The sequence below is a fragment of the Streptomyces sp. NPDC058579 genome, assembly GCF_042718575.1.
Taxonomy (GTDB): Bacteria; Actinomycetota; Actinomycetes; order Streptomycetales; family Streptomycetaceae; genus Streptomyces.
On record NZ_JBHXPI010000011.1, the window covers coordinates 1 to 57,671 of the forward strand.

Below are 57,671 nucleotides of genomic sequence, written 5' to 3' on the forward strand. Positions count from 1 at the left end.
TCACCCCTGACCACTACGACGCCTGGCTCGACCCCCACCACCAGAACACCGAAGACCTCCGAGCCCTGCTCACCCAACCCGCGGAAGGACAACTCGACGCCCGACCCGTCTCCATGGCCGTGAACAACGTCCGCAACAACGGCCCGCATCTCCTCGACCAGGTCTGAGGGCCCTGTCAGTGCGGCCGGGCGAAACTCAGCCCACGTAACACGACCTCCATACACAAACCTCCATCAGGCGGTCGCCGTTGGAGCCGACGTCGACCCGTCGGGCGCCTGGGGACCCCACCGCGTCGGGCCCTGACGAAACTCCGAGGCCACGGGGCCAGGGTGTAGCGGACGACGGTGGTCTCGCAGCCCAGTCCTTGACCTACCAGTGCACTGGTAGGTCTACCGTCGGTATGGAAGGGCGAACGACGGCGTGGAGGACTGGGCGGATGCGGATCACGGTACTGACGGTGGCGGACTGCCCCAACGCGCAGCCCGCGCTGGAGCGGGTGACCGCCGCACTCGATGGACGACAGGCTCAGGTGGAGCTGGTCGAGGTGGCGGACGAGGCCGAGGCGTCCCGTTTGGGCATGTGCGGGTCGCCGACGATCCTGATCGACGGCACCGACCCGTTCGCGCCGCCCGGGGCTGTGCCAAGCATGTCGTGCCGCCTGTACAGGAACGCCGACGGCGCCGTGTCGGGCGTGCCGGACGAGTCCGCCCTCCGCCAGGCCCTCGCCGGGGCGGCACCACGGGGCCGTGCTGCGGAAGCCTCGGACTGCTGCACCCCACAGCCGCCGGATGCGCTGGACGTGGTCGGCCGGGCCGGCCGGGGGCGCCGCGCGCCGGCCGAGAACGGCCTGCGCGCGGTGCACCAGCAGATCCTGCGCCACTTCGCCGCCACCGGGGTCGCCCCCGCCGCACGGATGCTTCAGCCGGTGGCGGCCGGCGCGAGGCGGAACGCCACCGAGGTGCTTGCCGAACTGGCCGACGAGGACTTCCTCACCCTGGACCAGACCGGCAACATCTGCGCCGCCTACCCGTTCTCCGCTGTCCCCACCCGCCACAGGGTCCGCCTCGAAAGCGGGGTGGAAGTCTGGTCGATGTGCGCCATCGACGCCCTGGGCATCCCGGCCATGCTCGGCCAGGACGCGGTGATCTCCTCCACCGACCCGGTCAGCGGCGCCCCCGTCACCGTCACCTCCACCACGGGCACCGTCCGGTGGAAACCGGCGACCGCGGTGGTGTTCGTCGGGCAGCGTCCGGGCGGCGGGCCCGCCGCCTCCGCCTGCTGTGACGCACTGAACTTCTTCACCGACGCCGCGACCGCCCGCACCTGGACAAGCCAACACCCCGACATCCCCGGCCAGCTGATCGACCAGCCGACCGCCGAACGCATCGCCCGCCAGACTTTCGGCCCGCTGCTCGCCCCTTGAAGGCCACATAACCCGCGCGGGGAGTGTGGGCCAGGTTCGTCTCTCTGGTCAGCGCCAGGTCCAGAAGAGGAGTGCCGCCCGCCAGTCCACATTCCCCGCCAGTCCGACCGCAGCGATGGTCGAGGAATGCGGCGGGCAGTGGGCAGGCTGCTCCGTCGTAGTCGACCAGACGACCCCGGCCCGGCGGGCAGACCTGAACGTCCGCAGCATCATCACCGCCGCCGAGCGCGGCCGCGCGCCGAGCGGGAGGTGCGCGCGCTCACCCGGTGGGACCGCCGGCTGACTCCCGCCGCACGGTCTCGGCGACGCCGGCCAGTGCCGCGCCGAGTTGGCGGCGCTGGGCAGCGGTCAGGGGGTCGAACACGAGTCGCCGCACCTGCGCCACGTGCCCGGGCGCGCTGTCGACGACCTTCTGCCGACCGCTGTCGGTCAGGGTGGCCAGGGTGTAGCGCCCGTCGCTCGGGTCGACTCGACGGACGATCCACTCCCGCGCCTCGAAACGGTCCATCAGCTTCGACAGCCGCGGGAGCGCGCTGTTGCAGTCCCGGGCCAACTCGCTGAACCGCATGGTGGCGTCATCCGCCATCGACAACCGGGCGAGCACCCCGTACTCGAAGTTCGAGATCCCCGCGTCGCGCTGCAGTTGACGGTCCAGGGCCGCGGGCAGCGCGATGACGACGGTGAGAAGGTCCTGCCAAAGTTCCTGCTGCTCGGCGTCGAGCCACGGTGACGATGCGTCCATACGACCCATCCTACTTGCCCAGGCAAGAGACATCTCTTGCCTGGGCAAGTTATCGTCACCTACCGTATGAGTTGCCCAGGCAACTCAATCTCGGCTTCAAGGAGCCATCTGTGATCAAGATCAGCATCTTCCTGACCCGGCGGGCAGACCTCACCCATGAGGAGTTCGTGGACTACTGGCCGAAGCACACCGCGCTGATCACGAGCCTGCCCGGCGGAGAGGTCCCGGTCCGGCGCTACGTCCAACTCCTGCCCACCGACGACGAGATCCCCGGCATAAGCACAGCCGTCTACGACGGTGTCGCCGAGGTGTGGGTCGACACCATCGCGGACGCCGCCCGCTGGTTCACCTCCGACACCTACACCACGGCCGTCGCCGCGGACGAGGAGAACTTCCTCGACCGCTCCAAGACCCGCTTCTTCTACGCCACCGAGAGCCAGATCTTCGGCTGAGCACCGCCGTCGGAGCCGGCAGCCGGCCCCACAGGTGAATCACGCCGAACGCGGCCCGGGCGACCTGCCGATGAGGCCGCCCGGGCCGGACCCGCCCCAACCGGCAAGGAGCGACACGCCATGACGACCATGCCCACCCTGCACACGCCCCGCATCCCCGCCGGGGCATACGACGATCACCTCGCCCAGGTCCTCCCCCGGGCCCACGAACAGCGGCTCTGGACCCCCGCCGACGGGGCGCTGCCGAGCCTGTTCATCAGCCACGGAGCGCCCTTCACCCTCGACGATCCGCAGTGGCTCGACGACCTGTTCACCTGGGCGCAGTCCCTGCCCAAACCGAAAGCCATCGTGATCATCTCAGCGCACTGGGAGGACGCGCCGGCCGCGATCTCGGGCGCGGCGGCGGGCACCCCGCTCCACTACGACTTCAGCGGCTTCCACCCCCGCTACAAGACCCTGCCCTACGCGACCCCGGACGCGACCGACCTCGCCCGTCGGCTCGCGGCCACGCTCAGCCCGGCGACCACGGTGCACGAGCACCGTGTCCGGGGTCTCGACCACGGCGCGTTCATCCCGCTCATGGCCATGTATCCCGCGGCCGACATTCCGGTCGTCCAACTGTCGATGCCCAGCCTCGACCCCGCCGCGTTGCTCAAGCTCGGGGCACGTCTCCGGTCCCTGCGCGATGAAGGCATCCTGGTCATCGGCTCGGGCTTCATGACCCACAGCTTCGCGGTCTTCCGCCGCCCGGACCTCGCCGCACACACCAGAGCCTTCGACGAGTGGGCCGTAGACGCACTCGACCGGGGCGATGTCGACGCCCTCACCGACTACCGGCACAAGGCACCCGGCGCCTCGGTCGCCCACCCGACGGCCGACCACTACGTGCCGTGGTCGGCGTCCTGCTGCGCTCCTGACTGCGTCTCAGCGCGCGGGGCCGGACAGGAGCAGAGCGTTGAGGCCGGCGTAGTCGAAGCCGCCCTCCAGTGCGCTCGTCGTGCCCTTCTCCAGCAGTTCGCAAGCGGCCCGCTGGACGAGCCCGTACGCTGCCTCGGCGATGAAGGATCCCGCGCTGATGCGCGCGGCTCCCGCGTCGGCGAGCTCGGACACGGACAGTGCGCCGGGTCCGGCCAGGACGTTCACAGGCAGCGGTTGAGAGCTGACGAGCGTGCCGACTGTCTGGGCGTCCGGTGTGCCGAGAACGAAGATGCCGTCCGCGCCGGCTGCCCCGTAGGCGCGGGCGCGGGCGAGCGTTGCGTCCAGCCAGGCCGAGCGGTCACCGGGCGGCAGGCGATGCGTGTCGATGCGGGCGTTGATGAACAGCGGAATGCCGGTCTCGTCCGCGGCCTCGCGGGCCGCTGCGATCCGGTGGGCCTGCTCGGTGACGGGACGCAGGGTGTCCTCCAGATTGATCCCCACAGCTCCGGCCGCAAGCACGCCTCGCACGGTCTCGGCGACGCCGGCCGAGTCGGTCGCGTAGCCGCGTTCGATGTCGGCGGTGACGGGCACGTCGATAACGGCCGCGATCCGGGCGATCGCGCCGAGCGCCTGGTCCCGGGTCAGATGATCGCCGTCGCCGTGGCCCAGTGACCAGGCGACCCCGGCACTGGTGGTCGCCATCGCACGAGCGCCCGCGTTCGCCACGACACGAGCGGAAGCGCCGTCCCATGCGTTGGGCAGGACCAGGGGCGCGCCTGGTACGTGCAGGGAACGGAACAGCTGTGCCATGTCAAGAAGTGTTGCCATGAGCGGCATTGGACCACGCGAGGTCAAACCCGAGGCGATGACGTCGAGCACCGTCGGAGCAAGCGATTCTCCATCCGTTCGGCTCCACGCCCGACTCCAGAGACGTTCTCCTGCGGCGGGGAGGACAATGGGGCCGCTGCCGTCCGGCCGACCTCGGAAGCCGGCTTGACGTCATCGCCGGCCCGGCCCCGGCAACTGCGCCGAGTGGGACCTCGGCAAGCCCGCCGACCGAACGATCCGGCCCGCATAGCGCCATGCGCAGGTCGAGCATCCCCGCGACCGGGCGCGAGACCGACAGGTGCGGCCAGTCCTTGTTCTTCGCCCGCTTCTTCGGCCGGCGCGGAGGAGATCTCGCGGACGGAGTCCTCGTTGCGGGCCCACAGGATGGGGGCTTCGCCCCGGACGGATGTGGGCGGTGCCCGCGCGATCGCCGTGCGTCAGACGAGGTCCAGGAGTTGCTTGTGCGTTCCGGCGAACCCGCTGCACTCGTCGACGAGTCGTATCTCCATCGTCCAGTGGGCGCGGAACCCCGCGCGGTCCATGCGGCGCAGGGGTTTGCTGTTCTCCGGGGCTATCAACTCCTCCCCTCGCGCCGGCGCAGAGTTGCCCTCGGCCGCGGTGCCCGTCAAGCGGCCGACGTGCCATGTGCCCAGCTCCCAACCTGCCTTGTGGGCGAAAGCGCGGACTTCGGCATGCAGTTGACCGCCGGTGATGTTCTCGTCTCTCCGGAATACTCCTCGGCTGTCCACGAACACCCCGTGCAGATCCTTGACGAGCCGGCGCTGGCCAGGATCCTCGCCGAAGACGACCGTACGGGCGAAACCCGTCTCGTGACCGACCATCAGCGGGCTGAGATCCACCACCACGAGGTCGTCGATCCCGATCGCTCGATTCGGGATCCGCTGCCCGGTGGCGAGCACCGTGTGAGGTCCGGACCGCACGAGCCGCCCCGGGCCCGACAGCATCGGACCCGTGACCTCCCGGGCAATGCTGCGGATCTCACTCTCGGCCTCGCTCTCGTACCTGCCCGGGGCGATGACACCCTCCTCCATCGCTCGGTCGAACACGGCCCGCGCCATTCGCTCGGCCTCCAGCAGCCGGAGCACCCGCAGCCGCTCGTCCATCCGGTCGCGTACCGTCATCGCGCCATTCCTCGTCCTGAGCCTCCCACCGCGATGGCCGCGGGTGACAAGCGGGGCAGATGGTGGTGATGCCTGCCTCCTCACGCGGCCGGGCCGAAAGTAGCACCGGAGAAACGCCCCTCATGAGTGGTTGATCCCCAGAGGTATTCGGTGAATCGCCCCTTTGACGTTGGTCGAATCACCAGAAGCCGCTGTTCCACCCCTCCCGCCGAGCCGAGAGCGCGGCCCGCCACGGCCGCCCCTCGACCTCGACGACCTCCTCGCGGAGAACAACCTCCGCCCCGCCCTGGAGACGACCGGCTGGCACGTCGACGAGTACGAGGACGCCGCCCACCACTTCCTCGCCCGCGCCGTTCTTCGGGCCTGATCTGCCCGCGACTGGGCCACTCCCCTGGCGACACATCCAAATCACTGAACCGCATCTGCACACTGAATTAGTCGATCAACCAAGCATTCGTGAGCTGATTGCGATCTGTGAGCAGCATATGCAGGATGGAGGGCGCGGCTGTCGCCGCGGAGGCCACCGATCAGGTCGCCGCCGCGCCGGCCTTCCCTCCGTTACCGCTGTTCCTGCTCACAAGGCGAGGTAAGGCAGATGACGACACGTTCGCACGACGGCAGCGCCGGCGACGTCGACTACGGCGCGAGCGGCTCCGGGTACTCCACCTACCGCCGGCCGGACGGACGCGTCGCCCGACAGATCGCCCAGGCCCTGGGAGAAGCTCGAACCGTCCTCAACGTCGGGGCGGGGGCCGGTTCGTACGAGAACGTCGGCGGCATCGTGACGGCTGTAGAGCCGTCCGCCTCGATGCGCGCGCAACGGCCGGACGGGCTTACCCGGGCAGTCGACGCCGTCGCCGAGGACCTGCCCTTCGCCGATGGCGAGTTCGACTCCGCGATGACGATGTTCAGCGTCCACCAGTGGAGCGACGTGACCGCTGGACTGCGCGAGATGCGGCGCGTGGCCGTCGGTCCTGTCGTGGTGCTGACCTGCGACCCCGCGCTCGTCCGGAACTTCTGGCTGTACGAGTACGCGCCCGAGGTCCTCGACACGGAGGCGCGCCGCTACCCTCCCCTCGACGAGATCACCGCAGCCCTCGGCGGGACGGTCACCGTCGAGGCCGTACCGATTCCGCTCGACTGTACGGACGGCTTCAACGAGGCGTACTACGGCCGCCCCGAGATGCTCCTCGACCCCGCCGCCCGCCAGGCGTGCTCCGCCTGGAGCTTCGTCGACGACGACGCCCGCGAGCACTTCGACCGCACCCTGCGCCGCGACCTGGACTCCGGATCCTGGGACGAGCGGTTCGGGCACCTGCGCACGCAGCCGACCTACGAGGGCTCGCTCGTCGTCGTCCGTGCGACGCCCTGACCGCGCCGAGGCCGCATCCCCGCAAGGATTCGCCGGACGGACACTGCGATACCCGGTGCGGTGCCGGCCGTCAGTACACGTCGCGGACGTAGCGTTTGTCCGAGGCCAGGCGGCGGACGTAGGCAGCGGCCTCGTCTTGGGTCATGCCGCCGAGCGTGGTGGCGATGTCCTTGAGGGCTTGGTCGACGTCCTTGGCCATGCGGGAGGCGTCACCGCAGACGTAGAAGTGGGCGCCGTCCTGGAGCCATTGCCACAAGCGGGGGCCCTGTTCGCGCATGCGGTCCTGGACGTAGACCTTGTTGCGCTGGTCGCGGGAGAAGGCGAGGTCGAGGCGGTTGAGGTGGCCGGATGCCTGGTACGCCTGAAGTTCCTCGCGGTAGTAGGAGTCGGTGGCCTGGCGCTGTTCGCCGAAGAAGAGCCAGTTGGGGCCGGTGTGGCCGCGGGCCTGGCGGTCTTCGAGGAACCCGACGAAGGGGGCGACGCCGGTTCCGGGGCCGACCATGATCATGGGGGTGGCGGGGTCGGCGGGCGGGCGGAAGTGCGGTGAGCGCTGGACGAAGACCTGGACCGGGCCGTCGTCGGCGTGATCTGCGAGGTAGCTGGAGCAGACGCCTTTGCGGTCGCGGCCGAGGTCGTTGGTGTAGCGGAGTACGGAGACGGTGAGGCGGACCTCGCCGGGGTGCGCGAGCGGGCTGGAGGATATCGAGTACAGGCGCGGTTGGAGGCGCTTGAGGATGCTCGCCCATTCCGGTGCCGAGGCGCGGACAGGGAATTCGGCGACGACGTCGGCGGCCTGCCGGCCCCAGCTCCACTGCGCGAGGGCGTCCTTGTTGTCGGACCGCAGCAGCCGCTTCAGTTCGTGGTTGCCGGTGCGGTCCGTCACGAATTTCAGCAGATCGGTGCTGATGCGGGCGATGTCCAGGCGGGTGCGCAGGGCTTCTTCGAAAGGGAGGGCCGTGTCATCGCCGAGGTCGACGGGTTCGTCGGGGTCCAGGCCGGTGAGGGCGAGCCATTCGGCGACGAGCGGGGCGCCGTTGGCCGGCCAGACACCGAGGGCGTCGCCTGCGTCGTAGGCGAGTTCGCCGTCACGGGTGTCGAAGGCGAACTGCCGGACCTCCTTGTCGGAACCGGGAAGGCTCAGCAGCCTGTTGCCGACGAGGAGAGTGGCGAAGGGCGATGCCTTGGTATAGCCCGCCGGTGGCGGTGTCGTTCTTGTGGGCGAGGCGACCGGGGTTGTCGCGACGGTGGCTGCGGGGGCGGTCGTCTCGGTCGCGCCCGCGCGCACGGGTTGCCGTTCGTCGGCGGTGGCCAGGGCGGTGACGACCTGGCCGAGCCACTCTTGGGCCGGCTCCTCGAAGTCGGGCTCGCAGTCGGTGCGGGGGACGAGCCGGGTGGCGCCGAGGGCGTCGAAGCGTTCGTCGAGGCGGCGGCCATAGCCGCAGAAGTCGTCGTAGCTGGAGTCGCCGAAGGCCAGGACCGCGTAGCGGATTCCTTCCAACCGTCCCGCGTCCGGGGCGGAGAGTGCCCGCCAGAAATCGGTGCCGATGTCGGGGGCGTCGCCATCGCCGAAGGTGCTGGTGACGAGAAGTACGTCAGTGTCCGGCGTGAGGCTTGCCGGGGAGGCGGCGGTCATCGGCAGCAGTTCGGCGGTACGACCGGACTCGGTGAGGTGGGTGGCTGCGGTGGTGGCGAACTCCTCGGCGTTGCCGGTCTGCGAGGCCCACAGGATGACCAGGCGGCGCGTCGGCACCGCCGAGTCGGCGGCCGGGGCGCCGGTCTGCGCGGGCATAGGAGCCGGTGCGGCGGTGGGAGGCGCGGCCGTACGGGAGAAGATGCCGGCGAGCACACCGTCGGCCCACAGGGCGTTGTCCGCGGTGAGCGGCGCACCCGGCGGCAGGACGGGCACGCCTCCGTCGGGCGGGGCGACGGCGAGGCCGGAGAGGAATCCGGACAGGTACCGGCGCTCCGGCTCGGCCAGGGCCGCGGGGGCGAGATCGGTGATGCCGAACAGGGTGGCGAGCGCGTGGACGGCGGAGTCCGCCGGGGCCGCCACGGCGGGCGTCGGCGACGGGAGGGCAGTCACCGGCGCTGCTTGCCGGGCGGGTTCGGCCTGGACGGGTTCGGGCTCGGCGCTCGGGCGCGTCGCCGGGACGCGTGCGGCCGTCTTGGCGAGGGTGACGGCGCAGACCTTGAGTTCGGGCTGGAAGGAGATCGGGTCGACGGCGTCGTTGGTGACGGCGTTGATGCTGAGGTATTCGCCGAACAGGTCGTTCCAGTGGAAGGGCGCGAAGCACGTTCCCGGCCGGACCCGGTCGGTGACCACTGCGGGCAGGACGGCACGCCCACGCCTGGAGGCAATCTCCATCTGGTCGCCCTCGACGACACCCAGCCTGTCGGCGTCCGCGGGGTGGACCTCCACGAACGGTCCGGGGTTGAGCTTCGCGAGCTTGGCGACCTTGCCGGTCTTGGTCATGGTGTGCCACTGGTGCTGCAGGCGACCGGTGTTGAGGACGAACGGGTAGTCGTCGTCGGGGAGTTCGGCCGCGGGCAGGTGGGGGCGGCCGAAGAACTGGGCGCGTCCGCTCGCGGTCGGGAAGGCCAGCCGGGGGCGGTTGCCGTCCTCGCGTTCCAGGAGGGTCTGGCTGACGCCGTCGTTGAGGTAGCGGATCGGGTTGCGATCAGGGCCGTCGGCGGTGGGTGCCGGCCACTGGACGGGGGTGGTGCGCAGCCGGTCGTAGGTCACGCCGCGCAGGTCCCAGCCGGTCTTGGGGTTCCACGCCTGCTTGAGCTCCTCGAAGACCTCCTCCGAAGTGGCGTACGTGAACGCTTCCGCGAAGCCCATCTCGCAGGCCACCCGGGCGATCAGCTGCCAGTCGGACAGCGCCTGCCCGGGCGGGTCGACGACGCCTTGCACGAGGGTGAGGTTCCGCTCCGAATTGATCATGATGCCGGCGGACTCCGCCCACAGCGTCGCGGGCAGGACGATGTCCGCGTAGGCGTTGGTCTCGGTCTCGGCGAAGACGTCCTGGGTGATGACGAGTTCGGCTGCCTCCAGGCCGGCGATGACGGTCTTGCGGTTGCCGACCGAGGCGACGGGGTTGGTGCAGATGATCCAGCACGCCTTGATGTCACCGGCGGCCATGCGCTCGAACATCTCGACCGTTCCGCGCCCGACCTCGGTCCGCAGTGAGCCCTCGGGGATGTTCCACAGGTTCTCGATGGAAGCGCGCTCGGCCTCGACCAGGACCGAGCGCTGGCCGGGCAGACCGGGACCCATGTAGCCCATCTCGCGCCCGCCCATCGCGTTGGGCTGGCCGGTCAGCGAGAACGGGCCCGATCCCGGACGGCAGATGGCGCCGGTGGCGAGGTGCAGGTTGACCAGGGCGTTCGTGTTCCAGGTGCCGTGGGTGGACTGGTTGAGGCCCATGGTCCAGCAGCTCATCCACTCGCCGGCCTCGCCGATCCAGGCAGCGGCCTGCCGGATGTCGTCCTCCGGGATGCCGGTGATCTCCGCGACCTTCTCAGGCGGATAGTCCGCGAGGAAGGCCGGCATCTCCTCCCAGCCTTCGGTGAACTCGGCGATGAACGCCTCGTCCGTGTGGCCGTTCACGACCAGCAGGTGCAGCAGGCCGTTGAGCAGGGCGAGATCGGTGCCCGGCTTGATCTGCAGGAAGAGGTCGGCCTTGTCGGCGGTGGCGTTGCGGCGCGGGTCGACAACGATCAGCTTGGCCCCGGACGACTTGATCCTGTCCATCATCCGCAGGAAGAGGATCGGATGGCAGTCGGCCATGTTGGCGCCGATGACGAAGAACGCGTCCGCGTGGTCGAAGTCCTGGTAGGAGCCGGGCGGGCCGTCCGCGCCCAGTGACAGCTTGTAGCCGGTGCCTGCCGACGCCATGCACAGCCGGGAGTTGGACTCGATCTGGTTGGTGCGGACGAAGCCCTTGGCCAGCTTGTTCGCCAAGTACTGCGCCTCCAGCGACATCTGACCGCTGACGTAGAAGGACAGCGCGTCCGGGCCGTGCTCGTCCAGGATCGCCCGCAGCCGGCCCGCGACCGCGGTGATCGCCTCGTCCACGCCCGTCTCGGCGGGCTCGGCACCGCGCTCGGCCCGCACCAGCGCCGTCGTGATCCGTCCGTCCGCGGCCATCATGTCCGCGCTGGTGGCCCCCTTGGTGCACAGGCGGCCGAAGTTGGCGGGGTGCGCCTTGTCCCCGGACGCCTTCGCCGCGCGGCGGCGGCCGTCGGCAGGGTCCCGCGTGATGTCGAGCACGATTCCGCAGCCGACGCCGCAGTACGAGCAGACCGTGCGGACGCTGCTGCCGTCCATCGAGCCAGATGCCACCGAATCCCCGCCCCACCGCGCGTGTACCGTCCCAAGCCGGGATGGACCCGCCGACGGCGAGCCCCATCCCACGATCAGCACCGTAGGAAGATCGAATTTCCAGCCTGTCACACACTGGAATTGTCCGGGGTTACACCCCGCGCACATTCTGGGACGGGTCCGTGTGAGGTGAGGATGCTGAACGCCAAGAACGCGGCGGGTGAGCAGCGGGCGTGGTGGACCGTCCGCGCATCCGACCACGCATCCGCAGGGCGGGGGCTGCCGCCTCCTCGTACCGTACGGGAGACTTCATGCTGCCCGGCTGCGTGGGTCTATCTGGAGCGCGAGTTGGCCGAACAGTCGACACCCTTCGGCTAGAGAGCGGGGTGGCCGGTTCGAAGGAGCACCCGCGGACACCGAGACCCCAGGGGGTCGCGCATGCTGCTACGCCAGTTGGAGTACCTGGTCGCGCTCGCCCGCGAGCGGCACTTCGTCCGCGCGGCGGCCGCGTGCTACGTCTCCCAGCCATCGCTGTCCGCCGCGATCCGGCGCCTCGAACACGAACTGGGCGTGCCGATCGTGCGCCGGGGGCGGAGGTATGAGGGGCTCACGCCGGAGGGCGAAGTGGTCCTGGTGTGGGCGCACCGGATCCTCGCCGAACAGGAGGCGCTGAGGCAGCAGTTGTCGGCGATGCACGACGGACTGACCGGCACCCTCCGCCTCGGGGTGGTGCCCACCGCACTGCCCACCGCGTCCTTGCTGACGAACCCGTTCTGTGAGCGCCACCCCCGGGTCAGGGTGAGCATCGAGTCGCTCTCCTCGGAAGCGATCCGGCGCGGGCTGACCGAGTTCGAGCTGGACGCGGCGATGACGTACCTCGACGACGAGGCGCTGGCCGGCCTGCGACGGCTACCGCTGTACGAGGAGAGGTACGTCCTCCTCACCCCCGTCGACGGGCCTCTCGGCAGCGCGTCCACGGCCCGCTGGGCGCAGGCTGCCGCCCTCCCGTTGTGTCTGCTCAACTCCCGTATGCGCAACCGCCGCATCATCGACGAGTGCTTCGCCGCGGACGGTGCCAGGGCGGCCCCCGCGATCGAGTCGGACACCGTCGCCGGCATCTACGCCCATCTGCCCGGCGGGCGCTGGTCCTGCGTGATCTCGCATGCGTGGCTGCACATGTTCGGCGTACCCGACGGACTGCGCGTGGTTCCGCTCGACGGCCCGGCGCACGGTCCGCGCGTCGGACTGGTGACCGGCCCGGACGACCCGCCGTCCATCCTCACCGGTGCACTGCTGACGGTGGCCCGGGAGGCGGACGTACGACAAGCCCTGGACGAACTCCTGCGCACAAGCGCACCAAGCCCACCGACTACCGCGGCGTCGCCCTCCCATCCCGCATCCGCGAGACCATCGAGCGGTACGCAGACGAGCACGGCGCGGTCGACGGCTACCTCCTCCACCACTTCTTCGCCTCGAACTGCGATCGCGCGCTAGTACTTGGCCGTTAGGAGAACTCCGACCGGACCGAGTCGACGTCATCCTCTCCGCGCGACCGGAGGTCTCCCGGCGACAGCGTGGGCACGGGATCGGGGACCGGTAGTCCTCTCCGCGCAAGCACAGGCGTTCCAAGAGTCGGCATCGCGCACAACTACCTGGTCTGGTTCTCTCCGCGCAATCGGAGTTGATCCATCCGGCGGCCGGCACCCCGGCGCGAAGCCATTTCGTGAGGTCAGGCCACGGAGCACGAGCGGGTGTTCCGCGCATAGCCGGGACCCTTCAGCCCCGCAGGCTTCCCAGAGTCGGCATCACCCGAATCCGAGCAAGGACGCACCGGTGCGCGCCCTCGACCGCGCGTCGATGTTTGCGGCATGATGCGCGTTCGCAAAGCTCGTTTCGTCCGACGAGAACTGATGCATCATCAGGAAACTCAGCATTTACTCAGCATCAGTACCGCCCAGAACCACCCCTCGCCGCCGCAGACCGCCAAGATCAATAATTCGCCTCGCCTGGCCTGACCTGCAAAAACCCAGCCCAGCCGCTCGCCTGCTCATCTCACCAGGAGGTACCCATGAGGATGCTAATCAACGTTCCGGAGACCGTCGTCGCCGACGCGCTGCGTGGCATGGCCGCCGCGCATCCCGAGCTCAGGGTCGATGTGGAGAACCGGGTCGTGGTGCGGGGGGACGCGCCCGTTGCCGGGAAGGTGGGGCTGGTTTCCGGGGGCGGGTCTGGGCATGAGCCTTTGCATGGGGGGTTTGTGGGGCCCGGGATGTTGGCGGCCGCTTGTCCTGGGGAGGTGTTCACCTCGCCCGTGCCCGATCAGATGGTGCGGGCCGCCGCCGCGGTGGACAGTGGGGCCGGGGTGTTGTTCGTCGTCAAGAACTACACCGGGGACGTCCTCAACTTCGAGATGGCCGCCGAGCTCGCCGAGGACGAGGGCATTCAGATCGCCAAGGTGCTCGTGGACGACGACGTGGCCGTGACGGACAGTCTCTACACGGCCGGGCGGCGCGGTACCGGGGCGACGCTCTTCGTGGAGAAGATCGCCGGGGCCGCCGCCGAGGAGGGGGTGTCTCTGGAGCGGGTGGAGGCGATCGCGCGGCGGGTGAACGAGCGGTCGCGGAGTTTCGGCGTGGCGTTGAGTGCCTGCACCACGCCCGCGAAGGGCAGTCCTACCTTTGAACTGCCCGAGGGAGAGCTGGAGTTGGGGGTGGGGATTCATGGTGAACCCGGGCGGGAGCGGCGGGCGATGATGACCTCTCGCGAGATCGCCGACTTCGCCGTCCACGCCGTACTGGAGGACCTTCAGCCGTCCGGTCCCGTACTCGCCCTGGTGAACGGGATGGGGGCCACGCCCCTGCTCGAGCTGTACGGGTTCAACGCCGAGGTGCAGCGGGTGCTGGCCGAGCGCGGGGTGCCCGTCGCCCGCACGCTGGTCGGGAACTACGTGACCTCGCTCGACATGGCCGGCTGTTCGGTGACGCTCTGCGAGGCCGACGAGGAGCTGCTGCGGCTCTGGGACGCGCCCGTGCAGACGGCCGCTCTGCGATGGGGTCGGTGAGAGGGGAAATGAACCAGGTCGAGCAGTTCGACGTCGATTTCTTCCGTCGGTGGCTTGCTGCCGCCGCTGCCGCCGTCTACCGGGAGGCCGGCCGTCTCACCGAGCTCGACTCGGCGATCGGCGACGCTGACCACGGCGCCAATCTGAAGCGGGGGTTCGCCGCCGTCACGGAAGTGCTGGACAAGGAGCCGCCCGCCACGCCCGGGGCCGTACTCGTCCTCGCCGGGCGGCAGTTGATCTCCACCGTCGGCGGGGCGTCCGGGCCGCTGTACGGGACGCTGCTGCGCCGCACCGGCAAGGCGCTCGGCGACGCCGGGGCGGTGACGCGGCAGGAGCTGGCGGCGGCGCTGGCCACCGGGGTCGCCGCCGTGGGTCAGCTCGGCGGGGCCCAGGTCGGCGACAAGACGATGCTGGACGCGCTCGTGCCCGCGGCCGAGGCGCTCGGCGACTCCTTCGCCGCCGCCCGGGACGCGGCCGAGGCCGGCGCCCTGGCGACCGTACCCCTGCGGGCGCGCAAGGGCAGGGCCAGCTATCTGGGCGAGCGGTCGGTCGGGCACCAGGACCCCGGGGCGACGTCGTCGGCGCTGCTGATCGCCGCGCTCGCGGAGGTGGCCGCCGCATGACCGGTCAGGTGGGCATCGTCCTGGTCTCGCACAGCGCGGCCGTGGCCGACTCCGTCGCCGCCCTGGCCCGGGGGCTTGCGGGCGGCGGGGCGACCGCGCCCGTGGCCGCCGCCGGAGGCACCCCCGACGGGGGGCTCGGCACCAGCTCCGAGCGGATCGTCAAGGCGGCACGCGCGGTCGACGGGGGCGCCGGGGTGGCCCTCCTCGTCGACCTCGGCAGCGCCGTCCTGACCGTCAAGGCGCTCCTCGCCGAGGGGGACGAGCTGCCGGACGGAGCCCGTCTCGTGGACGCGCCCTTCGTCGAGGGCGCCGTCGCCGCGCTCGTCACGGCGAGCGCGGGCGGGGACCTGGACGCGGTGACCGCCGCGGCGGCGGAGGCGTACACCTACCGGAAGGAGTGAGCGAGGGGCTCAACAGCGTGAGGGGGCGCGCGGGAGATCTGTCACACACCGTCCGGGGGCGCACCGATGTTGTGATGTACCTGGTCAACCCACTAATGTCACAGCGCCTTGGTGTACGGGAAACCGGTGCGGTACCGGTGCGGCCCTCGCCACTGTGATCGGGAAGTCCGGCTCCATCCCTCCGGGGAAGCCACTGGACCGCCGCGGGAGACCGCGGCGGTGTGGGAAGGCGGAGCCGCGGCGGCATGACCCGTCAGCCAGGAGACCGGCCGAGGTGCGTTGTCCATCCACGAGGTGCTGGAGAGGGTCTCCCAACCATGCATATAGCCGAGGGGTATCTACCCCCGTTGCACGCGGCCGCCTGGGGCGTCGCGTCTGCTCCTTTTGTCGTCCACGGCGTCCGCGCGCTGACCCGTGAGGTCAAGGCCAACCCCGAGTCCACTCTGCTGCTCGGCGCGTCCGGCGCGTTCACCTTCGTCCTGTCCGCGCTCAAGATTCCGTCGGTCACGGGCAGTTGCTCGCACCCGACCGGTACGGGTCTGGGCGCGATCCTGTTCCGACCGCCGGTGATGGCGGTCCTGGGCACGATCACCCTGTTGTTCCAGGCGCTGCTGCTCGCGCACGGCGGGCTCACCACACTCGGCGCCAACGTGTTCTCGATGGCGATCGTCGGGCCGTGGGCCGGATTCGGTACGTACTGGCTGCTGCGCCGGTTCGACGTGCCGCTCATGGTGAGCGTGTTCTTCGGCGCGTTCGTCGCGGACCTGTCGACGTACTGCGTGACCAGTGTCCAGCTCGCGCTGGCCTTCCCCGACCCGGGGAGCGGTGTGGCCGGGGCGCTGGCCAAGTTCGGCTCCATCTTCGCCGTCACGCAGCTGCCGCTCGCCGTCAGCGAGGGGCTGCTCACGGTCCTCGTGATGCGGCTGCTCAAGCAGTCCAGCAAGGCGGACCTGACCCGGCTCGGGGTCCTGCTCCCGTCCCGGAAGAAGAACGAGAACGCGGAGGCGAGCGCCTGATGAGCCGGAACGCGAAGATCAACTCCCTGCTCCTGCTCGTCGTCGCGGCCCTGGCTGTGCTCCCGCTGGTCCTGGGCCTCGGCGACCACAAGGAGGAGCCGTTCGCGGGCGCGGACGCCGAGGCGGAGGCGGCGATCACGGAGATCGCTCCCGACTACGAGCCGTGGTTCAGCCCGCTCTACGAGCCGGCCTCCGGCGAGATCGAGTCGGCGCTGTTCGCCCTGCAGGCCGCGCTCGGCGCCGGTGTGCTGGCGTACTACTTCGGCGTGCACCGGGGCCGTAAGCAGGGCGAGGCCCGCGCCGAGGCGAAGGCGCTGCGGTCGGGGGCGGCGTCCGGCTCGGCGGCGTCCGGCGACGCGTAACCGCCGCCGGTGCTGCCGATCGACGCGGCGGCGCACAGCAGTCGCTGGCGCCGCCGTCACCCGTGCGAGAAGGCCGTGCTCGGCTTCGGCCTGACACTGTGCGCGGTCTGTCTGCCGCCGTGGCCGGGCGCCGTCCTGGTCGCGGCGGCCACCCTGGCCGTCCTCCTCGGTCCCGCGGGCGTGCCCGGGCGCCAGCTGTGGCGCGCCTTCCGCATCCCGCTGGGCTTCTGTGTGACGGGGGCGATCCCGCTCCTGTTCGAGGTGGGCGGGGCGCGAGGGCTCGTCGCGCTCGCGCCGGACGGGCCGGTCCACGCCGGTGAGCTGCTGCTGCGGACCTCATCGGCGTCCCTGGGCGTCCTGCTGTTCGCCTTCACCACGCCCGTGTCGGACCTGCTGCCCCGGCTTGTACGGGCCGGGGTGCCGGCGCCCGTGGTGGATGTGGCGCTGGTGATGTACCGGATCAGCTTTCTTCTTTTGGATTCAATATCCAAAATCCGACAGGCGCAGGCGGCCCGGCTCGGGCTGACGACCCGGGCGGCGACCTGGCGTTCGCTCGCCGGGCTCGGCGCGACGGCGTTCGTCCGCGCCTTCGACCGGGCGCAGCGGCTCCAGACCGGGCTCGCCGGACGGGGCTACGACGGGACGCTGCGCGTCCTGGTGCCCGAGGCCGCGGTATCGGGCCGCTTCCTGGCCTCGACGGCCGGCCTGCTCACCGGGCTCGTCGCCCTCACTCTCGTACTGGAAAGGTCCCTGCCGTGAGCCCCGCACCCCCTGTCGTGGAACTGGTGAAGGCCACGTTCGCCTACGAGGACGGTCCCGTGGTCCTCGTAGGCATCGACTTCGCCGTGCCGGAGGGCCGGGCGCTCGCGCTGCTCGGCCGCAACGGCGGCGGCAAGACGACGCTGCTGCGACTGCTGAGCGGGGGCCTGCGCTGCGGCAGCGGGTCACTCCGGCTCGACGGTACGGACGTGTCGTACGACCGGAAGGGGCTGACACGCCTGCGGACGACCGTGCAGCTGGTGGTCCAGGACCCGGACGACCAGCTCTTCGCGGCCTCGGTCGGACAGGACGTGTCGTTCGGGCCGATGAACCTGGGGCTGCCGGAGGAGGAGGTACGGCTCCGGGTGCGCGAGGCCCTGGAGGCCCTGGACATCGTCGCCCTGGAGGACCGGCCGACCCATCTGCTCTCGTACGGGCAGCGGAAGCGGGCGGCGATCGCGGGCGCCGTGGCGATGCGCCCCCGGGTCCTCATCATGGACGAGCCGACCGCCGGGCTCGATCCGCACGGGCAGGAGCGGCTCCTGGAGGTGCTCGGCCGGCTGCGCGACTCGGGCACGACGTTGGTGATGGCGACCCACGACGTCGACCTGGCGCTGCGCTGGGCCGACGAGGCCGCCGTCCTCACCCCGGAGGGCTTGCGGACGGGCCCGATCGAGACGCTGCTCGCCGACGACGCGCTCCTGGACGCGGCCCGCCTGCGCCGCCCGTGGGGCATGGCGGTCACCCGCCTCCTCCGCGCCCACGGCCTGCTCGCCGCGGACACGCCCGGTCCGCGCACGGCGGAGGAGCTCGCGGTGTGGGCGGGGGCGACGGCGGCGGAATAGCGCGGATACCCAGTAGGGCGCATACCGAGTGGGGCGGATACCGAGCAGGGCGGTCACCCAGCAGGGCGGTTACCGAGCAGGACGGTTACCGATTAGTAGTACAGATCACTCGGGCAGCCTTCTGCAACTAGTTGCATAACAGGGTCGGGGTCACCTACAACAAGGGGTGACCACCCTGCGCGAGGAGGCGCCCCCCATGAACGCGACCCCGACCCCGTACCCGCACCTGCTGAGCCCGCTCGACCTCGGGTTCACCACCCTGCCCAACCGGGTGCTCATGGGTTCCATGCACGTCGGCCTCGAAGAGGCCGAGAACGGGTTCGCGCGCATGGCCGCCTTCTACGCCGAGCGCGCCCGCGGCGGCGTCGGGCTCATCGTGACCGGCGGCATCGCGCCCAACGAGGCCGGCCGGCCGTGGGACGGCGGAGCGAAGCTGACCTCGGACGAGGAGGTCGCCGAGCACCGGCTCATCACCGACGCCGTGCACACCGAGGGCGGGCGGATCGCGATGCAGATCCTGCACTTCGGCCGGTACGCGTACCACCCCGGGCTCGTCGCCCCGAGCGCGATCCAGGCGCCGATCAGCCCCTTCGTACCCAACGAGCTGACCGACGCCGAGGTCGAGCGGACGGTGGAGGACTACGCCCGCTGCGCCGAGCTCGCCAAGGAAGCCGGGTACGACGGCGTCGAGGTCATGGGCTCCGAGGGCTACCTCATCAACGAGTTCATCGCGTCCGCCACCAACCACCGCACCGACCGCTGGGGCGGCAGCTACGCGAACCGGGTGCGCTTCCCGCTGGAGATCGTCCGCCGCATCCGCGAGCAGGTCGGCGAGGACTTCATCGTCATCTACCGCCTCTCGATGCTGGACCTGATCCCGGGCGGCTCGACGCTGGAGGAGGTCGTCTCCCTCGCCAAGGAGATCGAGGCCGCCGGCGCGACCATCATCAACACCGGCATCGGCTGGCACGAGGCCCGGATCCCGACCATCGCGACCTCTGTCCCGCGCGGCGCGTACACCTGGGTCACCCAGAAGCTGATGGGCTCGGTGAGCATCCCGCTCGTCACCAGCAACCGCATCAACACCCCCGAGGTCGCCGAGCGGATCCTCGCCGAGGGCCGCGCCGACATCGTCTCCATGGCCCGCCCCTTCCTGGCCGACCCCGACTTCGTCGCCAAGGCCGCCGCGGACCGCGCCGACACGATCAACACCTGCATCGGCTGCAACCAGGCCTGCCTGGACCACACCTTCAGCCTGAAGATCACCTCCTGTCTGGTGAACCCGCGCGCCTGCCACGAGACCGAACTGGTCCTCTCCCCCACCCGGCTGGCCAAGCGGATCGCCGTCGTCGGCGCGGGCCCGGCCGGTCTCGCCTTCTCCGTCTCCGCCGCCGAACGCGGCCACTCCGTCACCCTGTTCGACGCGGCTAACGAGATCGGCGGCCAGCTGAACGTCGCCAAGCGCGTACCGGGCAAGGAGGAGTTCGACGAGACGCTCCGCTACTACCGCGTCCAGCTCGACGCGCGCGGGGTCGAGGTCCGCCTGAACACCCCGGTCGCGGCGACCGACCTGGACGGCTACGACGAAGTCGTCGTCGCCACCGGCGTCACTCCGCGCACCCCGGAGATCGAGGGCGTCGACCACCCGAGCGTCGTCAGCTACCTCGACGTCCTGCGCGACGGCGCGCCCGTCGGCGAGCGCGTCGCGATCCTGGGCGCGGGCGGCATCGGCTTCGACGTCGCCGAGTACCTCACGGACGGCGGCGAGGGCGCGAGCCAGGACCCCGAGACGTACTTCAAGCAGTGGGGCGTCGACACCTCGTACGAGGGCCGGGGCGGGCTGCGCGCCGCCGAGCGGCCCCGGCCGCCGCGCCAGGTCCACCTGCTCCAGCGCAAGACCACCAAGGTCGGCGCCGGTCTCGGCAAGACGACCGGCTGGATCCACCGCGCGGAGATGAAGCACCGGGGCGTCACGATGGTCGCGGGCGTGGCGTACGAGCGGATCGACGACGAGGGCCTGCACCTCACCGTCGACGGCGAGCCGCAGATCGTCCCCGTCGACACCGTCGTCCTGTGCACCGGCCAGGAGCCGCGCCGCGGTCTGTACGAGGAGCTGATCGCCGCGGGCCGCACTGCGCACCTCATCGGCGGGGCGGACGTGGCCGCCGAACTGGACGCCAAGCGCGCGATCGACCAGGGCACGCGGCTCGCCGCCACCCTGTGATCGCGCCGGACGCGACCTCCGCCGTCCCGACGGCCCGAACCTAGGATGCGTGCATGTCCCTCCCGCACGCGATCCTCACGGCGCTGCTCGAGAAGCCGTCCTCCGGCCTCGAACTGACGCGCCGCTTCGACCGCTCGATCGGCTACTTCTGGTCCGCCACGCACCAGCAGATCTATCGCGAGCTGGGCAAGCTGGAGCAGGCGGGGCACATCCGCGCCCTGCCCGCTCCGGTGCCGGCGCGCGGCCAGAAGAAGGAGTACGAGGTGCTGCCCGCGGGCCGCACGGAGCTGGCCGACTGGGTCGCCCGCACCGAGGACCCCAAGCCGCTGCGCTCCGCCCTCCTGCTGCGGATGCGCGCGGCGGCGGTGGTCGGGGCACCGGGCATGCGCGAGGAGCTTCGCCGCCATCTCGCCCTGCACCAGCGGCAGTTGGACGAATACCGGGCGATCGAGGTACGGGACTTCCCGGCCGAGCGCCGGGAGACCGAACCGGACCGGCTGCGCCACCTCGTCCTACGGGGCGGGATCGACCTGGAGCGCTTCTGGGTGGAGTGGCTGACACAGGCGCTGGCCGAGCTGGAGGGCTGAGCGCGCCGCCGTATTGCGGTCGCACGTGTGAGAAAGGCGCCTGAACAGGCTCGTGCCTGTCAGGCGCCTTCCCTCGCGTCCGGGCTAACGCGTCAGTGCTTCTTCTTCCTTCCGCTCAGCCAGCTGACGATCGGCGACACGGCCTCCTGCGCCACCGACGACAGCTCCTGCAGTGCGTGGGACCCCTTCTTGGCGAGGTGCGCACCGGCGCTGATCCACCGGGACTGCCCGAGGAAGAGGACACTCAGGCCCGCGATGGCGGCCTGCTTCTTGAACTCCTTGCTGTTCCAGCCGTAGCCGACCCCGTAGAACACCGCGCTGGTGGCGTCGAGGATCGCCGCGCCGACGCCGATCCCGAAGCCCGCCGCGACGATGAGGGCGCCCGCGTGCGGGAAGACCAGGCCGACGCCGATACCGACGAGGCCCACTCCGACGCCCGCGAACCCCGCGACGACGGCGGCCTGGTGCGTGTAGTTGGCCCACCACTTGGCGCTGCCCGGCTCCGGTCCGCTCTTGACGGTGTCGTAGTCGGCGACGTCGCACTGGTTCTTGCCGGACTGCTTGGCCGCCTGTGCCTCTTCGGCGGCCAGCTTGGCCTTCACCGCGGCCTCGGCCCTCTTCTTCTCCCCTTCGATGCGGCGGGCCTCGCTCGCGGCGGCGGCCGCGGTGTCCCGGTCCTGGTTGGCCTGCCACTCCGCGGCGCGGGCGTTGGCGGCGGAGGCCTGCGCGGCGTTGGCGGAGGCGATCGCGCTGCGGGCGGACTCCATGGCACGCGTGGCGGAGTAGTTGGCCGAGCGCGCGGCGATCCGGGCGTTGGAGGCCGCGTTCTTGGCCTGGTCGGCGGACTTCCGCGCGTTCGCGGCCGACTGCTCCGCGTCCTTCGCGAGGTTGTTCGCCTGCTCCGCGGCGCCGGCGGCCTTGTCCGCCGACAGCTGCGCCTTCTGCGCCCACTGCACCGCCTCGGCGGCTGCCTGGCGGGCGTACGCCGCCGCCTCCTGGGCGCGGCCGGCGTCCTCCTGTGCCTTGTGGGCGATCTTCGCGGCCGCGGCGATCGCGCCCTGCATGGCGGCGATGTGGGTGTCGGAGTCGTGGTCGAGCTGTGCGGACTCGTACTGCATCGACGCGATGAAGTTGCGGCGCATCCACGCCGGGCCCTCCATCGCGACCTGGGCATGCGCCTTGGTGTACCGGCCTCCGGTGTGGAGCAGCGTCGCGGTCGCGACCGCGTCGTCCTCCCGCAGCGTCTTCTCGAGGGTGACGGTGAGGAACTCGTAGAGCGCCTGCGGGGTTCCGGCACTCAGCGCCGCGTTGGCCGCCGCCGTCACCGCGCGGCCCGGGTTCTCGGCCAGTACGCGGTTGACCGCGACGCGGTTGTCCGTGGCCGCGGCCTGGACCGCGCCGGCGCCGAGGAACTTCGACACGGCGTCCGCGGCCGTGCTCTCCAACGCCGCGGTCGCGGCGAAGGCGACGTCCGGGGTGGAGGTCCGCGCGATGAAGAGCGCGTTCTCCCGGTCGTCCTGCCCCTGGGCGATCTGCCGGTCGACCTCGATCCAGGCGTGGATCTCGGACTCCGTGCCGGCCAGGGCGAACCGCGCGGCCTCCAGGGACCAGGCGCCCTTGGCATCCATCATGGCGAGGGCGGCCTGGCGACCGAGCGCGGTGGCACCCGTGGTGTCCCCCGCCGCGAGGGCCGACTCGGCTCGGGCGATGAGGTCCTTCGTGGCCTGGGTGATCTGCTCGGCCTGGGTCCGCTTCCGTTCGATCTCGGCCCGCTCCCGGGCCTCGATCTCCCCGAGCAGACGCACCTCTTCGAGCGCCCGCTGCGTGTCCTCGTCCAGGCGCTGCCACTCGGCCTCGCGGGCGGCCTTCTCCACGTCGACCGCCTTGAGCACGGCCTCGGTCGCCGTGTTCGCGGCCAGCGTGGCCTCGTTGGCGAACTCGGTCGACTTGTTCGCGTACTCCACCGCCTGACCCGCGTACTGCGCGGCCCACTCGGCGGCGACGGCGGCCTTCTCCGCATGGTCGGCCGCGTCGTTGGCGGCGTCGCGCGCGGCACGGGCGGCGGCCGCGGCCGCCTTGGCCAGGGCCTGTGCCGTACCCGCCGCGTTGGTGGCGATCGTGGCGTTGGCGCCGGCGATCCGCGCCTGGCGCTCGGCCTCGGCGGCCTCCGCCTGCGCCGCTCCCGAAGCCGCGGCGGCGGCCGACGAGGCGTTCGCGGCCGCTGTGGCGTTGCGCGCCGCGGACGCTGCGGCGAGGCCCGCGCCGGCCGAGGCCTCCGAGGCGGCGGCGGCGTGGGTGGCGGCCTCCGCCGCGCTGCGCGCCTTGGCCGCGGCGTTCCGTGCGGCGACGGCGGCGTCCTTGGCGAGGCCCGCCTTGCCCGCGTCCTTGGAGGCGCCGATGGCGGCGTGGTACGCCCGCGCGGCGGCGGAGCCGGCGGTGGCGGCTGCCTGGCTCGCGGCGGCGGCCGCGTACGAGGCACGGCGAGAGGCCTGGACGGCGGCGTGGGAGGCGTTGATCGCGACCCGGGCGGCGTCGGCGGCGCCCTTCGCGGCCTCGCCGGCCTTGCGGGCCGCCTTGCCGGCCTTCACCACGTCGTCCTGCGCCGCCTGGGCCTCGACGGCGGCCTTCTCCGCGGCCTCCTTGGCCTTGCCCGCCGCTTCCACGGCACGGGCGGATGCCTCTTCCGCCTCCTTCGTCTTCGCGTCGGCCTTCTTGCCCTCGCGTTCGACGACGGCGACGAGTTCCTCGATGGTCGCGCGCTCCTGGTCGCGGGCGCGAGCGATGTGCTGGCCGGTCTCGAGGAACCAGTCGACGTCGCCCTCGGTGCCGGACAGGGCCCGGTCGGCGTACTTCTGGACCTCCGGCCCCGCCTGCACCAGCATCTTGGAGACCTCGACGCGCATGTCCTGCAGTCGCGCGGTGTGCTGCCCCTCGCTCAGGAAGGCCTCGAGCGCCGCCTGGGAGCCGTCGTTCAGGGCCGCGCTGCCGGCCTTGTTCACCCCCTTGCCGCCCTGGCCCATCACGGTGGCCGTGGCCACCCGGAGGTCTTCGAGGATGCCGGCCCTGAAGCCGCCCGCGAGGTACGCGGCGATGGCGGCGTTGCCGCCGTTGATCGCGGCGTTGGCCTCCCGTCGCGTGCCCTTTCCGCCGACCGCGAGGCCGCTCATCAGGGCGACGCGGTTGTCCTCCGCCGTCTCGATGGCGAGCCTGACGTTGAGGAAGTTCTGCACATCGGCGTCGGAGCCGGTCAGCGCGGCCGCCGCGGCGGCCCGGACGGCTCTGCCGCCGAGAATCCACTCTCTGACGACCTTCGCCCGCTCGGTGTCCGGCAGCAGGAACGGGTCGCCGTCGTCGTCGCCGCCGGCCGGCGGTGTGTCGGCCCAGGCGGCCACGGGGTTGAGCACGAGGCTCGACGTGGTGATGACGGCCGTGGTGGCGGCGATCGCGCCGAGAACGCGCCGCCTACTCCAATAGGTGGTGTCCAAAACGATCCTTCGCTTTCGACGCCTGGCACGCCGCAAAACAGTGCGGTCCGAGCCAGGACAGCAAGAATGAGGCGCGCTTTTGCCCGCCGGAACATGACTGGCGTGACGAGGTCCGGCGGCGCGCGGCATGACCATACGCGGCCCGATCGAAGTTAGCTAGACGGTAGTTGATGAGGAATCAATTCCCGTTTATGACCTGCGGCTTGAACCGTGACCCTCCTGGCTCGAACTCACCGCCCAAATCGGTTGGAAGCTCCATAGTCTGCACATTTCCATCGCGCCAACCTCACCGAGACCGTGATCCAGGTCACTCAAGGAGGGCGGTTCGCCACCCCCTAAGCCCGCTCCCGTTCGGGCACAGGAGGCGTTGACGGAGTGTCACCCCCGTTTTTGGGGCTTGATTTACGCGCCATTCGATCGGTTAGTATCCGGGGCGAAGTTGGGGGCTTCCACGAAGAGACGACCCGTCTTTGACGCATCTCTCATTGACTGGACACAAGCCTTCACACCCTTTTGGCACGCCTTTTCCGGGTCACACCCGGAACCGACTAATGGGACAGAGATGAAGGCACGCAGGACACTTGTCCGCACAGTGGCCACGGCCCTGGCCGCCGGCGCCCTGGCATGGGTGGGGATCACCGGCGGCTCCGGCGCCGGCTCCTCCGACGCGAACGGCACGAACAGCACGAACGGCACGAACGCCGTGGCGATGAAGGCCGTCGCCGAGGAAGGACCGGGCTACGCCGTCGAGGACTTCGGCTACCCCAACGCCGACAAGATCCTCGCCGAGAAGAAGATCACCCTCAAGCGCGGGGACGGCCACATCCTCCTCGCCGACTGCGGCAGCGCCCCCGACCTGATGGAGGTCTGGACGCGCCAGGACGAGGAGAGGTTCTGCTTCAAGATCACCGGTAACCAGGGCTACCTGGCCCTGGAGCTCCCGGCCGTCTACTCGATCAAGGGCAACAACTACTCGGCCGAGGTCGACATGACCGTCGGCACCGAGGAGAAGTCCTTCGACATCAGGAAGAACGCGTGGACCCCGGTCGGCGAGAGCGTCGACCCGCAGGCCCGCGACTTCATGCTCATGGAGATCCGCGCCAGCAAGTAGGCCTCCCTGCACGGCAGTCGGCCCGGCGCCGACACCGTGCCCATGCCCTCAAGCTCCCAGCCCTTGCTTCCAGGAAGTGAAATGAAGCGTCCGAACCCCGCAAGACCCTCGCTCGGAGTCGCCCTCGGCGCGGCTCTTCTCGCCGCCCCGCTCACGCTCACGGGCCTCACCGCCGGCACGGCGCAGGCGGCCGTCGGCACGCCCGCCGCGGCCGGTTCGCTCAACCACACCGTTCAGCTGTCGGTGGGCGCGTGGCCCGAGAACCGGGGCTGTTCCGCCACCCTGGTGGACGAGCTCTGGCTGGCCACCGCCGCCAGCTGTTTCGCCGAGCGCCCCGGTGACGCGGTGCCCGCCGGCAAGCCCGCGCGCAAGACGACCGCCACCCTGAGCGACGGCACGGTGCTCACCGTCACCGAGCTGGTGCCGCGCACGGACCGCGACCTGGTCCTCGCCCGCCTGGACCGCGCGGCGAAGGGTGTCACGCCGGTCAAGCTCGCCTCGGCCGTGCCCGCGGTCGGCGCCAAGGTCTCGGCGGCCGGCTTCGGCCGCACCAAGACCGAGTGGGTGCCGGACAAGATCCACAAGGCCGGCTTCACCGTCACGAGCACCACCGCCGCGGACCTGGCGCTCGACTCCACCAACGGCACCGACGTGCTGTGCAAGGGCGACACCGGCGGCCCGGTCCTCGACTCGGCCGGCAACCTGCTCGGCGTCAACAGCCGCTCGTGGCAGGGTGGTTGCTTCGGCGCGCCCGTCACCGAGACCCGTACCGGCGCCATCGCCGCCCGCACCGACGGCCTCGCCTCCTGGATCGAGACCGTCAAGCAGAGCCCCTTCATCCTCAAGGCCGGGGACATACTGCGGCCCGGCGAGATGATCTCGTCCCAGCACGGCAAGCTCATCATGCAGACCAACGGCGACCTGGTCCTGTACCACCGCACCGGCGCCGAGAACGAGGGCGGCGCCCTGTGGATCTCCGGCACCGGCGGCAACCCGGGCGCGTTCGCCAAGATGCAGGCCGACGGCAACTTCGTCGTCTACAAGAAGGACGGCAAGGAGACCGATCCGTCCACCGCACTGTGGAAGTCCGGTACGCACAACAACGCCGGCGCCCGCGTGGAGCTGCAGTCCGACGCCAATCTCGTCGTCTACACCAAGGACGGCGGCTGGGGACGGGGCGGCCACCTGTGGCACTCCGACACCTACCTCCGCGGTGACAAGCTCACCTCCGGCGCGAAGCTGATGCCCGGTGCCTGGCTGACCAACGGCCAGACCGTGCTGATGATGGACATCCAGGGCAACGCCCTGCTCCGCGACGCGGTCACCGGCCGCGAGCTGTGGGGCAAGTACACCTGGAGCTGGCGCTCGTACCTGCACATGCAGGACGACGGCAACCTGGTCCTCTACAAGGCCGACGGCGGCCAGGGCAAGGGCGGCAACCTCTGGGCCACCCAGACGTGGAACGGCGCCGGCGCGTACACCTCGCTCGACGGCAACTCCCTCGTCGTCCACGCGAGCGACGGCGGCCCCCGCTGGGCCAACTCCACGCTGATCGGCGCGCAGTCCGGCCGCTGCCTGGACTGGAACGGCGCCACCGGCGCGATGATCTGGGACTGCTGGGCCGGTGAGAACCAGCGTTGGGACGCCACCGCGGCCAAGGAGCTGCGTGTGGGCGGCGACAGGTGCCTGACCGCCGACAAGGGCGCGAACCAGGGCGCCCGGGTCTCGGTCACGCCGTGCGACGGCACCGACGAGCAGAAGTGGAACGTCAACGCCGACTCCACCATCACCGCCGTGCTCAACCCCGGCCAGTGCATGAACGTCTGGGGCCAGGCCACGGCCAACGGCTCCGGGCTCGGCCTGTGGCAGTGCAACGGCGGCGCCAACACCAAGTGGGCCCGTCCCTGACCTTCCGACGAGGGGGTGGGCCGCTCTACGGCCCGCCCCCGACCGGTCCACGCGTCACCACGGTATCCGGGGTTACGGGGGTACCCGCGGATACGGAGGCGACCGGGGACACGGGGGGAACGGGGAACACGAGGGCAGCGGGGGTGACGGCGGTGACGGGGGACACGGCAGGCACCGCGGACATTGCGCGGGAGACGCCGACCAGGAGGTCGCGGTGTTCGGCTTCGGCGGCGCGCAGCGCCCGGGCCGCCGCCGCGGCCTCCTCCTTGTCGGCGGGTCCGCCGAGGGCGCGGGCGGCGGCCGCCGCCTTGAACATGGCGGCCAGGCCGGTCGCGACGCTCTCGGCCTCCGTCGCTCCGCCGGCGCGGGCCCGGGCGCAGGCGTCCGCGCGCAACTCCTCCGAGCAGTACGCCAGAAGCTCCAGCGTCCGGTCGTGGATGTCGGTCATGCGGTCCGTGAGGCGCCGGCCGGGACCTGCGTACCAGGGAGTGGTGAGGCGCACCCTGGTCCGGCGATCGGCGGGGCAGCGGACGGCGCGCCACAGCGGGCCGAGGGCCCGGAGGGTCCTCAGTGGCCCGATCACCCGCTCTGCGAGCCAGGGTCCTGCGACCGGGATCAGGAAGCCGAGGGCGACGAGGAGGGTGCCGAGGGCGGCGAAGGACATGCCCGCGCGGTTGATCGGTTCGCCGTCGCGGCCCTGCCAGACGACCACGATCGCGACGAACTTCGCCACCCCGTACGTGAGGTTGGTCAGGAACCCGGCGCCCAGGAAGCTGAGCCCGAGGCGCAGCGAGGCGCCCGTCGCCGTCCGCCATTCGCGGCCGCCCCAGTGGATGTCGCGTGCCCAGTTCCAGCACCCGGCGGCCGCCAGGGCGGCCGCGGTCGTGGTCGTGAGGAGGCAGAGCAGCACCATCTCGCGGATGAAGGGGCTGTTGGCGTAGTAGGTCTCGAAGTCGCTCGGCCGTTCCACGGGCGCGTCGCCCAGGGCGAAGAGGCCGGCGAGAAGGATCGCGACGCCGCCGTGGCACCAGATGTAGAGCCGGACCCGGCGGTGGGTGCGGGGCTTCGACCGGGTGTCCTCCCGCCAGTTCTGCAGAAGGACCAGGCAGGCGCACGCGTAGGCGCAGAGGAGGCAGTAGACGAGCACCACGGAGAAGTTGCTGACGCCGGTCATCGCGTTGACCGCCACGATCGTCGGCGGTGCGGCGAAGAAGAACGCCGCGGCCTGCAGGAAGATCGTGGTGTTGACGCTGCGCACCACAGGACTGCGCCAATTCTTCACCAGGTAGGGGAATTTGACGACCAGTACGAGGGCGAGTGCCGCGGCGGGGATGTAGAGGTTCACGTTCTCTCGCCCCGTCAGCCCTTGAGTGACGCCCAGATGCGGCCGGTGGCACCCACCGAGCGATTCGTGCTGTGCGCGCCCTCCAGGTAGGGCCTGACCTTGTCGGCGAGCATCCGGCCGAACGTCTCGGCGCGCCGCTCCTCCGCGAGGTCCGGCTCCGTACGGGCGGCGACGTGTCTGACCGCGTCGCTCAGGCTCCAGCGGTCACCCAGCATGCGCGCCGCGGCCATCGCGCCCGCGGTGCCGCCGTGACCACTGTGCCCTTCCTTGAGGTGCCACAACTCGTGCCCGAGGATGACGATCTGATGCAGTGGCGAGGTGTTCGCCTCGAGCGCGATGAGGTCGTAGTCACCCATGTCGAGCCAGAGGCCGGTCACGGTCTCCGGCGGGAACTCCTCGAGCATCAGACGGACTTCGGCTCCCCTGAGCTTCGCCGCGCTCGCGCAGATGGCGTTCAGAAGCTCCACCGGCCCTTCGGGCAGCGGCTCCCCCAGACCCGCGCACAGCTCGTCACGATGGCGCTTCATCTCACGCGAACCCAGCACCGAGTGCCCCCACTTGATTCGATCCCGACGCACAGCCCCCCGTACATCGTTCGTTGCGCTCTACCGCTGGTCAGCCACGGTTTTCGGTCCACCGCGGTCAACCGACGCCATTGTGCCCCACTCCCGGTTCGAGAGCGGCGCGGGTCTCCCGTGCGCGTTCCTCGCGGGAGCGACGGGCGACGGATTCGATCAGGGCGATCAGGGGCTGGGCTGTGTCGTCCGGTACGTCGACCAGGGCTCGGGCCGCGAAGGCGACGACGCCGAGCTCCGGGTCCACTCCGCCCGCGGGCACTCCGTTGCGCAGCCGCTGGAGGTCCTGGTCCTGGCGCTCCACGGTCCGCTCCAGCAGGTCCTTGTGGATCTGCTGGAGGACGCGGTCCAGCGCCTCGGCGGGTTCGGCGACCAGGAACTCGATCCTCTCCCCGAAGAACGCCGCGATCCCGGCGGCGTGGTCGAGGTTCGGCACCTTGCCCGTCTTGATCATCTTGTCGAGCCACTGTGCGCTGGTCCCCACGGCGGTGGCGATCTCCGCGAGCGAGTGGGGCCGTCTGATGCCCGAATCGGCCGTCCGCAGCCGGGTCGCGCGCAGGAACAGGATCCGTTCGACCACGCGACGGTGGCGCGCCTCGACCGAGTCCGCGCCGGTCCCGGTTCCGCTCCCGCTTCCGGTCCCGTCGAGCGGTTCGCCCCGCAGCAGCTTCTCGATCTCCTCCACCGACACTCCGGAGGCGTACGAGAGCCCGCCCTCGCCCTCCACCCGCAGGACGTCCCCGCGGTGCAGACCGATGCGGTCCAGCAGTGCGTCGATCCGACGCACCGTGCCCACCAGGTCCGGAGCAGGTCCCTCAGCCACACGCACTCCCGGGGTCGTTGAACGAGGCCGCTCAAGGCTAGCAATCGCCGCCGGCGTCATCACCAGGGCGTCCGCCCTCCGAGCCGCCCCTCGCCGGCCGCCTTCCGCCAGGCCCCGTCGCGCAGCAGGCGCAGTCCGTTGAGCCCCACCAGGACCGTCGACCCCTCGTGCCCCGCCACGCCGAGCGGAAGCGGCAGGTGACCCGCCAGGTCCCAGACGACGAGGGCCCCGATGCAGGTGCCCGCGATCACCAGATTCTGGACGACCAGACGGCGGGCGCGGCGGGAGAGGGCCACGACGGCGGGGACGGCGACCAGTTCGTCGCGTACGACGACGGCGTCGGCGGTCTCCAGTGCCAGGTCGGAGCCGGCCCGGCCCATGGCGATGCCGCTGTGGGCTGCGGCCAGGGCGGGGGCGTCGTTGACGCCGTCCCCGACCACGAGGACCCGCGACCCGGTCCGCTCCCACTCCCGCACGACGGCGACCTTGTCCTCGGGCAGCAGCCCGGACCGTACGTCGGTGATGCCGGTCCGCTCGGCGATCCGGGCGGCCGCGCCCGCGTTGTCGCCGGTCAGCAGGGCGGGGGTGACGCCGGTGAGGCGGGCCAGCGCGGCGACCGCCTCGGGGGCGCCGTCGCGGAGCCGGTCGGCGAAGGCGAGGACCGCGACGCGGGTGCCGTCGACGAGGACCTCGACTGCGGTGTCGGCGTGCTCGCCCGCCGCCCGGCGCACCCGTACCTCCCGCCCCTCGACCGTGGCCCGTACGCCGTCGCCCGGGATCGACGTGAAGTCGCTCGCCTCGGGAATGCGCAGTCCACGCGCGCGTGCCGCGGCCACGACGGCGCGGGCGAGCGGGTGTTCGCTGGGCAGTTCGGCCGCGGCGGCGAGGGCGAGCGCTTCCTCGTCGCCCTCGATGGCGGTGACGCGCGGCGCGCCCTCGGTCAGGGTGCCGGTCTTGTCGAGCGCGACCCGGTCGACCGCGCCCAGGCGCTCCATGACCACGGCGGACTTGACGAGGACGCCGTGCCGGCCGGCCGTGGCGATGGCGGAGAGCAGCGGCGGCATGGTGGCGAGGACGACCGCGCAGGGCGAGGCCACGATCATGAAGGTCATGGCGCGCAGGAGGGTGGGGGTGAGCTCGGCGCCGAAGGCGAGGGGGATCGCGAAGAGCGCGAGGGTGGCGACGACGACGCCGACGGAGTAGCGCTGTTCGATCTTCTCGACGAAGAGCTGGGTGGGTGCCTTGGTGGCGCTCGCCTCCTCGACGAGGGCGACGATCCGGGCCACGACGGAGTCGGCCGCGTCCTTGTCGACCCGTACGCGCAGCGCGCCCGTGCCGTTGAGGGTGGAGGCGAAGACCTCGTCGCCGGGCGCCTTGGGCGCGGGCAGCGGCTCCCCGGTGATGCCGGCCTGGTCGACGTCGCTGGCCCCGTCGAGCACGGTGCCGTCGGCGGGCAGCCGCTCCCCCGGCCGTACGAGGACGGTGTCGCCGATCCGCAGGTCGGCGACGTCCACCGGCTCCTCGGTCCCGGCGGCCGTGAGGCGTACCGCCCGCGCGGGCGCCAGGTCGAGCAGTCCGCGCACGGAGTCGGCGGTGCGGCGAGTGGCGAGCGCCTCCAGGGCGCCGGAGACAGCGAAGATGACGATCAGCAGGCCGCCGTCGAGGTACTGGCCGATCGCGGCGGCGCCGAGGGCGGCGACCACCATGAGCAGGTCGACGTCGAGGGTCTTCTCGCGCAGCGCCGCGAGGCCCTCCCGGCCGGGTTCCCAGCCGCCGGCGGCGTAGCAGACCGCGTAGAGCGGGCCCCAGGCCCAGGCGGGGGCTCCGGCCAGGTCGAGGGGCAGGGCGAGGAGGAAGGCGAGCGCGGACAGCGCGGCCCAGCGGACCTCGGGCAGGGCCCACGCGCGCGTGCGCCGGTGGGAGGACGCGGCCCTGTCGGGGGAAGCGGCGGTCCGCGCGTCGAGCACCGGGGAAGCCATGGGCGGGCACCTCTTCGAACGTGGGCGGCGTGGCTGACGCGCCCACCATAGCGGAATACATGAAGAGGTCTTCATTCATGAGTTTCGCGCCTACGACTGCGTTCCAGGGCCGCGACTACGATGAGGCCATGGGACACGGAGCGAACGGCGGGACGACCCCGGCAACCCACCTGGACGCGGAGTCCGCGGCCACGATCGCCGCCACCCTCCAGGCCCTCGCGACGCCCTCGCGGCTGATGATCCTCACCCGGCTGCGGCAGGGGCCGTGCGGAGTGACCGAACTGGCCTCCGCCGTCGACATGGAACAGTCCGCCGTCTCCCACCAACTGCGCCTGCTGCGCGCGCTGGGCCTGGTGACCGGCGTGCGGCAGGGCCGGCGGATCGAGTACAGCCTGTACGACAACCACGTCGCCCAACTCCTCGACGAGGCCGTGTACCACATCGAGCATCTGCGGCTCGGCGCACGTGATGTGCCCCGGGAGACGGTGGATACTGGTACGTCCTAGACCGAACTTCTTTGAAAGGGCGGGGATGACCGACGAGTTGGGGCACCGCGAGACACGTCACGCGGTGGTCATCGGGGGAAGTCTCGCGGGCCTGCTGGCGGCGCGCGTACTCAGCGAACACGCGGAGCGGGTCACGGTCGTCGAGCGCGACCGCTTCCCGGAGGGACCGGACGCCCGGCCGGGCGTCCCCCAGTCGCGGCACGTGCACGTGCTGCTCGACTCCGGGCAGCAGGCTCTCGACGAGCTGCTCCCCGGTTTCATGGCCGAACTGCGCGAGCTCGGCGCGCCCCGGGTGGGCATGCCCGAGGACATGGTGCAGTGGCAGAACGGACGCTGGTTCAGCCGTCTTCCGGCCACCACCCACCTCTACACCGGGCCCCGGGCCCAGTTGGAGTGGCTGGTTCGGCGCCGGGTCGCCGCCGATCCGAGGATCGAGATCGTGGAGGGCACCGAGACCGTCGGTCTCCTCGGTGACGCCGGCCGCGTGCGCGGCGTCCTCGTACGCGAGCGGGGCGCCGGCAAGGAGCGGGAGAGCCGCGGCCTGGAGGCGGACCTGGTGGTCGACGCCGCGGGGCGCGGCACGCATGCCCCGGACTGGCTCGCGGCCATCGGCGCGGAGGCCCCGCACGAGGAGACGATCGACACCGGACTCGGCTACGCGACCCGCGTGTACCGCGGGCCCGCCGACCCCGGCATGGACGCCGTGGGCTTCAACATCGTCCCCAATCCCGGGCAGGTGTACGGCGGTGTCGCGCTGCCCATGGGGGACGGACTCCACCTGGTCACGCTCTCCGGGCTCCGGAACGACCTGCCGCCCACCGACGAGGAGGGGTTCGAGGCGTTCGCGGCGAAGCTCCCGCACCCCGTCCTGAGCGAGTGGATGGCGAAGGCGACGCCCCAGTCCCCGGTGCACGGCTTCCGGCAGACGGCCAACGTCCGCCGCCGGTACGACCGTCCCGGCCGCCGGCCGGCCGGCTTCCTCGCCGTCGGCGACGCCCTGTGCGCCTTCAACCCGGTGTACGGGCAGGGCATGGCCGTCGCCGCGATGAGCGCGGTCGCCCTGCGCCGGGTCCTCACCGACCCCCGGCGGACGCCCACCACACGGACCGTCCAGAAGGCGCTGCTCGACGCGTCCAAGCAGGCCTGGGACATCGCGGCCGGGGCGGACCGGAAGATGCCGGGCGCGACGGGGAACGGGATCACCACGCGCGCGGTGGACCGGCCGGTGGGCTGGTACCTGCACCGGCTCCAGCAGCGGTACGGCGGGGATCCCGTGGTGGGCGCCGCGTTCCGCTCCGTCCTGACCCTGAAGGAGCCGATGAGCGCCCTCTTCGCCCCGGCCGTCGCCCGGCAGGTGCTCTTCGGCCCGGTGCCGGAGACTCCGTCGGAGCCGCCGATGCGGCGCCAGGGCTAGTCCGACTCCTTTCGGGCCAGGGCTGGTCCGGCTCTCTCTTTATCGGGCCAGGGCCGGTCCGGCTCCTGGCCGCGGATCGCCGGTTACGGGTTCGGCGGGTGCCGGGCGGGTGTCAGACGCCCGGCGCCGCCGTGATCACGCCCGCGGCGATCGCCGCGCCGAGGGCCGCGTAGTCGTCGGCGTTCTGGTCCGTGTAGCGGATCGCGAAATCGGCGATGGCACGGTCGAAGACGTCCGAGGAGCCGAGGTAGGCGGCGATGGCGATGCGGTCGCCGGAGCGGGCGTGGGCGCGGGCCAGGGTGCGGCCACAGAGACCCGCGTACGCGCGGAGCATCGCCGGGGACATCAGCTCGACCTCGGCCGAGCCCTTCATGTCGCGCAACTGCCGCCAGTAGAAGTGCCGTTTCTCCGGTCCGGTCATCCAGCCGAGGAAGATGTCGCTCGCGGCCTGCGTCAGGCGCTGGCCCCGTACGACTCGCTGCCCCTGGTGCCCGTACAGGGTCGGCGGCAGATACGCCTCCAGGACGGAGCGGCCGGCCTCCTTGATCTGGAGCATCAGCGGGTCGCCGTCGTCGCGGCCCTCCAGGAGGAGGATGAAGCAGCGGGTGCCGACGCTGCCGACGCCGACGACCTTGCGGGCGGCGTCCACGTAGTGGAAGCGGTCCAGGAGGAGCCGGCGCTCCTCGGAGAGCGAGCTGCGGTAGTCGCTGAAGACCTTGCCGAGAGTGACCCGGTCGATGTCGGTGGCCCGTTCGAGGAGCGGGGGGTCGTCGACGATGCGCCGGTTCCCCTTCTCGTCCAGGGTCGTGAGTTTGCCGAACGCCTGGAGGCTCGTGCGACGGCGGGCCTTGGCGAGGCGGCTCTCGAACGTGGCGCGGCGGCTCCGGCGCACCAGCGGGGCCAGGTCGTCGGCGTCGATCCGCTCGTACCAGACGGCGAGTTCACCGAGGCCGGCGAGGCGGCTCATGGCCTCGCGGTACGCCTCGCCGACGACGAGGGCGGCCTGGTGGGCCTTGGCCTTGCTGGTGCCGTTCTGGAGGGCGGCGACGGCCACGCTGGCGGCGAGCCGCTTGACGTCCCACTCGAAGGGTCCGGGCAGGGTCTCGTCGAAATCGTTCACATCGAAGAGGAGCGCCCGTTCGGGTGAGGCGTAGACGCCGAAGTTGAGCAGATGGGCGTCGCCGCAGAGCTGGACGGTGAGTCCGGTGTGCCGTTGCGGGGCGAGGTCGGCGGCCATGACGGCGGCCGCGCCGCGCAGGAACGCGAACGGCGAGACGGCCATCCTCCCGTACCGGATCGGGACCAGTTCGGGCACCCGGTCGACGGACTGCCGCTCCAGGACGCTCAAGGGGTCGAGGCGCTGCGAGGAAGGTATCCAGCGGCCGTGGGAGGACCGCGGCACCCTCTTGCGGGCCGCCTTTCCCGCCTCGGCCCGCGCCGCCGGTGTCGTCATCCGGCCTCACCCGCCTCTTCCGCAGCCACGTTCGGTTGAGACTCATTACAAGGTCAGATGGCGCGGTCCGCACTCCGGGGCGCCCCGGCTTTCGGCCACTCCCCTTCGCCACCCCTTCCTTAATGGTTTAGACCAATGATAGGAATTGATCACCCCTGCGGACCAGACTGTCACGCTGAGCAAAGAGAGGGGTTGCATCACCATGACCGAAGCCGCACCCGCACCGGAGCCCGAGCACCTCACGGCGGTCCCGCTCTACCTGAGAGTCGCCGCGGCCCTGCGGGAGGACCTCGCCGGCCGGCACATCGCACCCGGCAGCCGGCTCCCGTCCGAGCGCTCCCTCGCCCACCGCTACCACGTCAACCGGCAGACGGTCCGCAGCGCGCTCCAACTGCTGCGCGAGGAACGGCTGGTCGTCACCGACCGGCGCGGCACCTTCGCTGCGGGCGGCGGACACGAGCCGGGCGAACCCGCCCTGACGGTGCGCCGGCAGCTCTTCCCCGGCGGCACGGAGGCAGCCGACGCCCTCGTGCGCACCTCGCTCACCTGGGAGGCGCCGCCGGCCGGACTCATGACGCGACTCGGGCTCGTACCCGGCGAGCCGACCCTCGTCCACCGTCACGTCGTCCTCTCGCCCGGCGGGACACCGATGCAGCGGTCGGTGTCCTGGTTCTCGCGGTCGGCGCTGAGCGAGATCCCGCAGCTCGCCAAGTACCGGCGGACCAGGGGCTCCGTCCTCCACCCGGACATGCGGCTGCTCTACCACTGGATGCACCAGGCCGGACTCCGGCTCACCCGCCGGGAGTCGATCGGAGTGCCACCGGGCGGCCCGACGGGCGTCGGGGGCGGGGCGCCCCGGCTGGCCGTCCACCGGGTGGTGTGCGACCAGCACGGGCACGCGCTGGAGATCACGGACATCGACTGCGCGGCGCAGGGGGTCTCCTGGACCTACGAGTTCAGCGGCTGACGCGGGGAGATCGGATCCAATATCCAGGATCATGGATCCAATATCCGATGTCCAATATCCGATATCTGAGTCCGCGATCACGGATCCCATGCGCTGGATCCGACATCCAATGCTGCGGATCCGTCAGACGATCCCCTCCTCGATCTCCGCCTCCTCACGCGTCGTTCCGTACGCCGACGGCGTGCCGTACGAGCGTCGCGCCACGTACCACCACACGCTGGCCAGGACGAGGACCACGGCCAGTGCGATGACCGCGTAGTTCATCGAGTCGATCGTCACCGGCGACTTCTGGGGCAGGCAGAAGAGCACGGTGACGATCGCGACCCAGCCGACGGCGATCCAGCCGATCGGGCGGCTCCAGCGGCCCAGGTTCCACGGCCCCGGGGTGAACCGTTTCCCCGCGCGCAGGCGCAGGTAGATGGGGATCGCGTAGGCGGGCGTGATGCCGATGACGTTGATCGCGGTGACGGCGCCGTAGGCGGTGGCGGAGTAGAGGGACGGGGACGGCGAGGAGGGCGGCGACGCCGACGGCGAGCCAGACCGCCGGCACCGGGGTCTGCGTCCGGCTGCTGACCTTCCGCCAGAGGGCCGAGCCCGGCAGGGCGTTGTCGCGGCTGAAGGCGAAGACCATCCGGCTGGCGGCGGCCACCTCGGCGTTGCCGCAGAAGAGCTGGGCCACGATCACCACGAGCAGCAGCGCGGTGGCGGCGCTCGAGCCGAGCGCGTCGAGGAGGATCTGCGCCGGCGGTACGCCCGTGGCGCTGTTCTGGGTGCCCGCGTAGTCCTGGATCGCGAAGGTCAGTCCGGCGAGCAGGGCGAAACCGGCGATCCACGAGACCCAGATGGCCCGCACGATGCCCTTGGCGGCTCTGACCGAGGCGTTGGAGGTCTCCTCGGAGAGATGGGCGGAGGCGTCGTAGCCGGAGAAGGTGTACTGGGCGAGGAGCAGGCCGACGGCGGCGACGTAGAACGGGTTGGCCCAGCCGGTGTCGTTGACGAACTCGGTGAAGACGAACTCGGCTGACTGGTGGCGGTCGGGGACGAACGCCAGCGCGCCGACGATCACGGCCACGCCCGCGAGGTGCCACCAGACGCTGATGGAGTTGAGCACGCTGACGAGTCGTACGCCGAAGAGGTTGAGGACGGCGTGCAGCAGCAGGATGGCGAGGAAGATCAGGAAGGTCGATTCGGCGGTGGGCACGATGCCCCACTGGAGGTTGAGGAAGGCTCCGGTGAACAGGGCGGCGCCGTAGTCGATGCCGGCGATCGCGCCGAGCAGCCCGAGGAGGTTGAGCCAGCCGGTGTACCAGCCCCAGCGTCGGCCGCCCAGCCGGTCGGCCATGTAGTAGAGCGCGCCGGAGGTCGGATAGGCGCTGGTTACCTCGGCGAGCGCGAGGCCGACGCAGAGCACGAAGAGCCCGACGCCCGCCCAGCCCCACAGCATGACGGCGGGGCCCCCGGTGCCGAGGCCGAAACCGTAGAGCGTCATGCATCCGGAGAGGATCGAGATCACGGAGAAGCTGATGGCGAAGTTGCCGAAGCCGCCCATGCGACGGGCCAGGACGGGCTGGTAGCCGAGTTCTCTCAGCCGGGCCTCGTCGTCGTCCTGGCCGCCGCCCTCGCGGGGCCTGAGTGTCTCGTCGACGGGGGCGGTGCGGGACATGCCGGTACCTCCAGGGTGGGGGGAAGAGGGCGGAGCGGGGGGTCAGGGGTCGAGACAGCGGGCGCGGGCGCGTACGAAGAACTCGGTGGCGAGGGCCCGGTCGTCGGGGCGGTCGGTGCGGTACGCCCAGGGCAGCACCGTGTGGTACGGCCCGAGGGCCTCGAAGACACGGGCGGCGTCCGCGAAGCGCTGAGCGCCGAAGAGGGCGTGGGCGAGGTGGTTGAGGTCGAGTAGGGAGGCCTCGTCGGTGGCGCAGAAGAGGAACCAGGAGTGGAGGGCCTGATGGGCGTCACGGACGGCGTCCTCGGCGACCCAGTGCAGGTCGAGGGCGTGCGTGTGGCCGTGCTCCCGTCGGTAGCGCTCCACGCGGACGTACAGCGGCAGGGCGTGCAGGGCCGAGCCGGTGGGGGCCGAACCGGCGGCCCACTGCGCGTAGTTGACGGCCTCGGAGAACGAGCCCGCGCGGCGGACGTAGAGGAACTGGAGCATCCGGTGGTGCGCCTCGCGGTTCTCCGGGTCGCGCCGTTCGGCCTCGGCGAGGAAGCCCCAGGGGCCGAGTGGGAGGAGCGGCGCGGGCGGGGACAGCCGGTGCTCCGGCATGCGCTGCCGGTCGTCGAGGGCGGCGAGGGCGAGCAGGCAGATCCAGGGGACGGGGTCGGCGGGCGCGCTTTCGGTGGAGCGGCGGCAGGCGGTCCAGGCCTCCTGCCACAGTTCGCGGGTGCGGGGGTGGCCGCCCCGGTGGGCGCGTACGGCCCGCTCGACGGCGACGCGCGCGTACAGGACGAGCGCGGGAACGCTGTCCGGCTGCTCGGTCCGCCAGGTCTCGACGACATCGCCGCCGGCGGCGACAGTGGCGAGCACCTGGGTGCGCCGCGTCCAGTCGGCCCAGCCGGGTGTCTCGTCGAGTAATCGGGCCGTCGACACCCAGCGGCCGGTCCGCAGGTCCTGGACCGCGTTCCGCAGGGCGTGGTCGTGGCCCGCCGGATGGTAGACGGGCCGGAAGCCGTGCCCTGCCATCACGGAACGGGACGTGCGGTGGGTGACATGGCTCCTCGGTGGGTGGGGGCGGGCCCCCGTTGGGTGTCCCGGCGGGTGTCCCGATGGGGTCCCCGTCGGTGTCCGGGCGGGGTCCCGTCGGTGTCCCGGGCGGGGTGTAGCGGCCGGTGATCGGCGATGACCGGCGGTGATCGGCGATCACTATAGGCTCCGCCGGATCATCGCGATCGGCTTTCGGATCTGACCGTAACTATCCGGCCACAGAACGAATATGACCACGCATCACCTCCCACGACGCGAGCCGACGGACGGTCCCCGATCCGCTTGACGGGACGCGGCGCGTGCACCAGTCTTGCCGGTTCCGCGATCAAGGCCCGCTACCCCTCGAGGGCAGGAGGACGAGTGATGACGGGTCTGGTGCTCGCCGTCGACCAGGGAACGTCGGGGACCAAGGCGCTCGTCGTCTGCCCCGAGCGGGGCGTCATCGGGACCGGCTCCGCGCCCGTACGGCCCCGCTACCTGCCCGGTGGCCTGGTCGAAGTCGATCCGGCGCAGCTGTACGACTCCGTGGTCACCGCCGGCCGGGCCGCGCTCGCCGAGGCGGACACCCCGGTCGCGGCCGTGGGCCTGGCCAACCAGGGCGAGACCGTCCTCGCCTGGGATCCAGCGACGGGCGAACCGCTCACCGACGCGCTCGTCTGGCAGGACCGCAGGGCCGACGAGCTCTGCACAGAACTCGCGGGCCACGCCGACGAGTTGAGGCAGTGGACCGGACTGCCGCTCGATCCCTATTTCGCCGCTCCCAAGATGGCCTGGATCCGCCGTCGGCTCACCGGGGCAGGTGTGGTCACCACGAGCGACGCCTGGCTGGTGCACCGGCTGACGGGCGCGTTCGTCACCGATGCCGCGACGGCGGGCCGCACCGGGCTCCTCGACCTGGACTCGGTCTCCTGGTCCGCGCCCGCCCTCGACGTCTACGGACTGGGCGCCGAACGGCTGCCCCACGTGGTCGACGCGGACGCGCACGTCGGCATGACGACGGCGTTCGGCCGGCCGATCCCGCTGACCGGGCTGCTCGTGGACCAGCAGGCGGCCCTGCTCGCGCAGAGTGTCACGGCCCCGGGCGCGGCCAAGTGCACCTACGGCACAGGGGCGTTCCTCCTCGCCCAGACGGGTTCGGCGCCGCGGCGCGGCGACTCGGGCCTGGTGAGCTGCGTGGCCTGGCGGCTGAGGGGCCGTACGAGCTACTGCCTGGACGGGCAGGTGTACACGGCCGCGTCCGCCGTGCGGTGGCTGACCGACCTCGGAGTGCTGTCCGGCGCCGGGGAGCTCGACGCGGTGGGCGGGACGGTACCCGACAGCGGTGGGGTCACCTTCGTCCCGGCCCTGGCGGGCCTCGCCGCGCCCTGGTGGCGGGGCGACGTCCGCGGCTCCCTGCAGGGGCTCGGCCTGGACACGACCGCCGGACACCTGGTCAGGGCGCTCTGCGAGGGGATCGCCGCGCAGGTCGTCGAGCTGGCGGGCGCGGCGGCGGCCGACCTCGGCCGACCGCTCACCTCCTTGCGCGTGGACGGCGGCCTCACCCGCTCCGCGCTCCTGATGCAGACCCAGGCGGATCTTCTCCAACTCCCCGTCGAGGTCTCGGCGTTGCCCGACGCGACGGCGCTCGGGGTCGGCGCGGTGGCGCGGCTCGGGCTCGACCCGGGGCTCGCCGTCCACGAGGCCGTACCGGAGTGGAAGCCGTCGGCCGTCTACGAACCCGCCGTGACCGGAGCGGAGGCGGCCGAGCGCATGGGCCGGTTCCGTACCGCCGTCGCGGGGCTGCTCGACGGGGCCGAGGGGGCGTCGCGCCCATGACCTCGCACCGGCCGGCGCCAGATCGGCGGCTCGGGGCGGTGACCCGCGCGGGCACGCTCCCGGACACCTCGGCGCTCGGCGCCGAGTACGACGTCGTGGTGGTCGGGGCCGGAGTGGTCGGGTGCGCGGTCGCGCGCGAGCTGGCCCGCCGGCCGTTGCGGGTCGCGCTGGTCGAGGCGTCCGGGGACGTCGGTGAGGGCACGTCCAAGGCCAACACGGCGATCCTGCACACGGGTTTCGACGCCGTGCCCGATTCACTGGAGGCGCGTCTTGTACGGGAGGGGCAGGGCCTGCTCCTCGACTACGCGCGGGAGACGGGGATCCCCGTCGAGCCGCTCGGGGCGCTCCTCGTCGCCTGGGACGAGGAGCAGCTGGCCGCACTCCCCCGCCTCGCGGACAAGGCCGCACGCAACGGCCATCGCACGACCGGCGCCCTGGGCGCGGACGAATTGCGGGCGCGGGAACCGCACTTGGGGCCGGGCGCACTGGGGGCGCTCGAGGTGCCGGGGGAGTCGATCATCTGCCCGTGGACGACCACCCTCGCGTACGCCACGCAGGCCGTGCGCTCAGGGGTCGATCTGCATCTCAACTGCCGGGTGGAGAAGGCTGATCCGGGGACTCCGCACCGGCTGGTCACACCCCGGGGAGTGCTGCGGGCCCGGTACGTCGTCAACGCCTGCGGGCTCTACGCGGACCGGTTCGACGCCCTGTTCGGGCGCCGGGACTTCACGGTGACGCCGAGACGCGGGCAGTTGATCGTCTTCGACTCCTTCGCCCGCGCGCTCGTCCGCCACATCCTCCTGCCCGTACCGGGCGTTCTGGGCAAGGGAGTTCTGGTCGCGCCGACGGTGTACGGGAAGGTGCTGCTCGGCCCCACGGCGGAGAACCTCGACGACCGGACGGCCACCGGAACGACCGCCGAGGGCCTGGCGGCCCTGCGCGCCCAGGGGCGTCGCGTGCTGCCCGCGCTCCTCGACGAGGAGGTGACCGCGGTCTACGCGGGGCTCCGGGCCGCCACCGAGGACGAGGACTACCGGTGCGCCGCGCACCCCGGGCTGCGGTACGTCACGGCGGGCGGCATCCGGTCGACCGGACTGACGGCCTCCCTGGCGATCGCCGCGCACATGGTGGAGCTCCTCGCTGAGTGCGGCCTCGCGCTCGGGGCGGAGCGGCCGCTCGCCCCGGTCCGGATGCCGAACCTAGGCGAGGCCTTCCCGCGTCCGTACCGGGACGCCGAACTCATCGCTCGTGACCCGGAGTTCGGGTCGATCGTGTGCCACTGCGAGCGGGTGACCCGAGGCGAGATCCGGGCGGCCCTCGCCTCCACGGTCCCGCCCGCCTCGCTGGACGGGCTGCGGCGCCGGACGCGGGCGCGGGGCGGCCGGTGCCAGGGATTCTCCTGCGGTGCGTCGGTCCGCTCGCTGTTCGAGGAGGGGGTGGGGCGGCCGTGGCGGGAGCGGTGAGCGGTTCCGGGGGCGTACCCGTGGAGGTGGGCGTGGACGGGGGCTTGGGCGTGGACCTGGACGCGGGTCTGAACGTCGGCCTGAACGCTGGCTTGGGCGTGGACCTGAACGCGGGCCTGGTAGGGCCCGCCGTCGGAGCCGTGCACCGGTTCGTCGACGTCCTCGTCGTCGGCGCGGGGCCTGCCGGGCTTGCCGCGGCGGGGCGGCTCGCCGCGGGCGGCGCGGGCCGGTACCGGGTCGAGGTGCTGGAGCGCGAGCGGGAGGCCGGCGGGGTGCCGCGCCACTGCGCGCACGGTGGTTTCGGCCTCGCCGACTTCGGGCGCCCGCTGGACGGGCCGGGGTACGCGTACCGCCTTGCGCGCGCGGCGGGCGGTGCCGGGGCCACGGTCCGTACGGGTGTGTCGGTGACCGGCTGGTCCGGGCCGCTCACCCTGGACGTCACGGCCCCGACCGGCCTGGAGCGGATCACGGCGCGGGCGGTGGTCTTGGCGACGGGCGCGCGCGAACGGCCGCGCAGCGCACGGCTCGTGCCGGGGACACGGCCGGCCGGAGTGCTGACGACGGGCGAACTGCAGCAGTCCGTGTACCTGTACGGGGTGCGGCGGGAGCGGCTCGGGCGGCGTGCCGTCGTGATCGGCGCCGAACCGGTGGCCCACCACGCGGTGCGGGCGCTGCGCCGGGCCCAGGTCGACGTGGTGGCGATGGTCACGGAACAGCCCCGATCGCCCCGGCGGTTCACCACGCTCCCGCCGCCACCACTGCTGACCGGCACCACGGTCACCGAGTTGCTCGGCCAGGGGCTGCTCACGGGCGTCCGGGTCCGCCGTGCCGACGGCCGGGAGGGCCTGATCGGCTGCGACACGGCCGTGTTCACCGGCGACTGGATTCCGGAGCACGAACTGGCCCGGGCCGGCGGGGTGCCCCTGGACGCGGGTACGCGCGGCCCCTCGGTCGACGCCGCCCACCGCACCGCCACGGCGGGCGTCTTCGCTGCGGGGAACGTCCTGCGCGGGGTCGAGTCGGCGGGGACCGCGGCGGCCGAGGGGCGGGCGGCGGCCGATGCCGTACTGCGGTATCTGGCCGGAGAGCCCTGGCCGGTGACGGCGGTGCCGTTGCGGGTGGAGGGGCCGGTGCGGTGGGTGGCGCCGAACCGGATCTCCCTTCCGCCGCCCGAGGGGACCGCGGCTCGCCCGTTCCTGCTGCGGGTCGGCGAGCCGTTGGCGCGGCCGGTCGTGGAGGTCGGCCAGGACGGCCGGATCCTCCATCTCGTCCGGCTCCTGGGTACGGCGTGGCCGCATCGCTCGGTGCGCGTGCCCGCAGGCTGGGCGCGCGAGGTCGATCCGGCAGGCGGTCCTGTGACGGTGCGGGTCACGGTCTGACTCCCCGGGCCGGCGACGGTGAGGGGCACGGTCGAACCCGGGCCCGTGACCGTGAGAGCCACGGTCCGACCGGACCGGCGACCGTGAGGGGCACGGTCCGACCCGAGCCGGTGGCCTCGCGGTCACGGTCCGACCTGCCAGTGGCCTGGGCCACTGGCAGATGCGCGGAACCCTTGACCGACCCGTCACCTCCCCCCACCCTCGTGGTCATGTTCATGACGGATGCTGCGGGTGGAGATCCCGCCCAGTTCCGACACGGAGGTGTCATGGTCCGGCGCATGGTCAGATCCCTGTTCGCCACACTCCTGGTGGTGGCCGCCGCCCTCACGGGAACGGTCGCCACGGCCGGCACGGCGCACGCCGACGAGTGCTACACCTGGGGCCGTACGCTCTCCTCGGGCATGTCCGGCGCGGACGTGACCCAGCTGCAGATCCGGGTGGCCGGATATCCCGGCTACGGCGGAGTCCTCGCGACCGACGGCGCCTACGGCCCGGCCACCCAGGCCGCGGTGACCCGCTTCCAGCAAGCGTACGGTCTCGGCGCGGACGGCGTCGCCGGGCCCGCCACCTTCGCGAAGCTGTACGCCCTCCAGGACGCGGACTGCACGCCCGTCCACTTCACCTACGCCGAGCTCAACAAGTGCAACGGCGACTTCTCCGGCGGCGCGGTCAGCGCGGCCACCGCCAGGTCCAACGCCCTGCGCGCGATGTGGAAGCTGGAGGCGCTGCGCCACGCGCTGGGCGACGTGCCGATCTCGGTGAGCAGCGGCTTCCGCTCGCACGCCTGCAACGCTGCGGTGGGCGGTGCCTCCGACAGCCGCCATCTGTACGGCGACGGCATCGACCTGACGGGTTCCCCGTCGCTGTGCACGCTGGCGAAGCAGGCGCGCAACCACGGCTTCAACGGAATCCTCGGCCCCGGCTACCCGGGCCACGGCGACCACGCGCACGTGGACACCCGCGCCTCGCGCTTCTGGTCGGCGAGTAGCTGCGGTATCTGAGCGGCTCGGCGACACTGGGCGGTATGCCGGACAAGCGCAGCGCTGGGCTCCTTCTCTTCCGCAGAGCGGCGGACAGCGGTTTCGAGGTACTCATCGGCCATATGGGCGGGCCCTTCTGGGCGTCGAAGGACGTCTCCGCCTGGTCGATCCCGAAGGGCGAGTACGGCCCCGAGGAGAGACCGGAGGCCGCTGCCCGCCGCGAGTTCGAGGAGGAGCTCGGCCTGCCGGCGCCGGACGGCGAGCGGATCGCGCTCGGCGAGGCGCGGCAGACGAGCGGAAAGACCGTCACGATCTGGGCGGTCGAGGCGGATCTCGACCCGACCCGGGTCGTGCCGGGCACCTTCACCATGGAGTGGCCGCGCGGCTCGGGGGTCCTGCGGGAGTTCCCGGAGATCGACCGGGTCGGCTGGTTCGCCCCGGAAGCGGCCGCTCCGCTGCTCGTTCCGGGCCAGCGGATCTTCCTCGAACGGCTCGCGGAGTGGCTGAACGGGCGGGGCTGAGCCCGATTGTCAGACCCGTACGAGAGGGTGGAGGTCGCCAACCTGTCGAGAGGGAGCCCGACATGACCACGATCACCGTCCGTGAGCGCGCCGCAGCCCAGGCGTACCTCCGTCTGCTGGAGTCCACGCAGGCCGTGCTGACCGATCCGCACCTCGTGCCGTACGCGGCGGCGATGCTCACCCACCCCATGGCCGAGGCCGACGAGGCGCTGCGCGCGGCGGGCCTCTCCGGGAACGAGGCGAGACTGCTGCACCTCGTATCGGCCCTGCGCGCCTCCCCCGCCGCCGACCTAGGCCGAACGGGATGAGCGGCTGAGCGCTGTCCCCTGGGCGCGCGGTCAGCTCGTCCTGTGGCGACTGGAGTCGGGCCGCTCCTGGCGCGGGGGGCGGGGGTGGCGGCCGAGGAGTTCGGCCAGGCCGCGGCGGGTGGCGGCGACGAGGACACGGTCGCCGACTCCGAGGACGCGGTCCGGCTCCAGCTGCCAGACGAGGCCCGCCGAGTGCCTGACGAGGGGGGTCGAACCGGTGGCGCGGGCGATGATCCGCCACGCCCCCGGGCGGAATGCCTCGGCGACCGTACGGCCCTCCAGGAACGGGTTGCCGCCCGCCTCCACGGCCGCGAAGAGCAGCACCCGGCGCTCCACCGGGATGGCGCCCAGGATCTGGCGGCCCATCATGGCGCCCGCGAAGGCGGGGGCCGCCAGGTGCGACACGCTGCGGCTGCGGGTCAGGGCCTCCGGGTGGGCGGCGCGCAGGGTCCGGTAGACGGCGGTGGCGAAGTCGTCGTCGTACAGCCGCAGCGCGACCCGGAGGTCGGGCTTGACGGAGCGGGCGGAGAGCGCGGCCTCCAGGTTGGTGATGTCGATGCTCGTCAGCGCGAGCAGGGCGTGCGCCCGGTGGATCCGGGCGGCCTCCAGGACACCCTCCTCCGTGACGTCACCGATGACCGTGGGCACCCGCAGCCGGCGGGCGAGCGCGATGCCACGCGCCTCCGGGTCGGACTCGACGCAGACCACGGGGATGTCGAGGCGTATCAGCCGGGCGAGGACGCGGGTGCCGACCTTGCCGAGGCCGAGGAGCACCACGTGCCCTGAGAGCCCGCGGGGCGGGCGGCGCAGCGAGGTCGCGCTGCGGAAGGTGCCGAGGGCCTCCAGGATGCCCGCGATCAGCACCGGCATCAGGAGGAGTCCGACGAAACCGGCGAGGATCTGCAGCACCTGACGGCCGGTCGTCTCCTCGACGGCCGGGTCTCCGATGGCGAAGATGTCGAGGAGCGTGAGGTACGCGGCGTGCAGGGGGTGGTAGCCGGTGGTGAGCCAGGTGGCGAGGGCGATCGCCCCGACGGCGGCGGTGACGCCCGCGAGCGACCAGCGCAGCCGGCGGGAGAACAACGAGCCCATGGGCAGCGCTGAGGCGCCGAAGCGCTTGTTGGAGAGCGTGGGGCCCGCGTACGTGATCGTTTCGAGGGCGACCGTGCCCCGTCCCGGTGCGGCGGCGACGGCACGGTCGTCGGGCAGCAGCAGCGGGCCCTGGGCGCCACTGCCTTCGGCGCCCTCGACGCCTGCCGGGTCGTTGGTGGTCGCCGAGAGCAGCGCGAGCGTGCAGAGCCCCGGGTCGGCGACCTCGCCCCGTACGGGCGGGGTCCGCTCGACGGCGCGCAGCAGCAGTCCGCCGGCCTGCACGACCTTGCTCGTACCCGCGACGGCGGTGGCCGCGAGCGAGGGCGCCGCGGTGTCCGCGTCGGAGAGCACGGTCGTCGCCGCGTCGAGCTCCTTGGGGTCGAGGCCGGGCTCGACGACCGTGGCGGCCTGGTCCAGGAGCGTCTCCAGGTGCTGGCCGAGCTTGCGGTTGTAGAGCCGGATGACCAGCCGCAGTCTCGGGTTGAGCCGCCGCGCCGCGAGGGCGGCCCGGATGTTGGTCTCGTCGTCGTCATGGACGAGGGCGAGCGCGGCGGCCCGCTCCACCCCCGCGTCGATCAGCACTCCGTCGTCGACCTCGACCGTCTCGACCAGCCGGATCGACCGGCCCTCGGGCACTGCGCGCTGGTCCCCCACCGGCGTACGCGTCATGGCGGCGGTCACCCGGCCGAAGAGCGACGCGGCGCGCCCCGGACGGCCGGACGGCGCCTGCGGCTCGTCGCCCCGCGCGGGTACGAGGAGGGTGATCCGCTCCCCGTACACATCATGGAGCTCGTGGGCGAGCCGGTGCGCGAGGACGTCGTCACCGCAGACGATCATGTGACCGGCGGGGGCGGGCGGCGGGAGCCGGTCGGGCCGCGACGCGGGCGCGCCGAGGGGCGTGCCCTGCGGGTCGGCGGAGGGCGACCGCCGCGCGGGTTCCGGCGGAACGGGCATGCTCTGGTACGGAAGTGAGGACACGTCACCAGCATGCCGTGCGCCACCGACACTCCGGCCACCGCCCAGGGGCCCGAGTTCCGGAGCCCGACCGTCCGCACTGTCCGCACCGCCCGGGCCGTCGCTCCCAGGCCTTACGGGACCCGTCACTCGCCCCCGACGAAGCACGGACGAGTCCCCGGCGAAGCCCGGAAACCGCCCGTACGCCACTCCTAGTACGCCGGTCGGCGCACTTCGATCTGCGAGGGGCGGTCCCTCTTCCTACGGTGGCTGAATGATCGTCATGTCAGCTGTCCGCCACGCTGCCGCCGGTGCCGCGGCGCTGCTGCTTGTGCTGCCCGTACCGATGGCCGCGGCCTCCACCGTCACCGAACCCACGCCTCCTGCCGAACGCTTCATCGATCCCGCCCGGCTCCACCGCTCCGGGACCCAGGTCCAGCCGATGTCCGGCGGGCCGGAGGCGCCGTCCTCCGTCTCCGCGCTCTCCTGGCTGGTGGCGGACGCCTCCACGGGCGAGGTCCTGGCCGCCCGCAACGCGCATCGGCGGCTGCCGCCCGCCAGCACGCTGAAGACCCTGTTCGCCGTGACCGCGCTCCCCCGCATCGATCAGCGGGAGCAGCACACGGTCTCCGAATCGGAGCTGGCGGGGATCGGCAGCGGCAGCAGCATGGTCGGGGTCCAGGCCGGGCTCACGTACAAGGTCTCGGACCTGTGGAACGGGGTCTTCCTCAATTCGGGGAACGACGCGGTACGGGTGCTCGCGGCGATGAACGGCGGCTGGGAGTCCATGACCCGTCAGATGCAGGACAAGGCCCGCGCGCTGGGGGCGCGTGACACCCGGGTGGTCTCCCCGGACGGGTACGACGCGCCGGGGCAGGTGTCCTCCGCCTACGACCTGGCACTCTTCGGCCGGGCCGGGCTGCAGGACCCGGACTTCGTACGGTACTGCTCCACGCCGTACGCGGACTTCCCCGCGGGCGGCTGGTCGTACGGCATCCGCAACACCAACCGGTTGCTGACCGGGGAGGACGGCGTGAGCCGCTATCCCGGGCTCATCGGCGTGAAGAACGGCTACACCACCAACGCGGGGAACACCCTGATCGCGGCCGCCCGGCAGGGCTCGCGGACGCTGGTCGTGTCGGTGATGAACCCGCAGTGGGGCGGCGGGCTCGCGGTGTACGAGGAGGCGCGGACGCTGCTGGACTGGGGCTTCGACGCGGCGGGACGGGTCCAGCCGGTGGGCTCCCTGGCTCCGTCGGCCGTACGGGACCGGTCGAAGGAACGGCAGGTGCAGAAGGCCACGGGGAAGCCGGCGAAGGGGGCCGCACCACAGGCGGGCCCGAAGGCGGGTCCCAAGGCCGCCACCGAGGCGCGCCCCAAGGCAGGTCCCAAGGCCGGTGCGGCGACCGGTCCTGACGCGCTTACCGAGCAGCGGGCCGGCGCGGCGACGGTCTCCGAGGACGTGGCCGCGCTCGCCGGACCCAGGAAGGCCGTACGCCACGAGGACGTGCCCTCGGGACCCTGGGCCGGGCTTCCGCTCGCCCTGGTGGGGGCGTCGCTCGGCGCCGCGCTCTCGCTCTGGGTCTGGCGCCGCAGATCGGCCGGGCGGGGCGACGGGAGCGTGTGACCGCCGGTCGCGCGGCGCGCCACGAGAGACCGGGGCCTCACGCCACGGGCCCCGGTGAACGCCGCGCGACCGGCTCCCCACCCTCCCGTCAGGCGGGCAGGAAGTCCCCGAGCAGCTCGGCGAACTCCTCGGGACCGACGAGACGTATGCCCAGCTCCTCCGCCTTGGCCCGCTTGGACCCGGCCTTCTCGCCCGCGACGACGAGCCCCGTGCGCTTGGACACGCTGGAGGAGGACTTGCCCCCGGCCCGCTCGATCAGTTCGTTCATCTGATTGCGGCTCAGGGCCTCCAGCGGCCCGGTCATGGCACCGGTGACGACCACCGCCAGGCCCGCGAGCGGGCCGGCCGGGGCGTCGGCGACGGCGGCCACGGCCTCTCCGTCGGTCGCCGGCGGGGGTGGCGGGGTGGCGCCGGGCTCGGTCATGTTCACCCCGGCGGCGACGAGCTTGTCGACGACCGGTCCGAGCTCGGCCAGCTCGGCCACGATGACCGGCGCCTTCTCCGCCCCGATGCCCTCGACGCTGCGCATCGCCTCCTCGTCGGCCGCGCGGACGGCGTCCATGGTGGCGAAGTGTCGGGCGATCCGGCGGGACATGGAGCGGCCCGTGCCCCGGATGCCGAGCGCGCACAGGACGCGGGAGAGCGGTCGGGTGCGGGCGGTGGCGAGCGCGGCGAGCAGGTTGTCCGCGCTGGTCTCGCCCATCCGCTCCAGGCCGAGGAGCTGCTCGCGGGTGAGGGTGAAGAGCTCGGCCACGTCGGCGACGAGTCCGGCGTCGACGAGCTGGACGATCCGGGACACGCCGAGCCCCTCGATGTCGAGCTGGTCGCGGCCGACGGCGTACGAGAGGGAGGCCACGAGGTGGCAGTTCCGGCCCTGTGCGCACCGCCACCGCTGCTCGCTGCGGTCGATCTCCGAACCGCACTGCGGGCACGTCTCAGGGAACTCGATCGGCTGCTCGTCCCCGGTCCGCAGGTGGGCGACCGGCGCCTCGACCCGGGGGATGATGTCGCCCGCCTTGTGGACCATCACCCGGTCGCCGAGGCGCAGATCGCGGCGGGTGATGTCCGAGGGGTTGTGCAGCGTGGCGTACGTGACGGTGCTGCCGTCGATGTCCACCGGCTCCAGGACGGCGCGGGGCGCGATGATTCCCGTGCGGCCGACGTTCCACTCGACGGCGAGCAGCCGGGTGACCTTCTCGACGGCCGGGAGCTTGTACGCGATCGCCCAGCGCGGCGCCCGGGAGCCCTCGCCGGCCTCGCGGCGGTCGGCGGCGAGGTCGGCCTTGACGACGATCCCGTCGATGCCGAACGGCAGCTCCGCCCGGAGCGCCGCTATCTCCTCCACTCTGGCCAGGACCTCGGCCGCGCCGGTCACCATCCGGCCGGGAACGGCGGTGGCGGCCGAGGTGTGCAGCCCGAGGGCGACGGCCCGCGCGAGCAGCTCGCTGTGGGCCGCTTCGCCGAGAGCGGCCGGCGCCGCCGCTTCATCGCCGTCCGGTTCGTCCAGCGGCAGCATGTCGTAGGCGAAGAAGGTCATCTCGACGCGGTACGGCCGGTCCTTGGCGCGCAGGGTGCCCGCCGCCGCGTTGCGGGGGTTGGCGAACGGCTCGCCGCCGTGGGCCACCCGGACCGGGTTGGCGGCCTCGAACTGCTCGGTGGTCATGAGCACTTCACCGCGGACCTCGACCGTGACGGGCTCGGCGAGCCGCTCCGGCAGACCGACGATCGTCCCGATGGCGTGCGACACGTCCTCCCCGGCCGTGCCGTCCCCACGGGTGATCAGGCGGGCGAGCCGCCCCTCTTCGTACCGCGCCGCGATCGCGAGTCCGTCGAGCTTGGGTTCGACGCTCCACCGCTCCACGGTCCGGCCGATCCGGCGCTCCAGGGAGGCGGCCCAGGCGGTGAACTGCTCGGCGGAGAAGACGTTGTCGAGCGAGAGCATCGGCCGTGTGTGCGGTACGTCCCCGGTCGCCGCGCCGCCGGCGACCTTGCCGGTCGGGGAGTCGGCGCGGGCCTGCCCGGGGTGGTCGGCCTCCCAGGCCGCTATCGCCCGGGCGAGGTGGTCGTAGGCGTCGTCGTCCAGAGGGGACGTACCGCCCGCGTAGTAGGCCGCGGCGGCGTGCGTGGCATCCTCGACCGCCCGCGCGTACGCGGCGGCATCGGCGAGAACCGGAGTCGTCGTCATGGTCTCCATCGTGCCGGGCACCACTGACAACGGGCCCGGGCGAACGCCGGGCGACGCCGGGGCCGCAGGCCCGGGACGCCACGTCTCCGCGACGTCAGGTCGGCCAGGACTTCGGCTTCAGGTGGCGGGACCAGCGGATGACCAGCTTCAGCAGGCAGGTCAGGGTCAGCACCCACATGCCCGCGAAGGCCCAGATCAGAGCGGGTTCGCCGGACGCGACCGCCAGGACGAGCAGCCCGAGGGTCAGGACGCCGAGGAGCACGACGACGACCGTGAGCCCATGGCGGTGGCCCGGGCGCGGGCCCCGCTCCGGCGACACGTCGTCACGCGCCCCGTCCTCACGCGCCCCGTCCTCACGCGCCCCTTCCTCGGGCGACACGTCCGCACGGAGATCCCGCTCCATCTCGGCCAGGATGCGCCGCTCCCGCTGCGAGAGCCGTGCCTCTTCCATCACCGGACACCTCCACCCGCACGCCATGCCCCTTCCGCCCCGGCGGGTACCCGCGAGGCGCCCCGGAACACTCCCCAAACCGCCCTCGGGCCACACCTCACCACCAGCCCAGAACGGTAGAATCCTGAGCGAACACGATCGTTCCGGACAACCACCTGGTGGAGGGACGGCAGGGAGTCGTGACGACGTCCGCGGCGGGCCCCGAAGGGCCCGGCATCACCGGCCTCTCGGCCGAGAACAGGCGACTGCGCGCCGAACTCACCCGCCGGCATCTGATCGACCTGGCCACCGGAGTCCTCGCGGCCCAGCTCGGCGCCTCCCCCGCCGACGCGGCCGAGCACCTGGCGGCCCTCTCCCACGCGACCGGCCTCGGCGTCGAGGACCTCGCCGCCGACGTCGTCAACGGGGTCGCCGGCCTGTCCGGATCGGAGCCGTCCGCCGCCGTGCGGGCGGAGCCCGCCCCGGCCGCGCCGGTCGTGTTCAGCACCCCCGACGAGCGGCGGGCGCGGCAGGCGGCCGCCGCGGCCGAGACCGCGGACACGGTCGGCGAGGCGGCCGGCGCGCTGCTGGAGGGCGGACTCGTCCCGCTCGGCGCGGAGTGCCTCTGGCTCTGGCGGCGCGACGCGTGGGGCTGTCTGCGCCTTGCCGGGCACGCGGGTGTCGGAGCGGCGGAGGCGGCGGCCTGGCGGTGGATCCCCCCGGCCGCCCCGCCCGCGTTCCGCACGGTCCTCGCCGACGGCTCCCCCGTGTGGCTGGACGACGGCCCGGAGGCCGGGGACGTCCTGCCGGGCCCCGCCCGCCGTTCGGCGCGGGCGCTCCTCCCGCTGCGGTCGCGCGGGGTGACGGTGGGCCTGGCCCTGGTCGCCTGGCCGGGACGCGTCGTCTTCGACGCGGCCCTGAGGAAGGCGCTGGTCGGGCTCACCGACGTGGCGGGCACCGTCCTCGACGCGGCCGACTCACCCTCCTCGACGGTGCCGGGCCTGGTGGACGTCCTGGACGCCCTGGTCCACCCGGCGATGCTGCTACGGCTCGCCCCGCCGGCATCGACACCCACCTCACCGCCCACCGCGCCTCCCACCGCGCCTCCCACGGTCGAGCACCTCAACGACTCCGCCGTCGCCGCCCTCGGCGGCGCGCCGCCGGCCGAGGACCGGTCCCTGCCCCTCGCCCTCCCGCACGTCCACGCCGACCTCGCCCACCTGGCCCGGCGCGCCCACCGGACGGCCCGCACCCAGCGCGTGGCCCGGCTCCCGGCAGGGCCGCCGACGGGCCCCGAGGACCGGGCCGACGACGAAGACCCGCCGGTGCTGCTCGACGTACGGGTGCTGCCGGCCGGGGCCGAGCGGGCGGTCGTGCTGTGGCATGCCGCCACCGATCCGGGGCTCGCGTCGGAGCGCGCGGTGACCCGGCTGCAGAGCGTCGCGCTGTTCCAGGACAGCCTGACCGACGGCGCCACGGTCTGGTCGGAGCAGGCGTACGCCCTCTTCGGCCGGTCCCGTGACGAGCCCCCCGTACCGCTGCTCGGGCTGCGCGGCCTGGTGCACCCTGAGGACGGGGAGGCGCTGACCGGCCTGCTCAGGACGTTGACGGAGCGGCGCACCGGGGCGCAGACGGTGCTGCGGATCGTCCTCGGCGACGGCACCGTGCGCCACGTCCGGGTGGCCGCCGAGCCGCTCCTCGACGCCGGGACGGTCACCGGCTTCGCCGGGGTGTACCAGGACGTGTCCGCGAGCCGCCGGGTCGAGGCGGCGCTCAACGCGACGTTCGACCAGTTGACGGCGGTACGGACCCGGGCCGAACTGCGGCACCAGATCGCGCTCCAGCTCCAGCAGGCGATCGTGCCCGAGGTGCCGGACCTCCAGGAGTTCCCGGGACTCGTGGTGGCGGCCCGGTACCGGCCGGCCGCCGAGGAGTACCGAGTGGGCGGCGACTGGTACGACGTCCAGCCGCTGCCCGACGGCAGGATCCTCGTCGCGGTCGGGGACGTGGCCGGGCACGGCATCGACTCGGTCACCGGCATGGTGGCGCTGCACAACGCCCAGCGGGGTCTTGCCTGTACGGGCGAGTCGCCGCGGCGGCTGATGGGGTGGCTCAACGAGGTGACACTGCGCACCAGCGGGTACCCGACGGCGACGGCGGTGTGCGCGCTGTACGACCCGGTGGCGCGGGTGCTGGTCTGGGCGAGCGCGGGGCACCTGCCGCTGTTGCTCGTACGGAACGGTGAGGCGCGGCTGCTCGACCCGCCGCACGACGTCCTGCTCGGCGCATTGCCTTCGTACGCGTACGAGGAGCGGCGGACCTTGCTGCGGCCCGGCGACACGTTGCTGCTCTATACGGACGGGCTGATCGAACGCCGCCACGACGGTCTGGACGACGGGGTCGCCCGGCTCGCCGCGCAGGCCGCGCTCCTCAGCGGCCACCCGCCGGACGAGCAGGTGGAGTCGCTCCTGAACGCCGCCCCCGGAGACACGGACGACGACACGAGCATCGTGGCCGTGCTCGTACGGTGACGAAAGCCCGCGTCGTCACGGGGTCGGGCCCGACAGCCACTGGCGGACCTTGGCCATCAGCTCGTCGGCGTCGACGGGCTTCGCCACGTAGTCGCTTGCGCCGGCCGCGAGGGCGCGGGCGCGGTCTCCCGGCATGGCCTTCGCGGTGACCGCGATGACGGGGAGGGTCCTGCGGCCGGGGAGTTCGCGGATCGCACCGGTCGTCGCGTAGCCGTCCAGGCCCGCCATCATCACGTCCATCAGGACGAGTTCGACCTCGTCGTGTGTCTCCAGGAGGGCGAGCCCCGCCCTGCCGCTGTCGGCCTGGAGGACGTGCATGCCGTGCCCTTCCAGCACCTCGGTGAGCGCGTAGACGTTGCGCACGTCGTCGTCGACGACGAGGACGGTGCGGCCGGAGGTCGTGGGGTCCGCGTGACCGGCGGGGCGGGCTCCGGGCGCTTCGGCCGCGCGGTCCGTGTCGGTGGCGGGCGGCTCAGCGCCCGTGCCGGGCTCTCCGTCACTCACCGCCGTCGGCGCGGTGTGCCGGGGGGCGGGCAGGTAGAACGTGAAACGGCTGCCCTGGCCGGGGGTGGAGCGGACGTCGATGGCGCCGCCGAGCAGCCCGGCCACCTCGCGGCTGATGGAGAGCCCGAGTCCCGTGCCGCCGTAGCGGCGGGCGGTGGTGCCGTCGCCCTGCTGGAACGCGCCGAAGATGTCGTCGACCCGCTCCGCCGGGATGCCGACGCCGGTGTCGCTGACGCGGAAGGCGAGGACGGGTCCGCTCCCGCGCAGCGCGAGCGGCGGCTCGTCGGCCCCTGCGTACTCGATGATGAACTCCACCGCGCCCTCGTCGGTGAACTTCAGTGCGTTGGAGAGCAGGTTGCGCAGAACCTGCCGCAACCGCGACTCGTCGGTGGTCAGTTCCTCGGGCACGTCCGAGGAGACGGTGATGGAGAAGGCCAGGCCACGTTCGTCGGCCACCGGTCCGAAGGTCGCCTCCAGGTACTCCAGGAGGTGGTGGAGCGCGAAGCGTTCGGGCCGGATGTCCATCTTTCCCGCCTCGACCTTCGACAGGTCGAGGATGTCGTTGATCAGCTGGAGCAGGTCGGATCCTGCGGAGTGGATGACCTCGGCGTAGTCGACCTGTTTCTCCGTCAGGTTCCCCTCCGGGTTCTGACCGAGCAACCTGGCCAGGATCAGCAGGCTGTTGAGCGGGGTGCGCAGCTCGTGACTCATGTTGGCGAGGAACTCGGACTTGTACATCGAGGTCCTGGAGAGCTGCTGGGCGCGCGCCTCCAGCTCCTGCCGGCCCTGTTCGATGACGAGGTTCTTGGACTCGATGTCCTTGTTGCGGTCGGCGAGGAGTGCGGCCTTCTCCTTCAGTTCGGCGTTGGAGCGCTGGAGTTCCTTCTGCCGGGCCTGCAACTCCTGGGAGCGGGAGCGCAGTTCGTCGGTGAGCCGTTGGGACTGGCCGAGGAGTTCGTCGGTACGGAGGTTGGCGACGAGGGAGCCGACGACGGCGCCCGCGGTCTCCACGAACCGTTCCAGGAAGTCGCGGTGGAGGTCGGTGAAGGGCCGGAGCGAGGCGAGTTCGACGGCGCCGAGGACCTGGTCCTCCACGACGATCGGCAGGACGACCAGCATGGCGGGTTCGCCGGAGCCGGCCGCGGAGGCGACGGTGGCGTAGCCGGCCGGTACGTCCTCCACGACCAGGGTGCGGCGGTCGTGGGCGGCCTGGCCGACGAGCGACTGCCCGAGGCGGAAGCGGCGCGGCGGGGCTTCCGGCTCGTCGGGGGAGCCGTAGGAGGCGGTCACGACGAGTTCGGTGCCGCGCTCGTCGTGGCGGGCGAGGAAGAAGGCGCCGTACTGGGCGGAGACCAGCGGTGGCACCTCGGTCATGATGAGGTCGGCGATGGCCGGGAGGGTGCGGGTGCCCTGCATGAGGCCCGCGACCCGGGCGAGGTTGGTCTTGAGCCAGTCCTGCTCCTCGTTGGCGCGGGTGGTGGCCCGCAGCGACTCGACCATCGCGTTGATGTTGTCCCGCAGGTCGCCGACCTCGCCGGGAGCCTCCACGGTGATGGACCGGGTGAGGTCGCCCTCGGCGACGGCGCTCGTGACCTCGGCGATGGCCCGGACCTGGCGGGTCAGGTTGCCGGCGAGTTCGTTGACGTTCTCGGTGAGCCGCTTCCAGGTGCCGGAGACGCCCTCCACCTCGGCCTGGCCGCCGAGTTTGCCCTCCGTACCGACCTCGCGGGCCACCCGGGTCACCTCGGCGGCGAAGGAGGAGAGCTGATCGACCATGGTGTTGATGGTGGTCTTCAGCTCCAGGATCTCGCCGCGCGCCGCGACGTCGATGCGGCTGGTGAGGTCGCCCTGGGCGACGGACGTGGTGACCTGGGCAATATTGCGGACCTGGTTGGTCAGGTTGTCGGCCATGGAGTTGACGTTGTCCGTGAGGTCCTTCCAGGTGCCGGAGACGCCCAGGACGGTGGCCTGGCCGCCGAGTTTGCCCTCCGTACCGACCTCGCGGGCGACGCGGGTGACCTCCTCGGCGAAGGAGGACAGCCGGTCCACCATGGTGTTGATGGTCTCCTTCAGCTCCAGGATCTCGCCCCGGGCGTCCACCCGGATCTTCCGCGTCAGGTCGCCCCTGGCGACGGCTCCGGCGACCTGGGCGATGGAGCGGACCTGGGAGGTCAGGTTGTCGGCCATGGTGTTGACGCCGGAGGTCAGTTCGAGCCACACGCCGCTGACGCGCGGCTCGCGTGCCCGGCCGCCGAGCAGGCCCTGCCCGCCGACCTCGCCGGCGACGCGGGTGATTTCGGAGGTGACCAGGGAGAGCCGGTCGACCATGTCGTTGTAGACGGCCGCGATCTCGCCGAGGATGCCGCCGGCGGACTCCGGCAGCCGGATGGACAGGTCGCCGTCGCGGACGGCGGTGAGCCCGGCCAGCAGCCTTGCGAGCCCGTCGTCACCGAGACGGTCGTCGATCCCGTCGCCGCCGCGTCGGTCGGGGGGCACGCGCGGCTCGTCGGACGCGGCCGGCTGGTCGGAGCTCTCC

Annotated in this window: 43 protein-coding genes, 2 pseudogenes and 1 riboswitch (1 of these 46 running past the window's edge); of the genes and pseudogenes, 29 read left to right on the forward strand and 16 right to left on the reverse strand. The window is 72.2% G+C overall.

Features of this window, described 5'->3' with window-relative positions; genetic code table 11:
• A partial coding sequence (locus ACFWRO_RS16090; protein ID WP_384510500.1) for an SOS response-associated peptidase family protein occupies window positions 1-167 on the forward strand: 167 nt, incomplete at its 5' end.
• A 269-nt stretch (window positions 168-436) separates the two neighbouring features.
• The gene (locus ACFWRO_RS16095) at window positions 437-1,423 is read left to right on the forward strand and encodes an alkylmercury lyase family protein (RefSeq protein WP_384510149.1); all 987 of its coding nucleotides are present in this window, start codon (window positions 437-439) and stop codon (window positions 1,421-1,423) included.
• Window positions 1,424-1,682: 259 nt separating this feature from the next.
• Here the strand turns inward: ACFWRO_RS16095 and ACFWRO_RS16100 are convergent, their stop codons facing one another.
• Window positions 1,683-2,165: a MarR family winged helix-turn-helix transcriptional regulator gene (locus ACFWRO_RS16100; RefSeq protein ID WP_384510152.1), complete on the reverse strand. Its 483-nt coding sequence runs from the start codon at window positions 2,163-2,165 to the stop codon at window positions 1,683-1,685.
• Window positions 2,166-2,275: 110 nt separating this feature from the next.
• On the opposite strand from ACFWRO_RS16100, the gene ACFWRO_RS16105 reads away from it, so the two are divergent.
• Both ACFWRO_RS16105 and ACFWRO_RS16110 read left to right on the forward strand, forming a co-directional pair.
• Complete coding sequence (locus ACFWRO_RS16105; RefSeq protein WP_384510154.1) at window positions 2,276-2,617, forward strand: EthD domain-containing protein; 342 nt, start codon at window positions 2,276-2,278, stop codon at window positions 2,615-2,617.
• 129 nt (window positions 2,618-2,746) lie between these two features.
• Window positions 2,747-3,457, forward strand: a pseudogene (locus ACFWRO_RS16110) (dioxygenase); the annotation flags it as partial.
• A gap of 84 nt (window positions 3,458-3,541) precedes the next feature.
• On the opposite strand, the gene ACFWRO_RS16115 reads toward ACFWRO_RS16110, so the two are convergent.
• Together ACFWRO_RS16115 and ACFWRO_RS16120 are read right to left on the reverse strand one after the other, a co-directional pair.
• A complete protein-coding gene (locus ACFWRO_RS16115; protein ID WP_384510503.1) occupies window positions 3,542-4,372 on the reverse strand; it encodes an isocitrate lyase/phosphoenolpyruvate mutase family protein in 831 nt (276 codons plus the stop codon).
• A gap of 428 nt (window positions 4,373-4,800) precedes the next feature.
• A complete protein-coding gene (locus tag ACFWRO_RS16120; protein WP_384510157.1) occupies window positions 4,801-5,505 on the reverse strand; it encodes a M24 family metallopeptidase in 705 nt (234 codons plus the stop codon).
• Between the two features lie 169 nt (window positions 5,506-5,674).
• Here ACFWRO_RS16120 and ACFWRO_RS16125 point away from each other — a divergent pair, with 169 nt between their 5' ends.
• Together ACFWRO_RS16125 and ACFWRO_RS16130 are read left to right on the forward strand one after the other, a co-directional pair.
• Entirely contained in the window at window positions 5,675-5,872 is a 198-nt protein-coding gene (locus ACFWRO_RS16125; protein ID WP_384510160.1) for a hypothetical protein, read from the forward strand.
• A 228-nt stretch (window positions 5,873-6,100) separates the two neighbouring features.
• Window positions 6,101-6,877, forward strand: a complete 777-nt coding sequence (locus tag ACFWRO_RS16130; RefSeq protein WP_384510163.1) for a class I SAM-dependent methyltransferase — start codon at window positions 6,101-6,103, stop codon at window positions 6,875-6,877.
• A gap of 70 nt (window positions 6,878-6,947) precedes the next feature.
• Here the strand turns inward: ACFWRO_RS16130 and ACFWRO_RS16135 are convergent, their stop codons facing one another.
• Window positions 6,948-11,207: a molybdopterin-dependent oxidoreductase gene (locus ACFWRO_RS16135; protein WP_384510166.1), complete on the reverse strand. Its 4,260-nt coding sequence runs from the start codon at window positions 11,205-11,207 to the stop codon at window positions 6,948-6,950.
• Window positions 11,208-11,639: 432 nt separating this feature from the next.
• On the opposite strand from ACFWRO_RS16135, the gene ACFWRO_RS16140 reads away from it, so the two are divergent.
• The 10 genes from ACFWRO_RS16140 to ACFWRO_RS16185 all read left to right on the forward strand — a co-directional run bounded on the left by ACFWRO_RS16140 (window position 11,640) and on the right by ACFWRO_RS16185 (window position 21,079).
• The gene (locus ACFWRO_RS16140) at window positions 11,640-12,695 is read left to right on the forward strand and encodes a LysR substrate-binding domain-containing protein (RefSeq protein ID WP_384510169.1); all 1,056 of its coding nucleotides are present in this window, start codon (window positions 11,640-11,642) and stop codon (window positions 12,693-12,695) included.
• A 574-nt stretch (window positions 12,696-13,269) separates the two neighbouring features.
• Window positions 13,270-14,262, forward strand: a complete 993-nt coding sequence (gene dhaK / locus ACFWRO_RS16145) for a dihydroxyacetone kinase subunit DhaK (RefSeq protein WP_384510172.1) — start codon at window positions 13,270-13,272, stop codon at window positions 14,260-14,262.
• Between the two features lie 8 nt (window positions 14,263-14,270).
• Window positions 14,271-14,885, forward strand: a complete 615-nt coding sequence (dhaL, locus tag ACFWRO_RS16150; protein WP_384510174.1) for a dihydroxyacetone kinase subunit DhaL — start codon at window positions 14,271-14,273, stop codon at window positions 14,883-14,885.
• Entirely contained in the window at window positions 14,882-15,286 is a 405-nt protein-coding gene (locus ACFWRO_RS16155) for a PTS-dependent dihydroxyacetone kinase phosphotransferase subunit DhaM (RefSeq protein WP_384510177.1), read from the forward strand. The genes dhaL and ACFWRO_RS16155 overlap by 4 nt, the downstream gene beginning before the upstream one ends.
• Before the next feature lie 64 nt (window positions 15,287-15,350).
• Window positions 15,351-15,575, forward strand: a riboswitch (cobalamin riboswitch).
• 28 nt (window positions 15,576-15,603) lie between these two features.
• Window positions 15,604-16,302, forward strand: a complete 699-nt coding sequence (locus ACFWRO_RS16160; RefSeq protein WP_384510180.1) for an energy-coupling factor ABC transporter permease — start codon at window positions 15,604-15,606, stop codon at window positions 16,300-16,302.
• Window positions 16,302-16,664, forward strand: a complete 363-nt coding sequence (locus ACFWRO_RS16165) for an energy-coupling factor ABC transporter substrate-binding protein (RefSeq protein WP_384510183.1) — start codon at window positions 16,302-16,304, stop codon at window positions 16,662-16,664. The genes ACFWRO_RS16160 and ACFWRO_RS16165 overlap by 1 nt, the downstream gene beginning before the upstream one ends.
• A 9-nt stretch (window positions 16,665-16,673) precedes the next feature.
• The gene (gene cbiQ, locus ACFWRO_RS16170; RefSeq protein ID WP_384510186.1) at window positions 16,674-17,423 is read left to right on the forward strand and encodes a cobalt ECF transporter T component CbiQ; all 750 of its coding nucleotides are present in this window, start codon (window positions 16,674-16,676) and stop codon (window positions 17,421-17,423) included.
• Window positions 17,420-18,268 (forward strand): ATP-binding cassette domain-containing protein, encoded by an 849-nt coding sequence (locus ACFWRO_RS16175; RefSeq protein ID WP_384510189.1) that lies wholly within the window; start codon window positions 17,420-17,422, stop codon window positions 18,266-18,268. The genes cbiQ and ACFWRO_RS16175 overlap by 4 nt, the downstream gene beginning before the upstream one ends.
• Before the next feature lie 196 nt (window positions 18,269-18,464).
• Entirely contained in the window at window positions 18,465-20,492 is a 2,028-nt protein-coding gene (locus tag ACFWRO_RS16180; RefSeq protein ID WP_384510192.1) for an FAD-dependent oxidoreductase, read from the forward strand.
• 53 nt (window positions 20,493-20,545) lie between these two features.
• The gene (locus ACFWRO_RS16185; RefSeq protein ID WP_384510194.1) at window positions 20,546-21,079 is read left to right on the forward strand and encodes a PadR family transcriptional regulator; all 534 of its coding nucleotides are present in this window, start codon (window positions 20,546-20,548) and stop codon (window positions 21,077-21,079) included.
• Window positions 21,080-21,171: 92 nt separating this feature from the next.
• Here the strand turns inward: ACFWRO_RS16185 and ACFWRO_RS16190 are convergent, their stop codons facing one another.
• Window positions 21,172-24,564: a hypothetical protein gene (locus ACFWRO_RS16190; RefSeq protein ID WP_384510197.1), complete on the reverse strand. Its 3,393-nt coding sequence runs from the start codon at window positions 24,562-24,564 to the stop codon at window positions 21,172-21,174.
• A gap of 562 nt (window positions 24,565-25,126) precedes the next feature.
• On the opposite strand from ACFWRO_RS16190, the gene ACFWRO_RS16195 reads away from it, so the two are divergent.
• Complete coding sequence (locus tag ACFWRO_RS16195) at window positions 25,127-25,675, forward strand: hypothetical protein (RefSeq protein ID WP_384510200.1); 549 nt, start codon at window positions 25,127-25,129, stop codon at window positions 25,673-25,675.
• A gap of 81 nt (window positions 25,676-25,756) precedes the next feature.
• Window positions 25,757-27,583, forward strand: coding sequence for a trypsin-like serine protease (locus tag ACFWRO_RS16200; RefSeq protein WP_384510203.1), 1,827 nt, complete (start codon window positions 25,757-25,759; stop codon window positions 27,581-27,583).
• A 25-nt stretch (window positions 27,584-27,608) separates the two neighbouring features.
• Here the strand turns inward: ACFWRO_RS16200 and ACFWRO_RS16205 are convergent, their stop codons facing one another.
• The 4 genes from ACFWRO_RS16205 to ACFWRO_RS16220 form a co-directional block, all read right to left on the reverse strand.
• Entirely contained in the window at window positions 27,609-28,928 is a 1,320-nt protein-coding gene (locus ACFWRO_RS16205; protein WP_384510206.1) for an MAB_1171c family putative transporter, read from the reverse strand.
• Between the two features lie 14 nt (window positions 28,929-28,942).
• Window positions 28,943-29,455 carry a toxin-antitoxin system, toxin component gene (locus tag ACFWRO_RS16210; RefSeq protein ID WP_384510209.1) on the reverse strand — a complete coding sequence of 171 codons (513 nt, stop codon included), beginning with the start codon at window positions 29,453-29,455 and terminating at the stop codon, window positions 28,943-28,945.
• A gap of 115 nt (window positions 29,456-29,570) precedes the next feature.
• A complete protein-coding gene (locus ACFWRO_RS16215; RefSeq protein WP_384510212.1) occupies window positions 29,571-30,326 on the reverse strand; it encodes a hypothetical protein in 756 nt (251 codons plus the stop codon).
• 59 nt (window positions 30,327-30,385) lie between these two features.
• Window positions 30,386-32,305 (reverse strand): heavy metal translocating P-type ATPase, encoded by a 1,920-nt coding sequence (locus ACFWRO_RS16220; protein ID WP_384510215.1) that lies wholly within the window; start codon window positions 32,303-32,305, stop codon window positions 30,386-30,388.
• 128 nt (window positions 32,306-32,433) lie between these two features.
• On the opposite strand from ACFWRO_RS16220, the gene ACFWRO_RS16225 reads away from it, so the two are divergent.
• Together ACFWRO_RS16225 and ACFWRO_RS16230 are read left to right on the forward strand one after the other, a co-directional pair.
• Window positions 32,434-32,811 carry an ArsR/SmtB family transcription factor gene (locus ACFWRO_RS16225; RefSeq protein ID WP_384510218.1) on the forward strand — a complete coding sequence of 126 codons (378 nt, stop codon included), beginning with the start codon at window positions 32,434-32,436 and terminating at the stop codon, window positions 32,809-32,811.
• Between the two features lie 25 nt (window positions 32,812-32,836).
• Entirely contained in the window at window positions 32,837-34,225 is a 1,389-nt protein-coding gene (locus tag ACFWRO_RS16230; protein ID WP_384510221.1) for an FAD-dependent oxidoreductase, read from the forward strand.
• 112 nt (window positions 34,226-34,337) lie between these two features.
• Here ACFWRO_RS16230 and ACFWRO_RS16235 read toward each other — a convergent pair whose 3' ends face one another.
• Complete coding sequence (locus ACFWRO_RS16235) at window positions 34,338-35,678, reverse strand: DUF2252 domain-containing protein (RefSeq protein WP_384510223.1); 1,341 nt, start codon at window positions 35,676-35,678, stop codon at window positions 34,338-34,340.
• 202 nt (window positions 35,679-35,880) lie between these two features.
• On the opposite strand from ACFWRO_RS16235, the gene ACFWRO_RS16240 reads away from it, so the two are divergent.
• The gene (locus ACFWRO_RS16240; protein WP_384510225.1) at window positions 35,881-36,645 is read left to right on the forward strand and encodes a GntR family transcriptional regulator; all 765 of its coding nucleotides are present in this window, start codon (window positions 35,881-35,883) and stop codon (window positions 36,643-36,645) included.
• A 123-nt stretch (window positions 36,646-36,768) separates the two neighbouring features.
• Here ACFWRO_RS16240 and ACFWRO_RS16245 read toward each other — a convergent pair.
• Window positions 36,769-38,308 (reverse strand): annotated as a pseudogene (locus ACFWRO_RS16245) (amino acid permease).
• Between the two features lie 42 nt (window positions 38,309-38,350).
• Window positions 38,351-39,325 (reverse strand): hypothetical protein, encoded by a 975-nt coding sequence (locus ACFWRO_RS16250; RefSeq protein ID WP_384510228.1) that lies wholly within the window; start codon window positions 39,323-39,325, stop codon window positions 38,351-38,353.
• Window positions 39,326-39,709: 384 nt separating this feature from the next.
• Between ACFWRO_RS16250 and ACFWRO_RS16255 the strand changes: the two genes are divergently transcribed.
• From ACFWRO_RS16255 to ACFWRO_RS16280, 6 genes are all read left to right on the forward strand, one after another.
• A complete protein-coding gene (locus tag ACFWRO_RS16255) occupies window positions 39,710-41,161 on the forward strand; it encodes an FGGY family carbohydrate kinase (protein WP_384510230.1) in 1,452 nt (483 codons plus the stop codon).
• Entirely contained in the window at window positions 41,158-42,624 is a 1,467-nt protein-coding gene (locus tag ACFWRO_RS16260) for an FAD-dependent oxidoreductase (RefSeq protein WP_384510233.1), read from the forward strand. Before ACFWRO_RS16255 ends, ACFWRO_RS16260 begins: the two co-directional genes overlap by 4 nt.
• Before the next feature lie 140 nt (window positions 42,625-42,764).
• Complete coding sequence (locus ACFWRO_RS16265; RefSeq protein ID WP_384510505.1) at window positions 42,765-44,003, forward strand: FAD-dependent oxidoreductase; 1,239 nt, start codon at window positions 42,765-42,767, stop codon at window positions 44,001-44,003.
• A 266-nt stretch (window positions 44,004-44,269) separates the two neighbouring features.
• Window positions 44,270-45,004, forward strand: coding sequence for a D-Ala-D-Ala carboxypeptidase family metallohydrolase (locus ACFWRO_RS16270; protein ID WP_384510236.1), 735 nt, complete (start codon window positions 44,270-44,272; stop codon window positions 45,002-45,004).
• 23 nt (window positions 45,005-45,027) lie between these two features.
• Window positions 45,028-45,504, forward strand: a complete 477-nt coding sequence (locus ACFWRO_RS16275; protein ID WP_384510239.1) for an NUDIX domain-containing protein — start codon at window positions 45,028-45,030, stop codon at window positions 45,502-45,504.
• A 62-nt stretch (window positions 45,505-45,566) separates the two neighbouring features.
• Window positions 45,567-45,812 carry a hypothetical protein gene (locus tag ACFWRO_RS16280; protein WP_362417766.1) on the forward strand — a complete coding sequence of 82 codons (246 nt, stop codon included), beginning with the start codon at window positions 45,567-45,569 and terminating at the stop codon, window positions 45,810-45,812.
• A gap of 30 nt (window positions 45,813-45,842) precedes the next feature.
• Here the strand turns inward: ACFWRO_RS16280 and ACFWRO_RS16285 are convergent, their stop codons facing one another.
• Window positions 45,843-47,741 (reverse strand): NAD-binding protein, encoded by a 1,899-nt coding sequence (locus ACFWRO_RS16285; RefSeq protein WP_384510507.1) that lies wholly within the window; start codon window positions 47,739-47,741, stop codon window positions 45,843-45,845.
• 391 nt (window positions 47,742-48,132) lie between these two features.
• On the opposite strand from ACFWRO_RS16285, the gene ACFWRO_RS16290 reads away from it, so the two are divergent.
• Window positions 48,133-49,485, forward strand: coding sequence for a serine hydrolase (locus ACFWRO_RS16290; RefSeq protein WP_384510243.1), 1,353 nt, complete (start codon window positions 48,133-48,135; stop codon window positions 49,483-49,485).
• Between the two features lie 88 nt (window positions 49,486-49,573).
• On the opposite strand, the gene ligA is transcribed toward ACFWRO_RS16290, so the two are convergent.
• Window positions 49,574-51,679 carry an NAD-dependent DNA ligase LigA gene (ligA, locus tag ACFWRO_RS16295; protein WP_384510246.1) on the reverse strand — a complete coding sequence of 702 codons (2,106 nt, stop codon included), beginning with the start codon at window positions 51,677-51,679 and terminating at the stop codon, window positions 49,574-49,576.
• Window positions 51,680-51,764: 85 nt separating this feature from the next.
• Complete coding sequence (locus ACFWRO_RS16300) at window positions 51,765-52,121, reverse strand: hypothetical protein (RefSeq protein WP_384510249.1); 357 nt, start codon at window positions 52,119-52,121, stop codon at window positions 51,765-51,767.
• Window positions 52,122-52,300: 179 nt separating this feature from the next.
• Here ACFWRO_RS16300 and ACFWRO_RS16305 point away from each other — a divergent pair, with 179 nt between their 5' ends.
• Window positions 52,301-54,631: a SpoIIE family protein phosphatase gene (locus ACFWRO_RS16305; protein ID WP_384510251.1), complete on the forward strand. Its 2,331-nt coding sequence runs from the start codon at window positions 52,301-52,303 to the stop codon at window positions 54,629-54,631.
• Window positions 54,632-54,646: 15 nt separating this feature from the next.
• On the opposite strand, the gene ACFWRO_RS16310 is transcribed toward ACFWRO_RS16305, so the two are convergent.
• On the reverse strand, window positions 54,647-57,671 hold the 3' portion of the coding sequence (locus ACFWRO_RS16310; RefSeq protein ID WP_384510254.1) for a HAMP domain-containing protein. It continues 2 nt past the right edge of the window; 3,025 of the gene's 3,027 nt are visible here — the last part of the coding sequence; its start codon straddles the right edge of the window (only 1 of its three bases is visible, at window position 57,671); it ends in the stop codon at window positions 54,647-54,649.

Excerpts from the sequence above, each read along its gene's own strand:
- ACFWRO_RS16275 (WP_384510239.1), top strand. The coding sequence starts at position 45,028 with ATGCCGGACAAGCGCAGCGCTGGGCTCCTTCTCTTCCGCAGAGCGGCG.
- ACFWRO_RS16115 (WP_384510503.1), bottom strand. The coding sequence starts at position 4,372 with ATGCCGCTCATGGCAACACTTCTTGACATGGCACAGCTGTTCCGTTCC.
- ACFWRO_RS16300 (WP_384510249.1), bottom strand. The coding sequence starts at position 52,121 with ATGGAAGAGGCACGGCTCTCGCAGCGGGAGCGGCGCATCCTGGCCGAG.
- ligA (WP_384510246.1), bottom strand. The coding sequence starts at position 51,679 with ATGGAGACCATGACGACGACTCCGGTTCTCGCCGATGCCGCCGCGTAC.
- ACFWRO_RS16260 (WP_384510233.1), top strand. The coding sequence starts at position 41,158 with ATGACCTCGCACCGGCCGGCGCCAGATCGGCGGCTCGGGGCGGTGACC.
- ACFWRO_RS16250 (WP_384510228.1), bottom strand. The coding sequence starts at position 39,325 with ATGGCAGGGCACGGCTTCCGGCCCGTCTACCATCCGGCGGGCCACGAC.
- ACFWRO_RS16180 (WP_384510192.1), top strand. The coding sequence starts at position 18,465 with ATGAACGCGACCCCGACCCCGTACCCGCACCTGCTGAGCCCGCTCGAC.
- ACFWRO_RS16220 (WP_384510215.1), bottom strand. The coding sequence starts at position 32,305 with ATGGCTTCCCCGGTGCTCGACGCGCGGACCGCCGCTTCCCCCGACAGG.
- ACFWRO_RS16290 (WP_384510243.1), top strand. The coding sequence starts at position 48,133 with ATGATCGTCATGTCAGCTGTCCGCCACGCTGCCGCCGGTGCCGCGGCG.
- ACFWRO_RS16255 (WP_384510230.1), top strand. The coding sequence starts at position 39,710 with ATGACGGGTCTGGTGCTCGCCGTCGACCAGGGAACGTCGGGGACCAAG.
- ACFWRO_RS16210 (WP_384510209.1), bottom strand. The coding sequence starts at position 29,455 with ATGAAGCGCCATCGTGACGAGCTGTGCGCGGGTCTGGGGGAGCCGCTG.
- ACFWRO_RS16285 (WP_384510507.1), bottom strand. The coding sequence starts at position 47,741 with ATGATCGTCTGCGGTGACGACGTCCTCGCGCACCGGCTCGCCCACGAG.
- ACFWRO_RS16100 (WP_384510152.1), bottom strand. The coding sequence starts at position 2,165 with ATGGACGCATCGTCACCGTGGCTCGACGCCGAGCAGCAGGAACTTTGG.
- ACFWRO_RS16130 (WP_384510163.1), top strand. The coding sequence starts at position 6,101 with ATGACGACACGTTCGCACGACGGCAGCGCCGGCGACGTCGACTACGGC.
- ACFWRO_RS16120 (WP_384510157.1), bottom strand. The coding sequence starts at position 5,505 with ATGACGGTACGCGACCGGATGGACGAGCGGCTGCGGGTGCTCCGGCTG.
- ACFWRO_RS16280 (WP_362417766.1), top strand. The coding sequence starts at position 45,567 with ATGACCACGATCACCGTCCGTGAGCGCGCCGCAGCCCAGGCGTACCTC.
- ACFWRO_RS16185 (WP_384510194.1), top strand. The coding sequence starts at position 20,546 with ATGTCCCTCCCGCACGCGATCCTCACGGCGCTGCTCGAGAAGCCGTCC.
- ACFWRO_RS16140 (WP_384510169.1), top strand. The coding sequence starts at position 11,640 with ATGCTGCTACGCCAGTTGGAGTACCTGGTCGCGCTCGCCCGCGAGCGG.
- ACFWRO_RS16135 (WP_384510166.1), bottom strand. The coding sequence starts at position 11,207 with ATGGACGGCAGCAGCGTCCGCACGGTCTGCTCGTACTGCGGCGTCGGC.
- ACFWRO_RS16200 (WP_384510203.1), top strand. The coding sequence starts at position 25,757 with ATGAAGCGTCCGAACCCCGCAAGACCCTCGCTCGGAGTCGCCCTCGGC.
- ACFWRO_RS16165 (WP_384510183.1), top strand. The coding sequence starts at position 16,302 with ATGAGCCGGAACGCGAAGATCAACTCCCTGCTCCTGCTCGTCGTCGCG.
- ACFWRO_RS16155 (WP_384510177.1), top strand. The coding sequence starts at position 14,882 with ATGACCGGTCAGGTGGGCATCGTCCTGGTCTCGCACAGCGCGGCCGTG.
- ACFWRO_RS16230 (WP_384510221.1), top strand. The coding sequence starts at position 32,837 with ATGACCGACGAGTTGGGGCACCGCGAGACACGTCACGCGGTGGTCATC.
- dhaK (WP_384510172.1), top strand. The coding sequence starts at position 13,270 with ATGAGGATGCTAATCAACGTTCCGGAGACCGTCGTCGCCGACGCGCTG.
- ACFWRO_RS16195 (WP_384510200.1), top strand. The coding sequence starts at position 25,127 with ATGAAGGCACGCAGGACACTTGTCCGCACAGTGGCCACGGCCCTGGCC.
- dhaL (WP_384510174.1), top strand. The coding sequence starts at position 14,271 with ATGAACCAGGTCGAGCAGTTCGACGTCGATTTCTTCCGTCGGTGGCTT.
- ACFWRO_RS16225 (WP_384510218.1), top strand. The coding sequence starts at position 32,434 with ATGGGACACGGAGCGAACGGCGGGACGACCCCGGCAACCCACCTGGAC.
- ACFWRO_RS16095 (WP_384510149.1), top strand. The coding sequence starts at position 437 with ATGCGGATCACGGTACTGACGGTGGCGGACTGCCCCAACGCGCAGCCC.
- ACFWRO_RS16270 (WP_384510236.1), top strand. The coding sequence starts at position 44,270 with ATGGTCCGGCGCATGGTCAGATCCCTGTTCGCCACACTCCTGGTGGTG.
- ACFWRO_RS16240 (WP_384510225.1), top strand. The coding sequence starts at position 35,881 with ATGACCGAAGCCGCACCCGCACCGGAGCCCGAGCACCTCACGGCGGTC.
- ACFWRO_RS16235 (WP_384510223.1), bottom strand. The coding sequence starts at position 35,678 with ATGACGACACCGGCGGCGCGGGCCGAGGCGGGAAAGGCGGCCCGCAAG.
- ACFWRO_RS16160 (WP_384510180.1), top strand. The coding sequence starts at position 15,604 with ATGCATATAGCCGAGGGGTATCTACCCCCGTTGCACGCGGCCGCCTGG.